Genomic DNA, 57291 nt, shown 5'->3' on the forward strand with positions numbered 1-57291 from the left:
CCGGCATGATCGGCGCTCCCTTCGCGCTCGCTGCGGGCGCCTGGCAGGGCGGCCGGGAGCGCAGGCTGCGGATGACGGAGCTGCGCGCCTCGACCGCTCGTACGCCTCTCGTCCAATTCCTGACGGCCTCCCTGCCACTCGCCTGCTGGCTGGCGACGGCCTACCTGGTGGCGGTCGCAGGAGCGCTGCTCGCCTGCGCGCCGTACGCCTCGGCGGGCGGCCCGGTGCCGATCGTCCACGCCGGGACCGCCCTCTCGCTCGCCGCCTGCACGGTCCTCGGCCATGCGGCCGGGCGGGGGGCGCCCTTCCGGCTGACCGCTCCCGTGCTCGCGATCTGCGGATACGTCGTCCTCGGCATCGTCGGCAGCGGGCGGTCCGACCTCCACTACCTCACCCTCGCCTCGGTCCACCCCTTCGGTGACGAAAACCTCGTCGTCTGGTGGTATCCGCTCGTGTCGGCCCTGTGGACAGCCGGGCTCGCCGCCGCCGCGGTCCTGGCCCATACCGCGTACCGTCGTGCCACCGCGCTGCTGCCGCTCGTGGCCGCGCTCGGCGCTGCCGTCCTGCTGGTCCAGACGGGTGACGGCCTGCTGCGCGACAACCCGCTCGCCCACCGGCAGGTGTGCGACGACTCGACCACCCCGCGCGTCTGCGTCAACGCCACCTATCCGGGTCTGCTGCCGGAGGTCACCCACGCGCTGTCCGGTCTCACCGGCCGTCTGAAGGGCGTGCAGAACCTACCGGTCCGCTACGAGGACCTCGGGAGATCCCCACACCAGGACGAGGTACAGCTGCCGATACTCAGGCCGTTCGGCTGGAGCGCCGTCCGCGGCAAGGTGACCGATCCGGAGCGGTACGCGTGGGAGGCCGCCCACACTCTGGTCCGCTCCGACTGCGGGAAGCTGCCGTCCCAGCGGGTCCAGGTCACCGACGAGGCCGTACTGCGCTGGCTGGCCCCGGACTCGGTGTCCGAGGGGATGCGCGAGCAATCCGTGGCGCAGGCCCGGCAGCGGGGCGACGCGGAGGAACTCGCGAGGTTCCGTGCGCAGGACACGGCATACGCGCACCTCACCGCCATGGCCGACGGCGAACGCCGCTCCTGGCTCGGCCGCTACTTCGCGACAGCCGGGGAGTGCGACCCGAACCCGAGCGAGGTCCCGTCCCTGTGAATGTCATACGGAGAGTCACTGTGAACGCGGCACCCGGACCCGGGCTCACCCCCCTCGCCCTCTACGCCCGCTCCCGCGGCATCCCGGCGACCGTGGCGGCCCTGGTCTGCGCCGCGCTCCTCACCCTGTGGGTGGCGAGCCGTCCGGACGTGTACCTCGACCCGTACCGCAGGGTGCCCTTGGTCTCGCTCGCCCCGCTGCTGGCCTCGTCGGCGATCGGCGTGAGCCTCCACACATACGCGCGTGACCTGGACGACACCGCCGTACGCCGCTGGTGGCCGCGGCGCCTGGCCCACCTGCTGGTCCTGACCGCGCTCGCTGCGGCACTGCTGGCCCTCGCCGTGCCGGGGCACTCCCAGGAGTTCGGCGGGGCGGCGATGGTCCGCAACACGCTGGGGGCCGTGGGCATCACGGCGGCCGCGGCGGTGCTGCTCGGCGCCAGGGTGAGCTGGATGCCGACGACGCTGTACCTCAGCGCCGTGTACCTGTCGGCCGCCTCGCCCCGTGTGAGTAAGGCGACAATCCTGGCCTGGCCCATGCAACCGGGTCCACAGCGTGGCGCCTGGGCAGTCGGCCTCACACTGTTCGTACTCGGCACGGCACTCTGCGCAGCGCGCGGCGCCCGCCCCGAAGGACCCCGCGCCTGACGCGGGGTCGCACGGGTCAAAGCCGCGGCGGGTACGCAAAAGCCCGGATCGTCAGGCGGAAATGCCGTCGATCCGGGCCATCGCGTCATCCGCGCCGTACGGCTGCAGATATGGCAGCCAGCGCGGGTCCCTATGCCCGGTTCCGATGATGCGCCATGCGAGCCCCGTCGGCGGGGCGGGTTTGTGGCGCAGGCGCCAGCCGATCTCGACCAGGTGGCGGTCGGCCTTGGTGTGGTTGCAGCGGCGGCAGGACGCCACCACGTTTTCCCAGGCGTGCTGACCTCCGCGGGAGCGCGGGATGACGTGGTCGACGCTGGTTGCGACGCCACCGCAGTACATGCACCGGCCGCCGTCGCGGGCGAACAGAGCTCGCCTGGTCAGCGGAACGGGCCCCCGGTAAGGGACCCGCACGAACCTCTTCAGCCGGACCACGCTGGGTGCGGGGACAGTAACGGTTGCACTATGCATAAAGGCGCCGGATTCCTCGAGGCAGATGGCCTTGTTCTCGAGGACGAGGACGAGCGCGCGGCGGAGCGGTACGACGCCGAGCGGCTCGTACGACGCGTTGAGGACCAGGACATGCGGCACGGATGCCTCCTTGTACGCCGGCGGCGCGTGGCTCGCGCCGGGACGATCTGTGGCCAGTGTCCCCGAATGCCTGGTGGAAGCGCCACCATGTCCCGGTAACGGGCCGGGAGTGTTTTCGACCACATCTTCTTCATCCCCAAGTGAGCACAGTCTCTCCCTCGAACATCGCAACGATCCACACACGATGCCCCGTTAGTGTGGTGGGTCTGCCCGACCGGTGCCCCTCGTGTGTCCCCTGCCGCGGGCAGACCGCTACGCCTGGAGGTTGCTGCCGTGTCCCTGCCCGTCCTATTGGCCGTCGGTTCGACGCCGTCGCCGTCCCCCTCGACGTCGACGGACCCGACGGTCGCCACGCTTCAGGACGCCCAGGAAAGTGCGACCAACGCCGCGAGCTGGGTCCAGCAGAACTGGTCCACGTGGCTGGCGATCGGCTTGCGTGTCCTGCTGATCCTGGTGATCGCGGCGGTACTCAGAGTGGCCGTCCGGCGGGCGATCACCAAGCTGATAGAACGCATGAACCGTACGGTCCAGGCGGTCGACGGCACGGCCCTCGGCGGCCTCTTGGTGAACGTCGAGCGGCGCCGTCAGCGCTCCCAGGCGATCGGCTCCGTGCTCCGCTCGGTGGCGTCCTTCCTGATCATGGGCACGGCCGCGCTGATGATCCTCGGCACGTTCGAGATCAACCTGGCCCCGTTGCTGGCCTCCGCGGGTGTGGCCGGTGTCGCGATCGGTTTCGGCGCGCGCAACCTGGTCACCGACTTCCTCTCCGGCGTCTTCATGATCCTGGAGGACCAGTACGGCGTCGGCGACACGATCGACGCGGGCGTCGCCGCCGGCGAGGTCATCGAGGTGGGTCTGCGCGTGACCAAGCTGCGCGGCGACAACGGCGAGATCTGGTACGTCCGAAACGGCGAGGTCAAGCGCATCGGCAACCTCTCCCAGGGCTGGGCCACGGCCGGCGTCGACGTCACCGTCCGAGCCGGTGAGGACCTGGACCGCGTCCAGTCCGTCCTGAACGAGGTCGCCGAGAACATGAGCAAGGACGAGCCCTGGAACGAGCGCCTCTGGGGCCCGGTCGAGGTCCTCGGCCTCGACAGCGTCCTACTCGACTCCATGGTCGTCCGCGTCTCGGCCAAGACGATGCCCGGCAAGGCCCTGTCCGTGGAACGCGAGCTGCGCTGGCGCATCAAGCGCGCCTTCGACGCCGCGAACATCCGCATCGTGGGCGGCCCCGTGACGGAACCGGAGGAGGACCCGGCCCCGGACCCGACGGAGACCGTAGCGGCCCCGTCGGCCCACGCGAACCCGGCGTCCCCGCAGGCCGCGGCGGCCACCCCGATCACACCGGCACCGACGCCGTCGGGCGTTCCCAAGTAGCGCACACGGTTGATACGAGGGAGGCGGCGCCCGGGGTTCCGGGCGCCGCCTCCCTCGTCCGTACGGGACTCCGGCGGCCGTAACGCTTCAGCACGCCCGTTCGAGTGAACGCACGGCGTCACCCCGTCCGCTGAACGCACGATGTCAGCCCGTCCGCTGAACGCACGGCGCCAGCCCGTCCGCCGGGACAGCCCCGCGGTCCGGGCTATCCGGCACACCGCGGGCGAAGGCGGACCCCTTCCCCAGGCCCGCCACTCCCAGGAGACCTTCCCTGTCGCGGACATCGAGGCGGACGTCGCCCGAGGTCGCGTCGAAGGCCATCGATCCCCAGACGGACCGGTCGCCACGTCCGGGCCGCCACCGGAAGTGGATCTCCTCGCGGCCCTTCTCGGCGACGAGGAACGCCCGCTCGCACGCCGTCAGTTGGTCACGGACCCGCTCCTGCCACCCCTCGGAGAGGGGCATCGCGCGCAGCACATGCCTCTGGTGCTCGTCCAGCGCCTCGGCGGAGAGTGGCACGCCGGCCCCGCGGGCCCGCCCACGCAGCGACAGGACCGCGAGGGCCGCCCCCGCGAGACTCACGCCCCCGCACCGCCCCCGCACCGCCCCCGCAGGTAACGAGTCTGTTGCCGCGGGGGCGGTTTCTCTTGACGCCTCCTTCGCCCCGGGCTTACGTTCCTTCCACCCAATAGGAAACTTTCCTAACAGTGATCACCGGATGGACTTTCCTCCCAGGTCACTGGGAAGGTGGGCAGTTGAAAGGCAGGTGTCGACCACATGGCAGGATCCGCCGGTACGCCGGGCACTCCGCGCGTCCTGCGCGCCATGAACGACCGCGCCGCCCTCGATCTGCTTCTCGCGCACGGACCGCTGTCGCGGACCAGGATCGGGAAGCTCACCGGGCTGTCCAAGCCCACCGCCTCGCAGCTCCTCGCCCGTCTGGAGGCGGCGGGCCTCGTCGTCGCCACCGGCACCAGTGAGGGCCGCCCGGGCCCCAGCGCCCAGTTGTACGTGGTCAATCCGGGCGCCGCCTACGCGGCCGGCCTGGACGTCACCCCCGAACGCATCCTCGCCGCCGTCGCGGACGTCACCGGCCGGACCGTCGGCGAGTACGAGCTGCTCACCCCCGGCCGGCGCCCCGCGCAGCCCGTCGTACGCCAGGTCACCGACGCCCTCGACGGCGCGGTGAAGGCGGCCGGGCTTGCCAGGGACGACGTCCGACGCCTCGTCATCGGCACCCCTGGCGCCTTCGACCCGAACACCGGTCGGCTGCGCTACGCCTCACACCTGCCCGGCTGGCACGCCCCCAGCCTGCTCGACGAGCTCGCGGCCGCGCTGCCGATGCCCGTCGAGTACGAGAACGACGTCAACCTCGTCGCCATCGCCGAGCAGCGGCTCGGTGCCGCCCAGGGCCACGAGGACTTCGTACTCCTGTGGAACGAGGGCGGGCTCGGCGCCGCGCTCGTCCTCGGCGGACGGCTGCACCGCGGCTGGACCGGCGGCGCAGGCGAGGTCGGCTTCCTGCCGGTACCGGGCGCGCCCCTGGTGCGGCAGGTCACCAAGGCCAACAGCGGCGGCTACCAGGAGCTGGCCGGTTCGCAGGCCCTGCCCAAGCTGGCCCGCGAGCTCGGCATCGAGGACGTACCGACGGGTCCGTACGCCGAGGTCGCCGCGGCCCTTGTCGAGCGGGCCGTCGCCATCGACGAGGGGCCGCACCGACGGCTCCTGGAGACCTACGCGACCGGCCTCGCCACGGGTCTCGCCTCGCTGGTCTCCGTGCTCGACCCCGAGCTCGTCGTGCTCAGCGGCGCATCGCTCACCGCGGGCGGCGAACCACTGCGCGCCCTGGTCCAGGCCGAGTTGGAGGAGCTGGCCGCATCCCGGCCGCGCCTCGTCGTCGGCGACGTACACGAACACCCCGTGCTGCGCGGCGCGTTGGAAAGCGCCCTGGCAGCCACCCGCGACGAGGTCTTCGACACCTCCCGCTAGTCCGTTCTCCGCACGCTCACCACCTTCACCGCCCCCGCCCTGCCCTAGGGAGACCCCGTCATGCCCGGAATATCCCGGAAAGCGGTCACCGCGCTCGCCGCTTCCGCCTCGATAGCCCTCCTCGCCACCGCCTGTACCGGCCAGTCCGACTCCGGCGCGAGCGACGACGCGTCCAAGGACCAGACGATCAACTTCTGGCACGCGTGGAGCGCGCCCAACGAGGTCAAGGCCGTGAAGTCCCTGGTCGCGGGCTTCGAGAAGGCACACCCCAACATCCACGTGAACATCGTCGGCAACATGACGGACGACAAGATCAACCAGGCGCTGCGCGCGGGCGGTGACAAGGCCCCCGATGTGGTCTCCTCCTTCACCACCAACAACGTGGGCAAGTTCTGCTCCTCCGGCGCCTTCGTCGATCTGAACCCCTTCTTCAAGAAGGCGGGCATCGACCCGGAGACGACCTTCCCGAAGGCGATGAACGAGTACACCCAGTTCGACGGCAACCGCTGCACGGTGCCGCTGCTCGGTGACGCGTACGGGCTCTACTACAACAAGACCGCGTTCAAGAAGGCCGGAATCACCAGCCCCCCGAAGACCTGGTCCGCATTCGAGAAGGACGCCAAGAAGCTCACCATCACCAAGGGCGACTCCTACTCTCAGCTCGGCTTCATGCCGAACTACCACGGCTGGGAGTCGACGACCGAGCACTACTTCGGTCAGTTCTCGCCGACGTACTTCGACAGCAGCGGCAAGTCGAACATCGCCAAGGACCCCGCTTTCACGGCCGGTTTCACCCTCCAGAAGAAGCTCGTCGACGAACTCGGCGGTTACAAGAAGCTGGAGACGTACCGCTCCAAGCTGGGTGACGAATGGGGCCCCAAGCACCCCTTCCACACCGGTCAGGTCGCCATGCAGCTGGACGGTGAGTGGCGGCTCGGCATGGCCGAGGAGGCCAAGCCGGACTTCGAGATCGGTGTCGCCCCGCTGCCCGTACCCGACGACCAGGCCGACCAGTACGGCAAGGGCTACATCACCGGCACCATCGCGGGCATCGCCTCCACCAGCAAGAAGCAGAACGCGGCCTGGGAACTGGTCAAATACATGACCACGAACACGGACGCGGTGGTCGGCTTCGCCAACGACATCCACAATGTGCCGTCGACGCTCGCGGCGCTGAAGTCGCCGAAGCTCACGTACGACCCGCGCTTCAAGACGTTCCTGGACATCGCGTCGAACCCGAACTCGACGACGACTCCCGCGTCCATCAACGGCGGCACCTATCTGGTGACGATCCAGCAGCTCGGATACGACTACGAGAGCGGCAAGGCCAAGGATCTGAAGGCGGCTCTGGAAAGCACCGCCAAGCAGATCGACACGGACATCGCGCAGGCGAAGTAGTACGGAGATGAGCACGGTAACGCTCGCGTCGAAGCGCCGTCGTTCGGCGCTTCGAACGCTCGCCTTCATGTCGCCCTGGTTGATCGGCTTCGCGGTCTTCTTCGCGTACCCGCTGGTCTCGACCGTCTATTTCTCCTTCATGCACTACGACGGCTTCAAACCGCCGACGTGGAGCGGAACGAAGAACTGGACGTACGTCTTCGAGAACTACCCGCTGTTCTGGCCCGCCTTGCGGAACACCCTGTGGCTGGTCGTCGTCATGGTCACGCTGCGGGTCCTCTTCGGGCTCGGCGTCGGACTGCTGATCACGAAGATCAAGACGGGTACGGGCGTCTTCCGTACCCTCTTCTATCTTCCCTACCTTGCCCCGCCGGTCGCGGCCACGATGGCCTTCGCCTTCCTGCTCAACCCCGGTACGGGCCCGGTCAATTCGATCCTGGAGAAGGTCGGCATCCCGGCACCCGGCTGGTTCAACGACCCCACCTGGTCCAAGCCGGCCCTCACCCTGCTGGCCCTGTGGGGCATCGGCGACCTGATGGTCATCTTCATGGCCGCGCTGCTCGACGTACCGACCGAGCAGTACGAGGCCGCCGAGCTGGACGGCGCCTCGGCGTGGCAGCGCTTCCGGTACGTGACCCTGCCGAACATCTCGCCGATCGTGATGTTCGCCGTGGTCACCGGCGTGATCCAGACCATGCAGTACTACACCCAGCCGCTGATCGCCGGGAAGGTCGCCTCGGGCGTCATCCAGGGCGCCGGTACGCAGTTCGAGCCCGGCTATCCCGACAAGTCGACGCTCACCCTGCCGCAGCTCGTCTACAACCTCGGCTTCCAGCGCTTCGACTACGGCTCCGCCTGTGTGGTCGCGCTCGTGCTGTTCGCCCTGTCCATGGTGTTCACCGCGTTTCTGATGCGGCGCCGGGGCGGTCTCATCCAGGCAGGTGACTGACACCCATGACTCAAGTACTCGACAAGCCGGTGGAGTTGCGGGCTCCGGTCACGCCCGCCGAGCGCACCGCCCGCCGCAAGGCGCTCCTGGAGTGGGTCGCGATCCACGCACTGGGCGTCGCGGCGGCCCTCTTCTTCGTCCTGCCCTTCGTGTTCGTGTTCCTGACCTCGATGATGAGCGACACCCAGGCGCTCAGCCGCGATCTGATCCCGCACACGTGGGAGTGGGGCAACTACAAGAAGGTCTTCGACACACCGGGCTTCCTGACCTGGTGGAAGAACACCCTGCTGTACGCGGGTGCCGGCACGGTCCTGACGGTCGTCTCGTCGATACCCGTCGCCTACGCGCTCGCCAAGTTCCGCTTCCGCGGGCGCAATCTGTCGCTGATGCTGGTCATCTCGATGATGATGCTGCCGCCGCAGGTGGTCATCATCCCGATGTACCTCTTCTGGGCGAAGCAGCTGGACCTTTCGGGAACGCTCTGGCCGCTGATCATCCCGATGGCGTTCGGCGACGCCTTCTCCATCTTCCTGCTGCGCCAGTTCCTGATGACGATCCCGAACGAGTACGTGGATGCGGCGAAGGTTGACGGCTGCGGCGACCTCAGGACCCTCCTGAAGGTCGTGCTCCCGATGGCCAAGCCCGGCATCGCCGCCGTCGCGCTCTTCCAGTTCTTCTACGCCTGGAACGACTACTTCGGGCCCCAGATCTACGCGTCGGAGAACCCGGGCGCCTGGACCCTCTCCTACGGGCTGGAGTCGTTCAAGGGCGCGCACCACACCGACTGGAATCTCACCATGGCCGCGACCGTGCTGGTCATGGCCCCCGTGATCCTCGTGTTCTTCTTTGCGCAGAAGGCGTTCGTCGAGGGTGTCACGCTCACCGGAGTGAAGGGTTGACCCATATGAAACTCACCGTGGTCGGCGGAGGGTCGACCTACACCCCCGAACTCATCGACGGATTCGCGCGGCTGAGGGACGCCCTGCCGATCGAGGAGCTGGTGCTCGTCGATCCGGCGGCCGAGCGTCTGGAGCTGGTGGGCGGCCTCGCCCGACGGATCTTCGCTCGGCAGGGCCACCCCGGACGCATCGTGACGACCTCCGACCTGGACGCGGGAGTGGAGGGCGCCGACGCCGTACTGCTGCAACTCCGCGTCGGCGGCCAGGCGGCCCGCGAGCAGGACGAGACCTGGCCGCTGGAGTGCGGCTGCATCGGGCAGGAGACGACGGGCGCGGGCGGACTGGCGAAGGCGCTGCGCACGGTGCCGGTGGTACTGGACATCGCGGAGCGCGTGCGCCGTACGAACCCGGACGCCTGGATCATCGACTTCACCAACCCGGTCGGGATCGTGACACGCGCCCTGCTCCAGGCGGGCCACAAGACGGTCGGACTGTGCAATGTGGCGATCGGTTTCCAGCGCAAATTCGCGGGACTACTGGGCGTCACCCCCGCCAATGTGCACCTCGACCATGTGGGCCTCAACCACCTCACTTGGGAAACAGGTGTGCGTCTGGGCGGTCCCGAGGGCGAGAACGTCCTGCCGAAACTCCTCGCCGAGCACGGCGACACCATCGCCGACGATCTGCGCCTGCCGCGCAGCATCGTCGACCGCCTCGGGGTCGTTCCCTCCTACTACCTGCGCTACTACTACGCACACGACGAGGTCGTCCGAGAGCTGCGCACGAAGCCCTCCCGCGCCGCCGAAGTGGCGGAAATGGAACGGCAGTTGCTGTCGATGTACGCCGACCCGGCGCTCGACGAGAAGCCGGAGCTGCTCGCCAAGCGGGGCGGCGCCTACTACTCGGAGGCGGCGGTGGACCTCGCGGCGTCGCTGCTGGGCGGAGGCGGCAACCCCTACCAGGTCGTGAACACGTACAACAAGGGCACGCTCCCCTTCCTCCCGGACGACGCCGTGATCGAGGTGCAGGCTGCGATCGGCCCCAAGGGGCCCGCGCCGCTGTCGGTGCCGTCCGTGGACCCGTTGTACGCGGGCCTGATGGCCAACGTGACGGCGTACGAGGACCTGGCCCTGGAGGCCGCCCTGCGCGGCGGCCGCGACCGGGTCTTCCGGGCCCTCCTCTCCCACCCCCTGGTCGGCCAGTACGCGTACGCCGACGCCCTCACCGACCAGCTGATCGCGCACAACCGGGAGCACCTCGCGTGGGCATGACGTCATCGAGCCCCGGCGCGGGGACGACCGCCGGGGCCGGCCCCGGGGGCCTGGTCCTGGCCATCGACGCGGGGAACAGCAAGACCGACGTCGCGGTGATCGCTGCCGACGGCGCGATCGTCGGCACCGCGCGGGGCGGGGGCTTCCGCCCGCCGGCCGTGGGGGTCGAGGCGGCCGTGGACGCGGTCGCCGACGCGGTCGGCCGGGCCTTCGCCGAGGCCGGTGTCGCCTCCGTCGCCCATGTCTCCGCGTGCCTGGCCAACGCGGATCTCCCGGTCGAGGAGGAACAGCTGGCGGCCGCGCTGCACGCGCGCGCGTGGGGCGCGAGCGTGGAGGTGCGCAACGACACCTTCGCGATCCTGCGGGCCGGTGTGGCCGAGCCGCGCGGAGTCGCCGTCGTGTGCGGGGCCGGCATCAACTGCGTCGGCATGCGGCCCGACGGCCGCACCGCCCGCTTCCCGGCGATCGGACGTATCTCCGGGGACTGGGGCGGGGGTTGGGGCCTGGCGGAGGAGGCCCTGTGGCACGCGGCGCGGGCGGAGGACGGCCGAGGCGGCCCCACGGCCCTGGCCCGCACGCTTCCCGCGCACTTCGGTCTGACCTCGATGTACGCCCTGATCGAGGCGCTGCACCTCGAACACATCGGCAACGCCCGCCGACACGAGCTGACGCCCGTCCTGTTCGCCACGGCGGTGGACGGCGACCCGGTGGCCCGCGCGATCGTCGACCGGCTCGCGGACGAGGTGGTTGCCATGGCCATGGTCGCCCTGACCCGGCTCGACCTCCTCACCGAGGAGACTCCGGTCCTCCTCGGCGGCAGCATCCTCGCCGCCCGCCACCCACAACTCGACGACCGCGTCCACGAAGTCCTCGCGGTCCGCGCTCCGAAGGCGGTCCCCCGGGTGGTCACGGCACGTCCCGTCCTCGGCGCCGCCCTCCTGGGCCTGGACCACGTGGGGGCTCAGGAGGAGGTGCACACGCGCGTGCGGTCGTTCTACGAGCAGGCCTGACGAACGGGGGTTCGGGTGTCCGCGCCGGAAATTCCCGCACATCCGCGGGAACGAATGGCCCGGACGCCTCCTCTGGTGGGTGTCGATTCCCATCTCAGGAGGCCCCATGTCCGACCGCACGGCCACACGAGCCGCCGCACTCCTCGCCTCGGTGCTCACCACGGACGCCCTGTTCCATCTCTATTGGGCGACCGGTTCCACCTGGCCCGCCGCCGACGAGAAGAGCCTGTCGTACGCGGTCCTCGGTACCGAGGCCCCGTTCACCCCGCCGGTCGTCCTGCCGCTCGCCGCGCTCCTGCTGACCGCGAGCGGCATCGTCGTCGCCCAGTCCCGGCGCCCGCACCGGCTGCTCCGCCTCGGCACCCTCACGGTGGCGGCCGGTCTGTCCCTGCGCACACTGGCGGGCGTCTACTGGCTCTTCGCGCAGGACACCGGGACCGCCTTCTACCGGCTCAACCTCGGCCTCTACACCCCGTTGTGCGCGGTGCTGTGCGCAGCGGCGCTCAAGGTCGCCCGCCAAGGGGGCACCGCTGCCCGGGAAGGCACCGCGCGTTGGGAAGATGCCGTACGTGTCCGATGAGGAAACGGTCCGCCGGGTGCGCGCCGCCCAGCGCGGCGACACGCTCGCCATGGCCGAACTGCTGGACGAACTGGCCCCCTACGTAGGCCGTATCTGCGGTCCCATCGCCCTGGACCAGGGGCCGGACGCCGCGCAGGAGGCGCTGGTCGCGGTGTTCCGCTCGCTGCGCTCCCTCAAGGACCCGGCCGCGCTGCGCGGCTGGGTCCGGGCCATCGCGGTGCGCGAGGCGGTCCGGTCGGCCCGGCGCGCCGCCCGCGCGGTGCCCGCCGATCTGAGCACCCTGCCCTCGCGCGGCGACCCCGAACTCGCCGCCGACATCAGGGACGTACTGGACCGGCTCTCCCCCGAGCACCGGGCCGTGCTCGTCCTGCGCGACGTGGAGGGCATGGACGAGCGGGCCGCGGCCGAGTTGCTCGGCCTTCGCGTCGGCACCGTCAAGTCCCGGCTGCACCGGGCACGGGACACCTTCCGGAAGGCGTGGACCTCATGACCGGACGCGACACGACCCGTCACTGGCCCGTCGCCGACCTCGACCCGGTGCGGCGGCTGCACGTGCTCGCCGCCGGCATCCGCGGCGCCCATGTCACCGAGGGCGTCGTGGCCGCCCCGTACGAGCGCGTGTGGGCCCTGATGGCCGACTTGGAGGGCGAGTTCGGACGCGTCACGCCCGACATGCGGGGGCTGCGGATCCTGAAGCGGGACGGTGCCCGCCTCGAGGCGCTGGCCCGCAGCAAGTACGGGATGCGGGCCCTGCTGCGCGGGGAGCAGCGGCCGGGCTGGTGCTGGCTGCAGAGCCGGTTCCTGTTGGTCGGCGTCGCCGCGACGCCGGACGGCGACGGAACACGGGTGGCGTTCACCGGAGGCGTGCGAGTGCCGGGGCGCGCCGCGCTGGTGCCGCTGGGTGTACGGCACGAAGGGGAGCGCAGTCTGCGGCGGCTGACCGGCCTGCTCTGAACGCGGCGGTGACGCGCGGGAACCGAACAGATCCGAACGGCGTATTCATGGGAAGGGGGGTGGTGCGGGAGCCTTGCGCTGCGCCGGAATTCGACAGTTGCGCTGCGATCCGAACAAGATCGAGTCAAGGCCTGTGCGGATGTCAGTCCCGGCGGCGATACTTGCGGCCGTACGCCTCTGTCCGCAGTCCGTGCTTCCCGCACACGGGACGGAGGCGAACCACGGATGACCATGGGGGAGGTCAAGTGACATACCCGCCGAAGGGCAGTGCGGCGCCACCGGCACCGGCCGGCGCGCCGACGATGCCCGCCGTGCCGCCGCAAGCCGGTCCCGCGGCACCGCGGGGCGGGCCGGCGACGCCGGGCACGGCGCCCGCGCGCCGTACGGCATGGGCGGAGGGCGTCGATCGCCTGCGCGCCGCGGCGACGACGGAGCCGGGTCGGCTGCGCATCATCGGCGCCGTCCTCGCCCTCCTGGTCGTCGCGTTCGGCGCTGTCACCGCCTGGCAGATGACGGAGCGTTCGGCCGCCGCGGACGACGTGCTGCACAGCAGCCAGCCGCTGAGCGCGAGCGCCGCCGACATCTACCGCTCGCTCGCCGACGCCAACACGGCGGCCTCCAGCGGCTTCCTCGCCGGCGGCCAGGAGACCAAGGCCTCCCGCGACCGGTACGAGCTGGACATCAAGACCGCCGCCGCGAAGCTGATCACCGCCGCCAACAGCTCGGAGCCGGGCTCCCCCTCGGCGGACACCATCTCCGAGCTGAACAAGCTGCTGCCGGAGTACAAGGGCCTCATCGAGCGCGCCCGCGCCAACAACCGCCAGGGCTACCCGCTCGGCGGCGCCTATCTGCGGTACGCGAACGAGAAGATGCAGAAGCAGATGCTCCCGAAGGCCGAGGAGCTCTACCAGCGGGAGAACCAGCGGCTGAGCGCCGACTACGCCGACGCGAAGCCCTACCCGTGGGCGGCCATCGGCCTCGGCGTGCTGGCGCTCGGCGGCCTCGTCTGGGCCCAGCGCCGCAACTACCGGCGGACCAACCGGGTGTTGAACCAGGGCATGGCCGCCGCCACCGCCGCCTCCACGGTGGTGCTGCTGTGGCTCGTCGTCGGGCACAGCGTCGCGCGCGCCGGACTCGACGAGTCCTACGACCACGGCGTCCGCTCCATGAACGTGCTGCACGACGCCCGCATCGCTTCCCTGAACGCGCGGGGCAACGAGAACCTGACCCTGGTCAGCCGCGGCGCCGAGACCAAGACGCTGGCCGACGGCACGACGACGGTGGACGCCTTCGACTACGACTTCCAGCAGGACATGAAGACGCTCACCAAGGGCCTGGCCCTTGCGGCGGACCTCGCCGACGACAAGGCGGGCGAGGAGCCCGTACAGGCCGCCACCGGCAACATGAAGGTCTGGAAGTCCCGCCACAAGGAGGCCCGCGCGGCCGACGACGCGGGCGACTACCAGGGCGCTCTGAACAAGGTGATCGGATCCAAGAGCGACAAGCCGACGGGCGAGTGCTTCGACGGCGTCGACACGAATCTGGCGCTCGCCCTGACGCACGAGGAGAGCGAGTTCAAGCAGGCGGCGGGCGGCGGCCGGGACGCGATGACCGGTCTCCCGGTCGGCGCGGCGGTCCTTGCGGTGCTCGCCGCGGCGGGCGCGCTGCTCGGCATCGGGCGCAGGCTTTCGGAGTACCGGTGAGAGGGGGAGCGGCGATGACGGCACGACGCCTGAGGGCGAGCCTGAAGGGCTGGGGCGGCGTGGGCGCGATGGCCGTCGCCTGCGCCCTCGCCGTGGTCTTCGCGCTGCTGCTGCCGCTGAGCAACGCGCGCGGGGACGGCAGCACGGGCATCGGCGGCCAGGGAGTGGCCGAGGGCACCCAGGTGAAGGACGACTCCTGCACCGATCCACAGGACCAGAGCCTCTCCCCGTCCAGCGACGAGAGCGGCACGGCGATCACGGCCATCAAGAAGCGCGGCTATCTGTCGGTCGGCGTCGACCAGAACAGCTACCGCTGGGGCTACCGTGATCCGAACAGCACTAAGAAGAGCAGCGACCTGGAGGGCTTCGACATCGATCTCGCGCACGAGATCGCGAAGGAGATCCTCGGCGACCCGAACGCCGTCCGGTTCCACGCCATCCCCACCATCCAGCGCATCCCGGCGATCAAGAGCGGCCAGGTCGACATGGTGGTCCGCACCATGACGATCAACTGCGAGCGCCTCAAGGACGTCGCCTTCTCCGCCCCCTACTTCCTGACCGGCCAGCAGGTCCTGGCCCCGAAGGCCTCGGACATCAAGGGGTACGACAAGTCGCTGGCGAAGAAGAAGATCTGTTCGGCGGCGGGCTCCACCGCCTACGACAAGCTGAAGGCGGACAAGGACGCCGGCAAGCTCGTCTCCTCCGCCGACATATCCACCACCGTCCCCAACCAGCTCGACTGCCTGGTGCGGCTGCAGCTCGGTGAGGCCGACGCCGTCGTGACCGACGGCGCGCTCGCCGCGAGCCAGGCCGCGCAGGACCCGACGGTGGAGCTCAAGGGCGACCGCTTCACGACCGAGTACTACGGCGTGGCGATGAAGAAGGACGCGGACGATCTGGTACGCCGGGTCAACCAGGTCCTCGTGGACTACCGCAAGAGCGGCTGGCGTGCGTCGTACGACAAGTGGCTGTCCCCGACCCTGGGCGCGGACTCCGAGTCGGCGAACCCGCCCGCGGCGAAGTACAAGTAACCGACCTGGTACGACTGGAGAGTTACCCGGGCGCACCGGACAGGCGCACAGGGAACGACGGAGAGCGAGAGGTGATCGATGGGCGTCACGGGACCCCCCGGGCCGGTGATGGACCGGGACGAGGTGGACCGTGCGCTGGCGCGGCTCGGCGCGGAGCACGAGGCCATCGAGACCTCGCTCCTCGCCCTGCAGGACCACGCGGGCCGCAGACTCCTGGAAGGCGCCGAGCTCACGGGCACGACCAAGGAGCGCTGGACGTCCGCGGAGGCGTCGATCACCCTGCTGTGGGCCTACTTCGACGCGTACACGGACGCGCTGCGCTCCGCCCGCGACATCCGCTCCCGCAGACGCTGGTCCAGCCGTGACGACCTGGTCGAACTGACCGAGCTGCTGCGCGGCGAGAGCGTCACGGTCGCGGGCAGCGCCACCGCCACGGCGAACGCGCCGACCCTGGCCGGCAGCAGCAAGCTCAGCGAGCAGTTCTCGCTGGCCGCGCTGGTGGAGCGGATGAACGAGCTGTACGCGTCGTCGCTGGACATGGTCGTCGCCTCGGACGCCGTGTGGTCCGCGCTGCCCGCCCGGATCGATTTACTGGCCGCGGAGCTCCAACGCACCCGCCAGCTCGCGCACTCCGTGGGCGTACGGCCCGGCGAGCACCCGGCGGGCGACGACCTGGAACGGATCACCCGCACGCTCACTACGCTGCGCGAGCGTGTCGTCTCCGATCCGCTGGCCTTCTGGGCGCCCGCGCAAGGGAGTTCGGCGCCCGGCGGCGGACGCCCGGACACGACGACCTACGACCGCGAGGCGCGCGCCCTGGAGGAGGTGCGCCGGGAGATCGACGCGGTGCTCACCGTCCGGCAGGACGCCGAGGCGCGGCTCGTGAAGCTGCGGGATGTCCTCAGCCGCGCGGACCGCACGCTCGCCGAGGCGCGCAGCGCCCGCGGTGAGGTGCTGGCGAAGATCGCCGCGTCCGAGGTCCCGGCCGTGAGCGGTCCGCCGACCGCGCTGCAGGAGCAGCTGGCGACGGCCGCCGAGTACCGCAGACACGCTCAGTGGCACCGCCTGTCCCCGCTTCTGGAGTCGCTGGAGGAGAAGGCGGAGGACGAACTCCTGCGCGCCCGCGAATCGTTGACGGCGGTCACCGCGCCGCTGGCGGTCCGCGCGGAGCTGCGCGGCCGCCTCGACGCCTACAAGGCGAAGGTCGCCCGGCACGGCTTCGCGGAGGACCCGTTCCTCGTCGAGCGCTACGACGCGGCACGACGCATGCTGTGGAGCGCGCCCTGTGACCTGCGCGTCGCGGAGGAGGCCGTGCTGCGCTACCAGCGGGCGGCCGCCGACCTGTTGAGCCCGCGGGTGCCCGAGCAGGGCGGGCCCCATGACCGGGTGGACCGGAGGGGGGAATCGTGAGTCAGCAGGCTGTGGGTGGGCAGCAGAAGTGTCAGCGGCCCGGTTGCTCGGGATCGTACGAGGACGTGGGCGGCGGCGAGCTGTACTGCGACACGTGCGGCCTGGCCCCGGTGGTCTCGTCGAACGGCATGGTGGGCTCGCCCCCGACCGGGATCACGGCGGGCGGCAAGAGTTCGCGTGGATCGAACAGGGGATCCAACAGCAGCAGTGCGCGCAGCAGCTCGCGCGCCAGCTCCCGTACGTCCTCGCGCTCCTCGCAGTCGCGGCGCTCGGTCTCGGGGCGGCTGTCGCGCTCGCTGTCGGGCAGCTCGACGGGCCGCTCCGTGTCGGTCCGCAGTTCCGGTTCGACCGCGGGATCCTCCGGGCGCGGCCGACTCGGTGTCGGTCTGGTCGAGGTCCCGGACGTGCCGCGGCCCGACCCGCGCGAGATGGTCCAGGAGAACCCTGAGGTCCCCGAGCGGAAGCGATTCTGCTCGCGCTCGGACTGCGGGGCTCCGGTGGGTCGTTCGCGCGGCGAGCGGGCCGGGCGCACCGAAGGGTTCTGCACCAAGTGCGGCCACCCGTACTCGTTCGTGCCCAAGCTGCACGCGGGCGACATCGTGCACGGCCAGTACGAGGTCGTGGGCTGTCTCGCGCACGGCGGGCTCGGCTGGGTCTACCTCGCCGTCGACCGCGCGGTCTCCGACCGCTGGGTGGTCCTCAAGGGTCTCCTCGACACCGGCGACCAGGACGCGATGGCGGCGGCGATCTCCGAGCGGCGCTTCCTCGCCGAGATCGAGCACGCCAACATCGTGCGGATCTACAACTTCGTCGAGCACCTCGACCAGCGGACGGGTTCGCTCGACGGGTACATCGTCATGGAGTACGTCGGCGGAAAGTCGCTGAAGGAGATCGCCAACGGCCGCCGCACGGCGGACGGCAAGCGGGACCCGCTGCCCGTGGAGCAGGCCTGCGCGTACGGCATCGAGGCCCTGGAGGCCCTCGGCCATCTGCACAGCCGCAACCTGCTGTACTGCGACTTCAAGGTCGACAACGCGATCCAGACCGAGGACCAGCTCAAGCTGATCGACATGGGCGCGGTGCGCCGGATGGACGACGACGAGTCGGCCATCTACGGCACGGTGGGCTACCAGGCCCCGGAGGTGGCGGAGGTCGGCCCGTCGGTCGCCTCCGACCTGTACACGGTCGCCCGCACGCTCGCCGTCCTCACCTTCGACTTCCAGGGCTACACGAACGTCTTCGTGGACTCCCTGCCCGACCCGGACAACATCGAGGTCTTCCGCCAGTACGAGTCCTTCTACCGGCTCCTGGTCCGCGCCACCGACCCCGACCCGGCCCGCCGCTTCGCCTCCGCGCAGGAGATGTCCGAGCAGCTGACCGGTGTGCTGAGGGAGGTCGTGTCCCTCCAGACGGGGCGGGCACGCCCGGCGCTGTCCACCCTGTTCGGGCCCGAGCTCAAGGTCACGGACACGGAGTTGTTCGGGAAGCTGGACGGCGATGTGTCGCGGCTGGGGTCTCGGGTGATCCCCCTCCGTGGGAAGAAGGGCGCGCCCCAGCTGCCGGCCGGCTCGAACGGCACTCCGGTCCTCCCCCCGGCGACCACCGCGAGCGCGCTGATCAAGCCCGTGCCGGCCGCCGCCACCGCGCTCGCGCTGCCCATCCCCCGAGTGGACCCGGGCGACCCCAACGCGGGCTTCCTCGCGGGCCTCATGGCATCCGCGCCCGGCGAGCTGATCACGGCGCTGCACGCGGCGCCCACCGGCTCGCTGGAGCTGCGCCTGCGTGAGCTGCGGGCCCGGCTGGAGATGGGCGAACTGAACAGCGCGGCCAGGGCGATCGAGGCCCTGGAGGCGGACCACCCCGACGACTGGCGGGTGGTCTGGTACCGGGGCGTCGCGGCCCTGGCCACCGGTGAGTACGAGATCGCTGCGCTGTCCTTCGACGCGATCTACGACGCCTTCCCCGGCGAGCCCGCGCCCAAGCTGGCCCTCGGCCTGTGCGCGGAGGTGCTCGGGCAGCTGGACAACGCCGCCGAGTACTACCGCCTGGTGTGGACGACCGACCCCAGCTATGTGAGCTCGGCGTTCGGCCTGGCCCGTGTGCAGCTCGCCTCTGGCGACCGCGGCGGCGCCGTACGCACGCTGGAATCCGTACCGGAGTCGTCGATCCACTACACGGCGGCGCGGGTCGCTGCCGTACGGGCGCGGCTGCGGCAGCGGATGGCCGAGGAGGCGGCGACCGCGCCGTTCCTGGACGATCTGACAGCGGCGGCGGGACAGGTCGAGGCCCTTGACGGATACGGTCTCGACGCGGTGCGACGCGAGCAGTTGTCCACAGAAGTCCTTGGCTGCGCGCTGGACTGGGTACTCTCCGGTAGCCAGGGTTCCGCTCCGGCTTCCGGAGGCGGACGTGTGCTGCTCGGCAGCGAGCTGGACGAGCGTGGCCTCCGCTTCGGACTCGAGCGTTCGTACCGGACGCTGGCCCGGCTCGCGCAGGGCGGCGAGGAGAGGATCGACCTGGTGGAACGTGCAAACCGTTACCGCCCCCGGACGTGGGTGTGATTGATGTCCCAGATGCCCCAGCCGACGGCCCTTTCGCGGTGCCCCAATTGCGAGGAGCCACTGGAGGCGGGTGACCGTTTCTGCGGCGCGTGCGGGTACGACCTGTCGGCGGTGCCCGCACCGTCGGCGGACAACCCCACGATCACCATGAACGGCACCTCACCGCGCCCCCCTTCGGCCGCCGCGTCCGTGGACTGGCCCCTCGCGCCCGAGGTGGACAGCTCCGACACGCCGGCGCCGGTGCACCGGGCCACGGATATCCGGGGCACGGACTCGGGAGGTTCCGAGCTCCGGCACGCCACGGGTGAACTCGCACCCCCTGCGAGTGAGCTCCCACATGCCACGGGAGAACTCCCGAATGCTGCGAGTGAGCTGCCACCCGCCACGGGTGGACTCCCGCCCGCCACGAGTGGAGTCCCGCACGCCATGAGTGAGCTCCCGCACCCGGCGGGTGGACTCCCGCATTCCGCCGGTGAATTCCCGCCTGTCGCCGCCGCGCACACCGCCGGTCCGCCCGAGCCTCCCCCGGGCGTACGGTTCGACCGGCCCTCGGAGCCCGACGATTACCCGTTGGCTCCCCCGGCCGCCGGAGCCCCGGCCCCCGAGGCTCCCGCCGACCCCCGCACCGCCGACCTCGGGACACCGGCCGCCGACACCAAGATGTGTATCGCCTGCCGCGCGGGCAGCGTCGACAGCGACGGCTACTGCGAGAACTGCGGGCACGCGCAGCCGCGCGAACGCGACCACATGGAGCAGGAGTTGGGCGCGGTGGCCGCGGTCAGCGATCGTGGCCTGCGCCACCACCGCAACGAGGACGCCTTCGCGATCTCGTCGACCGCGCTGCCCGACGGGCAGCCCGCGGTCGTCGCCATCGTCTGCGACGGCGTCTCCTCGGCGACCCGCCCGGACGAGGCCTCGCTCGCCGCCTCCCGCGCCGCGAACGAGGCGCTGCTGGAGGCCCTGCCGGTCGGTACGCATCCGCAGCAGGCGATGCACGACGCGATCATCGCGGCCGCCGAGGCCGTCAACTCGCTGGCCGACGCGTCCACCTCGCAGGGCGAGCACGCCCCCCATGTGAACGCGCCCGCCTGCACCCTCGTCGGTGCCATCGTCACTCCCACTCTGCTGATCGTCGGCTGGGTCGGCGACAGCCGCGCCTACTGGGTGCCCGTCGACCGGAGTTCGCTTCCCGCCCGGCTCACCGAGGACGACTCGTGGGCCGCGCAGATGGTCGCCGCGGGCCTGATGAACGAGGCGGAGGCGTACGCGGACGAGCGCGCCCACGCCATCACGGGCTGGCTCGGCGCGGACGCGTACGAACTGGAGCCGCACACCGCTTCCTTCAAGCCGGACCGGCCGGGTGTAGTGGTGGTGTGCACCGACGGGCTGTGGAACTACGCGGAGGCGGCCGAGGACATGGCCGAGGTCGTACCCCTCGACGCCGCCGAAAGGCCTCTCCACAGCGCCCAGGTCCTTGTCGGTCACGCTCTGGACGGCGGGGGCCACGACAACGTAACAGTGGCCGTCCTGCCGTTCCCGGCCCCGTCGCAGGGGGCAGGATCGGCCTGAGGCCGCGAACGAACGGGGACGGCCCAGGACCGGAGGGGACCGGTCCGCACACAGTCATCACCTCCGTCAACTACCGGAGGCCTTGAGGGGGACAGAGTAGGCATGGCCAATTTCTCGAAGTCGAACGTGCCGCAGTTCTCGGTCGACGTGTACCAGAACGAGTACCTGCCCGAGGGTGGCCGCGAGGTCAACGCGATCGTCACGGTGAGCGCGACCGGCGGCGGCACCATCGGAAGCGCCGTCGGTGCGCCGCACCTGTACACGGCGGGCCAGGGCCCCGACGCGGCCGTGGCGATCATGGTCGACTGTTCGGGCTCGATGGACTATCCGCCGACCAAGATGCGCAACGCGCGCGACGCGACGGCCGCCGCCATCGACACCCTGCGCGACGGTGTGCACTTCGCGGTGATCGGCGGCACGCACATCGCCAAGGAGGTCTACCCGGGCGGTGGACGGCTTGCAGTCGCCGACGCCACCACCCGCGACCAGGCCAAGCAGGCCCTGCGCAAACTGAGCGCCGGCGGCGGTACGGCGATCGGCACCTGGCTGCGCCTCGCCGACCGGCTGCTCTCCTCGGCGGACGTCTCCATCCGGCACGGCATCGTGCTGACCGACGGCCGCAATGAACACGAGTCACCGCAGGACCTCAAGGCCGCCCTCGACTCCTGTGCCGGGCGGTTCACGTGTGACGCGCGTGGAGTGGGCACCGACTGGGAGGTCAAGGAGGTCACCGGAATCGCCTCGGCGCTGCTCGGCACCGCCGACATCGTCGCCGACCCGGCCGCCCTGTCCGCCGACTTCACGCAGATGATGGAGACGGCCATGGGCAAGGAGGTCGCGGACGTCTCCCTGCGGCTGTGGACGCCGGTCGGCACCGCGATCAAGTTCGTCAAGCAAGTGGCCCCCACGGTCGAGGAGTTGACCGACCGTCGCACCGAGGCGGGCCCCCGCGCCGGCGACTACCCCACCGGTTCCTGGGGCGACGAGTCCCGCGACTACCACGTGTGCGTCGAGGTCCCCTCGGCCGAAGTCGGCCGGGAGATGCTGGCCGCCCGGGTCTCGCTGGTGATCCCGCAGGGTGACGGGAGCGTGCAGAACCTCGGCGCGCAGGGTCTCGTACGGGCGGTGTGGACCGACGACATGGTGGCCTCGACCTCGATCAATCCACAGGTCGCGCACTACACGGGTCAGGCGGAACTGGCGCAAGTCATCCAACAGGGCCTGGATCTGCGCAAAGCGGGCGATGCCGACGGCGCAACGGCCAAGCTGGGACGTGCCGTTCAGCTCGCCAGCGCCTCCGGCAACGCCGATACTGCGAAACTGCTTGCGAAGGTGGTGGACGTGGTCGACGCCGCGGCAGGTACTGTGCGATTGAAGGCAAAGGTCGAAGAGGCCGACGAGATGACCCTCGAAACACGGTCCACAAAGACTGTTCGTGTAAAGAAGTAGCGAGCCCGGTTCCCGCGGGGAGCCGGAGAAACCCGGTCATAACGACCGGAAAAGGAGAGGGGGAAGCGCCGACATGCCGACCTGCCCGAACGGACACCAGTCGGGTTCCGACGACTGGTGCGAGGTCTGCGGTCACCGCATGGCCGGAGCCGTGCCCCCGCCACCTCCCCCGCCGCCGCCCGGCCCCGGTTACGGCTATCCGCCGCCCGGCTCGCCACCGCCGCCGCCCGGCCCCGGTGGCGGCCCTGGTGGGCGCCCGCACCTTTCCGCCGTGCCCGACCCCGAGCCGGAGCTCTGCCCGCAGTGCCGTACGCCCCGTGAGGGCGCCGCGCCGTTCTGCGAGGAGTGCCGGTGGAACTTCCTCACCAACACCGCGACCTCGTACACCCCGGCCGCACCGCGTCCGCCGGCGCCCGCATCCGGGACGCCCGGCGGTCCCGGCGGCCCTGGCGGTCCGAATCCGGCGCTGCGGTTCCAGCAGCAGGGGCCGGGACAGCCCGCCGCTCCCGGAGCCGGGCCCGGTCATGACCCGTTCGAGTACCAGAGCTCGCGGCCCTCGCAGATGAACCGGCCCGCCGAGCCGATTCCGCCGGGTCCGCCCGCCCCGCCCTTCGGCACCGGCGGCCCTTCGGGTTTCGGCGGCGATCCCTCAGGCTTTGGCCGCGATCCCTCGGGCTTCGGCGGCGATCCTTCTGGCTTCGGCGGCGATCCGTCGCGCCCGGTACCGCCGCCGCCCGGGCCGACGCCCGGAGGCCCCGGCGCCCCGCAGGCCTTCACCCAGCAGCCCGCCTCGCCGGCGTTCCCACCGCAGGCACCGGCGCCCGGCGGGCCGTCCTACGGCGGCGGTGACGACGACTGGGTGATCTCCCCGCCGTCGGCCGGTACGCCCGGCGGCGGCCCCGGCGGCCCGAACGGTCCCGGAGCGGGCCAGGGCGGCGGTTACGGCTACCCGCAGCCCGGCTCGTCGCAGGCCCCGCCAGGCCCGCGCCCCGCATACCAGCAGCAGCCGCTGTCCTGGAGCGCGACGATCGGTCCCGACCGCGAGTACTTCATGGCGATGATGCAGCGCTCCGGTCCCGAGGCCGCGGGCCTGAACCTGCCCGCGTACTCACCGGAGCAGCAGCGCCCGCTCATCGGCAACCAGATCACGATCGGCCGCCGTCGGCACTCCACCGGCGACACCCCGGACATCGATCTGTCGGTACCCCCGGAGGACCCGGGCGTCTCGCACCAGCACGCGGTCCTGGTCCAGCAGCCGGACGGCAGCTGGGCGGTCGTCGACCAGAACTCCACGAACGGGACCACGGTCAACGGCGGCGAGGAGCCCATCCAGCCCTTCGTACCGGTTCCGCTCCAGGACGGCGACCGGGTGCACGTCGGCGCCTGGACGACGATCACCATCCGGCGCGGCTGATCTCAAGGTCACGGCAGCGGCTCGCAGGGGTTACGGCAGCGGCCAGGCGTACGGCCCTTCGGGGTCGTCCAGCCACGCCCAGGCGTGCTCGCCGCTGACCGTGATCCCGTACCGCTCGCGCACCGGCTGGTTCTCGCGCTCCCACAACGTGTACGCCTCATAGGGGTCGAGACGGCCCGCCGTGAGGGTCAGCAGGAACCGGAACAGCTCGTGACCCCTGGCCCGGCGCGGCAGCGCGCCCAGGTGCTGCGGCTCCGGCTGCTCGGGCCGAATCCCGCCGCGCAGGGGCACGAAGTAGGCGGGCGTGTGCAGGAAGCGCCCCTCGGCATGCCCGGCGTCCCGGACGCTCAGTGCGATCAGGCCGGTGGCGAACGGCGCGAGAATACGGGCGCCCGGGTTGCACTGGGGAAGCCAGGCGTGCGGGATCGAGGTCAGCGTGCAGGTGGCGATGATCCGGTCGAAGGGGGCGCGCTCGGGGACGCCGCGGGCACCGTCGCCGGTCACGACGGTGGGGTGATAGCCGGCGGCGTCCAGGTGCCGCCGAGCCGATTCGGTGATCTCTGCGTCGAGGTCGATCGTGGTCACCAGGCCGTCGCCCAGACGGTGGGCGAGCAGGGCCGCGTTGTAGCCGGTGCCGGCGCCGATCTCCAGGACGGCATCCCCGTCCCGTACCTCCAGCTCGGTGAGCATGTTCGCCATCAGCGACGGCTGGCTGCTGGAGGACACCAGTTCCCCGTCGCGCACCCGGGTGGCCAGCGGGGCGTCCGCGTAGGCGCCGCGGATCCAGCGCTCCCGGGCCCGCAGGTCGGGGTCCTCGCCCCATACGCGCTCGAAGCCGCCCACGACGCCGACGTAGTAGTACGGCACGAAGAGGTGGCGCGGGACCGCCTCGAACGCCTCCCGCCAGACCGGGTCGGCGTCCCAGGCCCCGCTCCTGTCGATCTCGCGCACGAGGGCCGCCCGCGCCAGGGTGGCGAGGTCGTCCAGGTCGTGGTCGAGAGCGTGCGCGCTCATACCTCCACTGTGCTGCCGGACGGGCCACGAGGCGAGCGCCGGACTCGGCCGATCCGGACTGGGCCGTTCGGGTCGGCCCGCGTCGGAATCGGCCCTGTCGGGCAGTGGTCCTAAGCCTTGAGTCCTCCGCCGCCCCGTCTGAGACCATGGTTGATGTGAAAGAGATTCGGCGCGGCACGCTTCAGGAGCAGACCTTCTACGAGCAGGTCGGCGGCGAGGAGACCTTCCGGCGCCTCGTGCACCGCTTCTATGAGGGAGTCGCCGAGGACCCGCTGCTGAAGCCCATGTATCCCGAGGAGGACCTGGGCCCGGCCGAGGAGCGCCTCACGCTGTTCCTGATCCAGTACTGGGGCGGCCCGACGACGTACAGCGAGAACCGCGGGCACCCCCGGCTGCGGATGCGCCATGCCCCCTTCACGGTCGACCAGGCCGCGCACGACGCCTGGCTCAAGCACATGCGCATCGCCGTCGAGGAGCTCGGCCTCTCCGAGGAGCACGAGCACACGCTGTGGAACTACCTGACGTACGCGGCGGCTTCGATGGTGAACACGGCGGGCTGAACCCTCACCGCGGCCGCGCACGGCCGCGCACGGCCGCCGATGCCCGTGGGCTTCCATCAGCTTCCGCGGCTTCCGCGGCTTCCATCGCCTTTCGCGGCTTCAATCCACTTTCGTCCGCTTTCGACTGTCCGTCGTGATGGCTGACGCGCGCATTCCGGTCGCCCGACGCCGAATTCCGGTCACAATCCGGTCAAGCCCGCGCTACAAGCGCTTACCCGCGACCCGCCCCCTCTGACAGCATCGCGCGAAGGTCCGGAGATCCGGGACGACGGCGGGGGGCCGGGTGACGGGGTTCGTTCTGATGCGTGCGCGGGCGCACCGCCTGCTGCTGGCCGCCGCGCTGCTCACCGTCCTGCTGACGACGGCGGTGCTCTCGACCCTCACGGCGTACTCCGGCGCGATCGGCACCGCATCCCTGCGGCACGCGCTCCAGGACCCCGGCCACGCCGTCGACACCGCGCTGATCGTTCGGGCCGGCGTGCCCACGGAACAGCGGGAGGCCGCCGACAGCGCCGTACGCAAGGGCGCCCGGCAGACCTTCGACGGGTTTCCGGTCACGCTCCGCACCCTGGTCCGCTCCGGCCCGTACGCCCTGCCCCGCTCCCTGCAGGCACCCGCCGACCGTGCGGGCGACCCCGATCTCACCCACTTCGCCGCCCTCGACCGCACGCAGGTGCGGGTGACCGCGGGGCGGCTGCCGAGCGCGTCCGGCGACGGCCCGGTCATCGACGCAGCCCTGCCCGAGAGTGCCGCCGACCGCCTCCGGCTGAAGCCCGGCGCGCGCCTCACCCTCGTCGACCGGCTCGGCGGCCCGAAGGTCCACGTCCGGCTCACCGGTCTGTACCGGCCCGCCCGGCCCACCGCGCCCTACTGGCGGTTGGACGAGCTGGGCGGCCGCGGGATCAACAAGGTCGACTTCACGACGTACGGTCCGCTGCTCGCCGATCCCGCCGTCCTCGCCGGTGACCGGGTGAGCGCCGGGGAGTCCGCGTGGCTGGCGTCCGCCGACTTCTCGACGCTGACGCCCGACCGGATCGGCGCCCTGCGGGACGCGGCCCGCGCTGGGCAGCGGGGGCTGCGCAAGGACGCGGCGCTGAGCGGGACGACGGCGCTGGCGACCTCCCTGCCCGAGGTGCTGGACAGTGTCCAGCGCTCGCTGCTCGTGTCACGCTCGACGCTGCTGATCGTCGCGTTGCAGCTCGCACTGCTCGCCGGGTACGCGCTGCTCCTGGTCGCCCGGCTGCTGAGCGCCGAACGGGTGGGCGAGACACGGGTGCTCCGGGCGCGGGGAGCCTCGCGCGCCCGGGTCGCGGGGCTCGCCGCACTGGAGGCGCTGCTGCTCGCCGTGCCCGCGGCGGTCTGCGCGCCGCTCCTCGCGGGGCCGTTGACCCGACTGCTCGCCGGACAGGGCGCGTTGGCCAGGATCGGGCTGCGCCTCGACACCGCGGACGGGCGCGGCGGGGTGTGGCTGGTCGCGGCGGGAGTGGCGCTCGGGTGCGCGCTGGCGGTGACGGTTCCGGCGCTCACCTCCCGGGACGGAGCCGAGGGTCGGGCCCGCTCACTGCCCGCTCCGGTGCGCGCGGGCGCCGATGTCGGCCTGCTGGTGATCGCGGGTGTCGCGTACTGGCAGCTGGACCGGCAGACCTCCGGTGCCGTCAGCCACGCCGGCTCGGGCGCGCTCGGCATCGATCCGCTCCTGGTCTCGGCGCCCGCCCTCGCCCTGCTCGCCGGGACCGTGCTCACCCTGCGGCTGCTGCCGCCGGTGGCCCGGCTCGCCGAGCGCCGTGCCGCGAGCGGACGCGGGCTGCCCGCCGCCCTCGCGGGCTGGCAGCTCAGCCGCCGCCCGATGCGCGGCGCGGGCCCGGTCCTGCTTCTCGTACTCGCCGTCGCCATGGGGATGCTCGCGATCGGCCAGGGCGCCTCCTGGAACCGCTCGCAGGACGACCAGGCCGACTTCCAGGCCGGTACCTCCGTGCGCGTACTCGCCGGTGACGAAGGCGAGTTGGGCCAGGCCGGGACGTACGCGGCACTGCCGCACGTCCGCGCGGCCGCCCCCGCCGTCCGTACGACCCTGCCCCTGTCCGGCAGCCGTACGGCGACGGTGCTGGCGCTGGACACCGCACACGCGGCGGACGGAGTGCTGCTGCGCAGCGATCTGGCCGACCGGCCGGTGCGGACGCTGCTGGCAGGGCTCGGCCCGAAGGAAGCGACCGCGGGCACACCGCTCCCCAAGGGCGCGACACGGCTCGGTATGACGGTGCGGCTGGACAACAGCGGTGGCGGGGAAGGGACGAGCGCGGACGTGTCGGTCATCCTGGAGGACCAGTACGGGACGCCGTACGCGATACGGCTGGGCGAGCTTCCCGCCGACGGACGGGCGCACGCGCCGGCGCTGGATCTGCCCCCTACCGCCGGCCCCTTGGTGCTCACCGGACTGCAACTGGACATGACCCAGCCCACCGACACGGCACAGCAGCATCTCTTCTCCGTCGAGGAGTTGAACGCGGTCGGCGCCGACGGCACGGAGCGTCGGCTGTCGCTGCCCACGGCATGGAAGGCGGCGTCGCGAACCAACAGCACGACGGGGTCGCCCGACGCGTCCACCCGCCCGACGCCCCCGCGGGTGGAGAAGTCCTCGGACAGCACCCTGTCCGTCCGCTACGGCACCGGCTACGTCCCGGCCGGTTTCGCCTGGCAGATCACGTCGTTGACGATGCGTCTGCAAGTGGTCCAGCCCGAAGTGCCCGAGGTCACCGCGGTCGCGACCGACCGGTTCCTGAAGTCGGCGGGTGCCCGGACCGGGCAGCAAGTGGACGTGCCCCTGGGCGGCGAGACGGTGCCGGTGCGGATCGTGGAGAGCGTACGGGCCCTGCCGACGACCGGGGGCGAGTCGGGCACTGCAGTGGAGCCGAACGGTGGGGCGCTGCTCGTCGATCTCCGTTCCGTGAACCGGGTGTTGGAGCACCGCTACGGGCAGAGCGTCGGGCCCACCGAGTGGTGGCTGGGGGCCGCGCCCGGCGACGCGGCCCGCGTCGCGGCGGCCGTGCGGGAGCGGCCCGACGTCGAGCCCTCGCAGGTGGTCGTGCGCGACGAGATCGCCGACCGGCTGCGCGACGACCCCTTCGGCGCGGGCCCCGAGGCCGCGTTCGCCGCGGCGGCCGCGGTGGCGGCGGCGCTGGCGGCAGTCGGTTTCGGAGTCAGCACGGCCGGGTCGCTGCGGGAGCGCGGCGCCGAGTTCGCGGTGCTGCGGGCGCTCGGCGCGCCGCGCCGTCAGCTGGCCCGGCTGATCGCCGCCGAACAGGGGGTCCTGGTGACCCTGGCGCTGGTGGTGGGCGTCGCCCTGGGCGCGGTGCTGACCCGGGCGGTCGTCCCGCTGATCGTGTTGACCTCCGACGCCACCCGGCCGATTCCCGGGGTTCTGGTCGAACTCCCCCTCGCACACGTCGCCGTGCTGCTGGCCGCCGTGGCCGTCACACCGCTGGCCATCACGGCATTCCTGGCGCTGCACCGCCCGGATCCGGCGAGTTCGCTGCGCCGGCAGGGCGGTGAGTGACATGGCCGGGACCATGACGACCGTGGTGGCCCCCTGGGTGCGTACGCGGCTGCGCGCCGCGCCCGGGGCGGCGCTCGCCCTGGCCCTGCTCGTCGCGCTGACCGCCTGTCTGGCCGCCGCGTTCCCGCGGGCCGTCGACCGGTACGAGGACGCGGGCCTGCGCCGGGTCCTCGGCGACGCCACGGCCCAGAAGACCACCGTGCAGGTGTACGCCCCGCAGCCCGGCGTCGAGCTCCCGCAGGAGCAAAGGGAACAGGTCCTGCGCGGGGCCGCCCTCCGCGCGGCGTACGCGAAGGTGCTGGACACCGTCGAACGCCCCCTCGTCGCCGACCCCGCCCAGTCCTCGTACGGGGTCCGCACCGCCAACCCCACCGCCGCACTGGACGATTGGCTGCCCCAGCCGACCGGCATCCCCGCCCGCATGTCGCTCACCGCGCAGAACGGCCTCGCCGACCACGCCCGGCTGCGCTCGGGACGCCTGCCGCGCGTGACGGGCAAGGTGACCGCGGCGACGGCCGAGGTGGAGGCCGCCGTCACCGCCGAGACCTCCAAGACCCTGCGGATCAAGGTGGGTTCGGTGATCCATCTCCCCGGCGTGGAGCGCGGCCCGTTGTCCGTCAAGGTCACCGGCATCGTCGTTCCGCGCGCACCCGACGGTGCGTACTGGACGACCATGCCCGTGCTGCGCAAGCCCTCGCTCATCCAACTGCCCACCCAGGGCGGCGCGTCGGACAAGTACTGGCTCGGCGCGCTGCTGCTGCCGCCGGACGCGGCGCCCGCCATGCTCGGCACGCCCGGAAAACCGGAACGTTACTGGCAGTTGGCGCCCGACACCTCCGTCCTCGCCGCACACGAGATGTCCCGTCTGACGTCTGCGATCGCCGCGCTGGAGACCGGCCCGGGCCTGGGACGGATACGCCAGCGCATCGATCCGCTCGCGGACGCGACCACGGACCTGGACGACGTGGTGAAGTCCTTCAGTCAACTGCGCACGGGCATCGTCCCGTTGGTCGCGGTGGCCGCCTTCGGCACGGGCACGGTCGCCGCCGTGGTCCTGCTGATGGCGGGCGGCCTCGCCGTGGACCGCCGCCGCGCCGAACTGGCCCTGCTGCGCGCCCGCGGCGGTTCACTGCGCGGCGTGTCCGGGCGGCTGCTGGCCGAGACGGCGGTGGTCGCGGTGCCCGCGGGCGCGCTGGGCCTCGGCGCCGCGCTGCTCGCCGTCCCGGAGGGCCGCCGCTCCTCCGCGGTGGCGGCCGCCGTCGCGGTGACGCTCCTGGCCTGCGTCACCCTGCCGGTGCGGGCCACACTCGCCCACCGTGCCGTACGCGTCCACGGGGCCCGCGAGGACCTGACGTCGGTACGTCCCTCACGGCGCCGTACCGTCGCGGAACTGACTCTGCTGGTCCTGGCGTCGGCGGCGGTGGTGGCGCTGCGGCGCCGGGGCGCCTCCGGTGACCAACTGGTTGCCCTGGCACCGGTGTTGGTGGGTGTCATCGCCGCCCTGGTCCTGGTGCGGCTCTACCCCCTGCCGCTGCGCCGTCTGGCCCGGCCGGCCGGGCGGCTGCGCGGCGCGGTCACCCACCTCTCACTGGCCCGCGCCGGCCGCACCTCCACCTCCACGGTCCTGCCCCTCCTGGCCCTCCTCACCGCCCTCACGACTGCCGCCTTCGGTGGATCGGTCCTCGCCGGCGTGCACGCCGCCCGCGACCACGCCGCAATCCTCACCACCGGCGCGGACGCCCGCGTAGAGGCGACCCACGCCCTGCCGGCCCCCCTGCCCGAACAGCTCCGCCGCACCCCGGGCGTACGCGAGGTCACACCGGTGAGCATCGCCTACCAGGCCCAGGCGGGAGAGGGCTCGGGAACGGAGCAGGAGACGGTGGCGGTGGTGGGGGTGGAGCCGGCGGCGTACGCGAACTTGGCCCGACGGGTGGGTCTTGGGGGGTTCTCGGGGACGGAGTTGGGGTCTGCCGGCTCGTCCAGCAGTGCCGGCGAGGCGCCGCTGCCCGCCGTGGCCTCCCCCACCGTGGCCGACCGTTACGGCACGCGGCCGTTCCAGGTGCGGCTGGAGGACGGTAGTCACGTCACCGTGCGGATCACCGTCGTACGGGAGCGGACCCCGGCCGTCTTCGACCTGGACTTCCTGATCGTGGACCGCGCGGGTCTCGGCGCCCGGCCCGCGCGCCCGACCGCGGTGCTCGTGACCGGCGACCACCTCGACGGGGGCGCACTGCGCAAGGCCGCGGGCGCCGGAGTCGACGTACGGCTGCGGGCGGAGGAGGAGGCGCGATACGTCGACTCGCCGTTGCAGTCCGGTGCCGAGCGGATCTACACGGCGGCGGTCGCGGCGGGCGCCGGGTACGCCGTGCTGGCCCTGCTGCTGTCCCTGGTACGCGCCGCTCCCGAGCGCGCCGCGCTCCTCGCCCGCCTGCGCACCATGGGTCTCACCCGCGCCCAGGGCCGCCGCCTCCTCGTCCTGGAAGCCCTGCCGCAGGCTCTCCTCGCGGCGGCGGGTGGCGCGCTCACAGGCTGGGCGACCATCCGGCTGCTCTCCCCCGGCATCGACCTGACGACCATCGCGCTCGCCACCCACAGCTCCCCGTCAGGAGACGCCCAACTCCGTACGGACCCGGCCTCCTTGCTCCTCCCGTCCCTGAGCGTCCTCGCCCTCGCGACGGGCATCGCGGCGGCACAGGCGTGGTGGACGGGGAGACGGGGTTCCGTACGAGAGCTGAGAGCGGGGGACGGTCGATGAAGCCCGGCACCACGGCTGTCGCGGGCGCGCGTACGGGCACCGCACGGGTCGACGGCTCACGCTCGGCGGATGTGGCCGTGGCCGCAGACGTGACTGTGGCTGTGGCCGTAGCTGCGGCCGTGGCTGTAGCCGTGCTGCGCGACCGGCTGGGCGCGGCGACCGGTCTCGACCTGCCCGTGACACAGCGCGACCGCGACGCTCGCCCGCTGCTCCACGAGCCCGTGGCTGTGGCTGCAGCTGCTGCAGCGGAGGGCAGGCGTACTGCCAGGGGCGGCGCCCGTCCCCATGAGAGCAGCACCCTGCCGTCGACCGGCCGGGCATTCGCCCTCACCCCGGCCCTCGACTCCGGGCAACCCTCGACAAGCACCCCCAGGAGCCGCCCATGACCGCCACCGACCCCACCTTCGCCGACCTCGCCGAGCGCGCCGCCGCCCACCGGGACCGCCCCGCCTACGGCCACGACGCCCTGATCACCTGTGACCGCCTGGTCCGGATCTTCTCCACGGACGGGGTGGAGGTCCAAGCGCTCCAGGGCCTCGACCTCCTGGTCCGCGAGGGCGAGTTGATGGCCCTGGTGGGCGCGTCGGGCAGCGGCAAGTCGACGCTGATGAACATTCTGGCCGGACTGGACACGCCCACCGCGGGGGCGGCGAAGGTCGCCGGCCGCGACCTGCTCACGATGGGCGCGAAGGATCGCCTGCGCTACCGCCGGGAGGTCGTCGGCTTCGTCTGGCAGCAGACGTCCCGCAACCTCCTCCCCTACCTGACGGCGGCCCAGAACGTCGCCCTACCGATGCAGCTCTCCGGCGGCTCCGGCTCCGGCAAAGCCCGCCAAACTCGCCGCCGCGCGCAGTCCGAACGCGCCCTGGAGCTCCTGGAGTTGCTGGACATCGCCGACTGCCGCAACCGTCGCCCGCACCAGATGTCCGGCGGCCAGCAACAGCGCGTCGCCATCGCCGTGGCCCTCGCCAACGCCCCCGCGGTCCTCCTCGCCGACGAACCCACCGGCGAACTCGACTCGCACACCGCCGAGCAGATCTTCGCCGCGTTCCGCACGGCGAACGAACACCTCGGCACCACCATCGTGATCGTCACCCACGACCAGGCGGTGGCCGGTGAGGTCCGCCGCACGGTGGCCATTCGCGACGGGCGTACCTCCACGGAGGTCCTGCGCCGCACCGAGGTCGACGCGGCCACCGGTCAGGAAGCGGTGGTGGCCCGCGAGTACGCGATGCTCGACCGCGCGGGCCGCCTCCAGCTCCCCGCCGAGTACACCGAGGCCCTGGGCATGCGGGACCGCGTGGCGCTGGAACTGGAGACGGACCACATCGGCGTATGGCCGGACGACAGCGAGCACGAGTGATCCACTGCCGTAACCGAACAGCAATCGCATAAGGGTATTGACGCACCACGACCCCGGTGTCATGGTTACCCGCATCGAGACATCAGATGTCTGACGTCAGACCTCTAGATCAACAGGGATCGCCTTCCCCAGGGGCCACCTGGGGCCACCCTCACCCGGGAACGATCCCTGCCGACCATCCCTGATGACAGACTTCTGAATCGCCACTGCCCGTACCCGCCCGCCGGAGGCCCAACGATGTCGCTCTCCGAAGATCTCGCCGAGCGCCTGCTCAGCGCGATCATCGACGGCACCTACCCGCCGGACGCCGCCCTCCCTCCGGAGGCCGAGCTCGCCGAGCAGTCGTCGGTGAGCCGCCTGACCGTCCGCGAGGCGGTGAAGCAGCTGCGCGCGCAGAACGTCGTACGGGTGGTGCGCGGCCGCGGCACCTACGTGAACCCGCCGGACCGCTGGACCGCACTGGAGCCCGTGGTCCGTGCCGCGTCCCGCTCCTCGCACACCTCGCTCTCCGAGCGGCTCATCGAGGCCCGCCGCCTCATCGAGAACGGCGCGACAGAGCTCGCCGCGATCCGGCGCAGCGACACCGACCTCGCCGAGCTGCGCGAGCACCTCGCCACGATGCGGAACGCCGCCGACGCGGGCGACACGGAACAGTTCGTGCAGGCGGACATCGACTTCCACGACACGGTGATGCGGGCGACCGGCAACCTCTTCGTCCCGCTCCTCTTCGAGCCCTTCGGCCCCCTCCTCACCGAGGGCCGCCGGGAGACGTCCGCGGTTCCGCAGATCCGCGTCAACGCCATCGCCCACCACGAGGCGGTCCTCGCCGCCCTGGAGTCCGGCGACCCGGACAAGGCCCGCGAGGCGATGAACGCGCACATGAACCAGACAGCAACCGACTACCGCAGACACGTACTGAAGACGACAGACCCGTCGTAGCTGTCGTCGCTGTCGCGGCTGTCGCGGCTGTCGTCGCTGCGGTCGCTGTCGTCGCTGTCGTCGCTGTCGTGACTGTGGGCAATCGCGCCGTGGGGCGGCACCCGTCCCCCAGAGCGCGACACCCTGCAACCACCGGTAAGCACACTCACCCAAGCTCAGCCCCACCCCACCCTCGGGTCACAGAACTCCAGACCTCAACTCAAGACATCAGACGTCAGACATCAGACGTCACCCTTCCGCACCCCACCCCCAGGAACCGCCATGTCCCTACCCCGTCATGCCCTCCCCGAGCAGGAGGTACTCGCAGGCCTCCCGCCCGTCAGGGCAGTACAAGCGTCCGAGGTCACCGCGAAGATCAAGGGCGCCCCCCGTCTCGTCGTCCTCGACGACGACCCCACCGGGACCCAGACGACCGCCGGCCTCCCGGTCCTCACCACCTGGACGGTGGACGACCTCCGCTGGGCTCTCCGCCAGCAGAGCCCCGCCTTCTTCGTCCTCACCAACACCCGCAGCCTCGCCCCCGACGCAGCCGCCACCCGCAACCGAGAAATCGTCCGCGCCCTGCACGAAGCCTCCCGGGCCGAGGGCACGCCGTACGTCATCGCCTCCCGCGGCGACTCCACCCTCCGCGGCCACTTCCCCCTCGAAACGGACGTCCTGGCCGAGGAGTTGACGTGTCTGGGCGCCGCGCCCGACGGAGTCGTCCTGGTCCCCGCGTACATCGAGGCGGGCCGCCTCACCCTCGACTCGGCCCACTGGATGCGCACCCCCGACGGCCTCCTCCCCGTCGGCGAGAGCGAGTTCGCCAAGGACGCCACCTTCGGTTACACCTCTTCCGCTCTTCCCGACTGGGTCGAGGAGAAGACCGGCGGCCGCACCCCGGCCGACAAGGTCGTCCGCATCACCCTCACCGACCTCCGTACCGGCGGCCCCGCCCACGTCGCCGAGCGGCTCGCCGCCCTGCGCGACGGAGCCACCGCCGTGGTCGACGCCGTCTGCGACGACGACCTCCGCGTCCTCGCGCTGGCCCTCGCCGAGGTCGAGGAGAAGGGCACCCGACTCCTCTACCGCGTAGGCCCCTCCTTCGTACGAGCCAGGGCCGGCCAGTCGGCCCACCCCCCGCTCACCGAAGCCGAGTTGAAGCCGCTGCGTGCGGACGCCCCGTACGGCCTGATCGTCGTCGGTTCCCATGTCTCCCTGACCACGCGCCAGCTGAACCTGTTGCGCGAACAGCACGGCGACATCAGGGAGTTCGAACTCGACGTGGTTCAGCTCCTCGACGACACCCGCCGCGAGGCCCACATCCAGGAGACCGCCACAGCCGCGGCTGCTGCGCTGGAACGGTCGGACACCGTCATCCGCACCACCCGCACGGTGGTCACCGCCACCGACCCGGACGAGAGCCTCGCCATCTCCCGGAGTGTCTCCGCGGCACTGGTCGAAGCGGTACGCCTGGTGACCGCGGCCCGCCGACCCGCCTTCGTCATCGCCAAGGGCGGCATCACCTCCAGCGACACCGCCACCCACGGCCTGGAGATCCGCCGTGCCTGGGCCTGCGGCACGCTGCTGCCCGGCATCGTCTCGTTGTGGCAGCCCGTCGACGGCCCGGCCGCCGGCATCCCGTACATCGTGTTCGCGGGGAACGTCGGCGGCGACACCGCGCTCGCCGACGCCCTCGCCCTGCTGAGGAGCGCCGCCTGATGCTGCTGACCGGACCCGAGGGCCTCAAGGCCCTGACCGCGGCATACGAGACCGGGCACGCGCTCCCCGGCTTCGTCGCGTACAACCTGGAATCGGTGCAGGGTATCGTCGCCGCCGCGGAAGCGCACCCCGGCCGCCCGGTCCTGATCCAGGCCGGCTCCAGCCCCTTCAAACACGCGGGCCGCGAACCCCTGATGCGCCTCGCTCTGGACGCCGCGGCCCATTCCGACGCTCCCCTGGGCGTCCACCTCGACCACAGCCGCGACCTCGACGAGATCACCGCCTGCCTGGAGGCGGGCTACACCTCCGTCATGGTCGACGGCTCCCACCTGCCCTTCCCCGAGAACATCGCGCTGACCCGCGAGGCCGTACGCCGTGTCCGCGACCACGGGGCGTGGGTGGAGGCGGAGTTGGGCGCGCTGGCGGGCGACGAGGACGTCTCGACGAACGCGAGCGCCTCCGTGAACGTCATGACCGACCCGTCCCAGGCCGCCGAGTTCGTCGCCGAGACGAGCGTGGACGCCTTGGCGGTCGCGGTCGGCAACGTCCACGGCTTCACGGCGGCCCCGGTCCGCCTCGATCTGAACCGCCTCGCCGCGATCCACTCCGCGGTCCCCGTCCCCCTGGTCCTGCACGGCGCCAGCGGCCTCCCCGAGGAACAGCTGCTCGGCGCCCTCTCCCGAGGCGTGGCCAAGGTCAACGTCAACGCCGAACTCCGCCGCGCCTACCTCCGGGCGGTGAGCGCCCGACTCCCCGCGGCCCTCCCGGGTTCGGACGCGGTCGGCCTCTGGTCGGCGGGCAGGGACGCGGTAACCGAGGCGGCAAGCCGCATCATCACCCGACTGACGCCCTCACCAACGTCGTAGCCGGGCGCACGCGCCACGCAGCCACCCGCCGTAGTGGCAACGCCACCCCGTCCCCGCACCCCGGCTCCCCACCCGGCCCACTCCGCAACGGATTCCGCTCGCCGCCCCAAGGAGGGCACCCTCATGTCAGCCTCACCCGCACCCCGTCCCCACGCCGCAGTGATCGGCCTGGGCGCCATGGGCCTCCCCATGGCCACCCATCTGGCTGCCCATCTCCCGGTCACCGCCTACGACGTCGCCGAGACCCGCCGCTCCCTGATCGCCTCGGCCGGCGGCACGGACGCCGCCTCACCCGCCGAGGCCGCCCGTCACGCCGACGTCATCCTCCTCGCCGTACGCGACCAGTCCCAGGTCGACGGCGCTCTCTTCGGCGAGAACGGCGCCGTGGAAACCCTCCGCCCCGGCACCACGGTCATCCTGACCAGCACGGTGGGTCCGGACGCGGCCCGCGTCACCGCCGAGCGCCTCGCCGAGAACGGCATCCTCACCGTCGACGCCCCCGTCAGCGGCGGCCCGGTCCGGGCGGGCAACGGCGACCTGCTGATCGTCGTAGGCGCGGAGGACAAGGCGCTGGACCTGGCCCGCCCGGTCCTCGACCTGCTCGCCTCCACGCTTACGATCGTCGGCCCCCGCCCGGGCGACGGCCAGGCCCTCAAGGCGATCAACCAGCTCCTCGCCGGCATCCACATCGCCGCCGCCGCGGAGGCGATCGCGCTGGCCCGCGGCCTGGGCCTCGACCCGGCCACGGTCGTGGAGAGCCTGCGGCACGGCGCCGCCGGTTCTTTCATGTTCGGCGACCGCGGCCCCCGCATGGTCGAGACGTACGAGAGCGGCGTGGCCCCCGAGGTGAAGTCGCGGCTCGACATCTTCGTGAAGGACATGGGCATCGTCACCGGCATCGCCAAGGACGCCCACGTCCCGGTCCCCCTTGCGTCCGCCGCGCAACAGCTCTACCTCCTCGGCGAACGCGCCGGTCTCGCCGCCCAGGACGACTCCTCGGTGGTCACCGTGCTCTCCCCCAAGTCCGTCAACTCCCCAGAGGGAAAGGCCCGATGAGCCACACCACGCTCCTCCTGATCGCCGCCGCCGGCGTCGCCACCCTCCTACTGCTCATCCTGCGCGCCAAGGTCCAGCCCTTCGTCGCCCTGGTCGTGGTCTCCATCGCCGTCGCACTCGCCGCGGGCGTCCCGGCGGCCGACCTGGTGAAGACCATCGAGGAGGGCATGGGTTCCACACTCGGCCACATCGCGACGATCATCGCCCTGGGCGCGATGATCGGCCGGATCATCGAACTCTCCGGCGGCGCCCAGGCGTTCGCGCACTCCCTGATGGACCGCTTCGGCTCCAAGCGCACTCCACTGGCGCTCACCGTCGCCGGATTCATCCTCGGCATCCCCGTCTTCTTCGAGGTCGGCCTGATCATCCTGATGCCGATCGCATACGGCGTCGCCCGCGCCTCCCGCAAGCCGCTCCTCGTCTACGCCCTCCCGATGGGCGCCGCGATGCTCACCGTGCACGCGTTTCTGCCTCCGCACCCGGGCGCGGTCGCCGTCACCCAGGCCATCGGCGCCGACCAGGGCCTGGTGCTGCTCATGGGCATCCCGGTCACCGCGGTCGTGATCCTGCTCGGCTACCTGGTGTCGCGCCGGATGACCCGCCGCGAGTACCCGATGGACCCGACGGTGTACGCGGAGGTGTACGGCGTCGACGAGCCGCCGACCGACGGCGGGGCTCCCGCCACGTCGGCCCCCGACGGCCACGGCACCGCCGTACTCACCAAGCCCGCACCCGCGCTCGTGGAGGAAGAGGTCGCCCCGCCCTCCTTCGCCATGGTGCTGACCCTGATCGTCACCCCGATCCTCCTCATCCTGGCGGGCACCCTCGGCCAGAACTTCCTCGCCGAGGACTCCACCCTGCGCGCCGCCCTCACGGTCCTCGGCGCCCCCATGGTGGCCCTGCTCCTCGACGTCGCCCTGTGCGCCTACTTCCTGGGCGGCCGCCGCGGCTGGGACCGCACCCGCATCGCGAACGTCATGACCTCGGCTCTCCCGCCCGTGGCCATGGTGATCCTGGTGGCGGGCGCGGGCGGCGTCTTCGGCAAGGTGCTGGTGGCGAGCGGCATCGGCGACGCGATCGCCGACGTACTGGACCGGACGGGTCTGCCCGCGCTCTTCCTGGCCTTCCTGATGGCGCTCGCCCTGCGCGCGGCCCAGGGTTCGACGACGGTGGCTCTGATCACCACGGCGGGCATCCTCACGCCGCTCCTGCAGCGGGCCGACCTGTCCACCGGCCAACTCTCCCTGGTCGCCCTGGCGATGGGTGCGGGCGGCCTCTCCGTCTCGCACATCAACGACGCGGGCTATTGGATGTTCACCAAGCTGGCCGGCCTGGACGTGGCGACGGGCCTGCGCACCTGGACGGTCCTGACGACCACGATGGGAGTGATGGGCTTCGGCCTCACCGCGGCCCTGTGGCCGCTCGTCTGAGGTGATCAGCGAACGCTGATGTCCAACGCCCCGAGTCCGGCCCTGCGTACGGCGATCGACCCGTACGGCGTACGCAGCCGGAGCCACGCGCCCGACGAGTACAGCCCCACCTGGGCCTCGTCGGGCGCGGCTTGGCGCCCAGGGTCGCAGGACCGCAGGAATCCCAGCGACTGCGCCGCATGCGCGGCCCGTACCGGAAGTCCGGTGTCGCCGACCGGCCGGGACCAGATCTCCCGCCCGATGCGGTCGAGTTCGGCGCGGGTACGCAGCTCGGGAGCCAACTCCTGTGTACGGGACCGGAATTCGGCGACCGCGGCGGCGACCATCGCGCGCAGGGCGTCCGGGGCGGGCAGCCCCGGCTCCTGCCGCCAGCCGCCACGGGGCGGCAGCACCCCCGCCCACGGCGGCCCGGTGACGGCCTGCGGCACCGCAGCCGTGGCAGCCGACTCGTCGATGGACTCAAGGAGTTCACCGGCCGAGACGGTCACGTCGAGGGTGACGTCCAGCCCGTTCTCGTACGGCTTGGCGAGGCGAGCCGTACGGATGGCGAGGACCTCGAAGGACGGCGGACGCCCGAAGACCGCGAGGGCGGTCCCGGCGGCCTGCAGCCGTACCGCCGCCGCCCGGTCGTAGTGGATGAGCCGGGAGAGGAAGGCGGCGAGGTCCGCCGCCTCCCCCGCGTCGGCGAGGTGCAGGACGGTCATGCCGCGACGGCCTCGTCGGCCTTGTCGTCCCGGTACTCCTCCAGGAACTCCCGTTCCTCGGCGGTGATGCGGCGCGGTCGCTGAGTCTCGAAGTCGAACGGCACGACCACCGTCGCGGCGCGGACGTAGAGCTGCTCGGCGTCCTTGACCTCGTAGGTGATCGTGAAGGCCGCCGCGCGGATCTCCGTGATCCACAGCTCGATGTCCACCGGCTCGCGTCGGTGGACGAGCTGTCGCTTGTAGTCGATCTCGTGGCGCGCCACCACGGACCCCTGCTTGAACTGCTTGTCCGGGCGGGTCAGGAAGTCGATACGTGCTTCCTCCAGGTAGCGGAGGAAGACCGCGTTGTTGACGTGGCCGTACGCGTCCATGTCCGCCCAGCGCAGTGGGCAGCGGTAGAGGTGCCGCAAGATCGATCAGCCCCGGGTCAGCTTCTTGTAGGTGGCACGGTGCGGGCGCGCGGCGTCCGCGCCGAGGCGCTCGACCTTGTTCTTCTCGTACGACTCGAAGTTGCCCTCGAACCAGAACCACTTCGAGTCACCCTCGTAGGCGAGGATGTGCGTGGCGACCCGGTCCAGGAACCAGCGGTCGTGGGAGACGACCACGGCCGCACCCGGGAACTCCAGCAGCGCGTTCTCCAGCGACGACAGCGTCTCGACGTCGAGGTCGTTGGTCGGCTCGTCGAGGAGCAGCAGGTTGCCGCCCTGCTTGAGGGTCAGCGCGAGGTTGAGGCGGTTGCGCTCACCACCGGAGAGGACACCGGCCGGCTTCTGCTGGTCCGGGCCCTTGAAGCCGAAGGCGGAGACGTACGCGCGGGAAGGCATCTCGACCTGCCCGACATTGATGTAGTCGAGCTCGTCCGACACGACGGCCCACAACGTCTTCTTCGGGTCGATGTTCTCGCGGCTCTGGTCGACGTACGAGATCTTGACGGTGTCGCCGACCTTGATCGTGCCGGCGTCCGGCGTCTCAAGTCCCTGGATCATCTTGAAGAGCGTGGTCTTACCAGCGCCGTTCGGGCCGATGACACCGACGATCCCGTTACGGGGCAGCGTGAAGGAGAGGTCGTCGATGAGGACCTTCTCGCCGAAGGCCTTGGAGAGGTTGTTGACCTCGACGACGATGGAGCCCAGGCGCGGGCCCGGCGGGATCTGGATCTCCTCGAAGTCCAGCTTCCGCATCTTGTCGGCCTCGGCGGCCATCTCCTCGTACCGGGCGAGACGGGCCTTGGACTTGGCCTGACGCCCCTTGGCGTTCGACCGCACCCACTCGAGCTCTTCCTTCAGACGCTTCGCACGCTTGGCGTCCTTCTGGCCCTCGATCTTGAGGCGGGAGGCCTTGTTGTCGAGGTACGTGGAGTAGTTGCCCTCGTAAGGAATGGCCCGACCGCGGTCGAGCTCGAGGATCCACTCGGCGACGTTGTCGAGGAAGTACCGGTCGTGGGTGACGGCGACAACGGTGCCCGCGTACTTCGCGAGGTGCTGCTCGAGCCACTGCACGGACTCGGCGTCCAGGTGGTTGGTGGGCTCGTCGAGCAGCAGCAGGTCGGGCGCCTCGATGAGCAGCTTGCACAGCGCGACGCGGCGCTTCTCACCACCGGAGAGGTTGGTGACCGGCCAGTCGCCGGGCGGGCAGCCCAGGGCGTCCATGGCCTGCTCCAGCTGGGCGTCCAGGTCCCACGCGTTGGCGTGGTCCAGGTCGTCCTGGAGCTTGCCCATCTCCTCCATGAGCGCGTCCGAGTAGTCGGTCGCCATGAGCTCGGCGACCTCGTTGAAGCGCTTGAGCTTGCCCATGATCTCGGCGGCGCCGTCCTGGACGTTCTCAAGGACGGTCTTGGACTCGTCGAGCGGCGGCTCCTGCAGCAGCATGCCGACGCTGTAGCCCGGCGACAGGAACGCGTCACCGTTCGAGGGCTGCTCGAGACCAGCCATGATCTTCAGAACAGTGGACTTACCGGCACCGTTCGGACCGACCACACCGATCTTCGCACCCGGCAGGAAGTTCAAGGTGACGTCGTCGAGAATCACCTTGTCGCCGTGTGCCTTGCGCGTCTTGCGCATGGTGTAAATGAACTCAGCCAAGAGAAACCGTCCGGACGCTTGAAATCGGCAGTGGGCAGATACACCCCATCTTGCCTGACGGCCAGCCCTGGACGGAAACGCGTATGACCTGGGCCCTGTGACCTGCGACTTCACCGCTGCCCACCGTTGCCCGACGGTCACTGTCGGTCGCCGTCGAGTGCCCTCGGGCGCCCTGGGCCGGCCCAGGGATGGCCCAGCACGGCACAGGGTCTGAGCCTCGTAGCGATGTCAGTGCCGGTGGTTATGGTGCGACGATCATCGAGCGCGACTCTTCGGGGAGGGGCTGTGGGAGCCAAGACGGGACTGCTCATCTATGCCGAAGGCGAGGCGCCGGGCCTGCTGCGAGAGGTGGAGACGGCAGACCTGCCACAGACATCCGACATGATGCGGCGTCTTTACCCGGGCTGGGAGATCGAGCAGTGTGCAGGCTCGATACTGGGGGACGGCGTGTACCCCCCGAAAGGCACGGCCTACGCCGCAAGCTGGACGGGCGTGGAAATCGTCTGCGACCAGAGAGTGATGGTCGACTTCCCGTCACAGCTTCCCGAGCACCTCATCGCAGCAGGCGCAGGCCGACGACTCGTCCTGCACGCCATGTACAGCGTCGTCGACTGACTCGCCTTCGCCGTGTGGGAGGACGGTCGCCTTGTCCGCTCTCTGAGCCTGTCGCCGGACAGCGGCATCATCGAGAACATCGGCGAACCGCTCCCCTTCGAGCTGCCCTACTGGGCCGGAGACCGCCCAGCCGACGCCATTCCCCGGCCGGACGAGGACGAAGAGCCGTACGCGCTGCCCTTCCACCCCTTGGACCTGGGCGAAGACGCGCTGCGTGCGCTCTGCGGCTTCGTCCAGGAGAGCCGCCCCGAGCCGGACGACGTCGACGCAGACAGCATCCGACTGCACGGATTCCAGGTGCGGGATCCTCACGGCCCCGATCCCGCGGAGCAGGAAGCGGAAGTGCGAAGGGCCATGGAAGCCATGGGTCCACCGCGATTCTTCAGCCTGGGTCCAGACGGCTCGCTGACCGAGCGTGACAGCCTTTAGCTCACGGCCTCTTCGTCCCGAAGCAACAACTTGGCTGGTTGTGCCGGCTTGGGGAGGTGCGGCTCTGATCTGCTGGGACGATCCGTGGGTGTGCGCCGTTGTCCGCCGGTGCACGTCGGCGTTGTCACGCGGCTGGACACTCACGTGGGGTCTGGGCGTACTTGGAGTTCCGCGCGCACTCATCATCAGTGGTGCGGCAGCGGCCATGAGCGCCCGACGAACAGGGCGCCGGCCGAGCAACTGCTCCAGGTCGCTCCCCGCGATGGCTTCGAGAAGGGCGGCCTCACTCGCCTCGCAGGCCTGTCGACAGCGCGGCGCCGTTCGCGCCGAGGTGAGTGATCAAGACATCATTTGCCGAAAATTCAGCGCAGGCGGAAAGGTGGCCCTTGGGCGCAGCCGGGCGGCGTGTTATTGCCGCTCACGTCGAAGTCTGCGCACGTAAGAAACAGGTAGTTGAATTTACCGAGAAGGAAGGCCAGGATGCCGATGGCTACAGTGATGCCAACGGCTCCGAAACGCTGAGCTACAGGAAGTTCGTCGTAGTCGGACAGTAGAATTTTCGACAGCAGCCAGGTCAAATACGGAGCACTCACCATGGTAATCACCACCTCGAAGTAATGGAGATAGTGAAAACCTCCACTTCTTGGTGCCGTCATACCCAGAACGATCCAGAGCGACGGCAGTAGCAATGCAATCCAACTGCTCCAGGGCACAGCTACCTTCTGTGCAGCACCAGGCCCGAGAGAAGTACAGCTGTGGCCACCGCCCACAGAGCCATCACGTTGTCAAAGAAGATGGCATTGTATGCACCGAACGTGAACGCCGGCCACCAGATAACCAATGTTCCACCCGCCGCCGCGGTCGCAGTGGCCCGCAGAATAGAGTGGATTTCAGGTAGGCCACGCTTACGGTTCGGACTCGGATCGCAGAGCTCTCTATACATCATTCCCACTCCATCAATTCACCATAAATCCGGTAGGGAAATTCTCGCTGTTCGCTTCTTTCCGCAAGATGCATTCAGGTTGTTTGACAATATATGGGTGAGGCTCTCCAAGTTATGACAACACGCCGTTGCGACAGCGGCCCTCGCGCCGCCTCGCTGCGGTCGCAAGGCAGGTGGAAAGACTTTTGCCTGGGCCACCCAACAACTTACGGAGCTGATTTGGCGCGAGCGATCACGGCTCCGTAAATGTGCGGCACGTCGGGCGGCCTGTGGACCTGGGACACGAATCGGATGGCTCCCAGTTCATCGACCTGGAGGCGGATTCCCTCCACGGCATCCGAAGAGAGCCGACCCCCGTCGAACAGGTGGAGCACCTTGTCGCCATCGGCAGTGCTCGGCGCCCGGTCGACCGCCGGCATGCGGCCGAGCGCGGGCGCGATCCCGAGTTCTTCCCGAACCTCCCGGCCGGCAGCTTGCAGCGGGAGTCGCCGGGCTCGACGTAGCTTCCGGGGAAGCTCCAGTAGTCCTTCTAGGTGGGCTCCACCATGAGGATGCGTCCGTCGGCATCAAAGAAGAGCCCTCGCAGTTGACCCGCCACCGACTGTCGCCGCCACTGGGCCATGGCCGCCCCTGCAAGGGCCGGCGCCCCTCCTAGGACATCGGCATTGATCGTTCGACAGCAGCAGATCAGGGACCTCCAGGAGCAGCCGCGGCAGCAAGACCCGCCCCAGCGGCGCACCGTAAGTAGCCGCATGGCCACCCTTTGTCGACATCCGTCGCCACCTCGTGCGGAGTCGGCCGAAGGAGCACACTCTGGTACTAGGGGCTGGGGCCCGCCCCGGAGGTGATCGCAATGACAGAGACACAGCCACGGACCGCTGTCGGATGGCACATCGAGCTGGAATTCGAGGAGGACGACCACCGCACCCGTGCGGCCGCCCTCGTACGACTGCCGGATGGGAACGAAGTACGCGCCCACGGCTATGCCAGCCGCCATCCCTCCGATTCGAATCAGCCGAGGGTCGGCGAAGAGGTCGCGGGCGCGAGGGCGCTGAACGAGTTGGCGATGAAGCTGCTCACCAAGGCGCACGACGAGATCGACGCGGCGTCGGGCAGAACGTCGCACCCGCTGACCTGACCTGATCCGACCCCGTTCGACACGACCTGAAAAAGACCCGATCCGACCCGACCCGATCAGGCCCAACAGGGGCCGACCGGAGGCGTCGGCCACCACCGGGGCGCTGCCCCGACGGTGGGCGGCGCCTCCGCCTGCGCACTCGACTTCGCACAAGGGCCCTGGCGTGCGTACCGCCGAATCACCCGACCGGCCACGCCAGTTGCTCGACGACCACGACCATCACGCCCGCCGTCCGGGAGCGGTCCACGCCGGCGCGCGACACGCCGGGGGAACCAACACGCGACACGCCGGGGGAACCAAGAAAAAACCCTCCCGTGGGGAGGGTGGGGAGAGGCGCCCCCGGCAGGACTCGAACCTGCGGCCAAGCGCTTAGAAGGCGCCTGCTCTATCCACTGAGCTACGGGGGCCGGGTGTGGCGGCCGGTGTCCTGGTGCCCGGGTGTGGGCTGATCCGTGACCTTGCCGGGGACAAGGATAGGGCTCCCGCATCCCTGTCCCTCGCGCTTCGCCTCCGTGGCTCGATGTGGAGGTTCGGTGAAGCGGTCCCGATAATCGCAGGCGGGTACGAATCGTGCACCGCTTTTGGCGTCTCACGCATCGGGTGTTGTGCACTCGTTATGCCTGCGCCCCAGTCATCCCTTCCGCCCCGTGTGTCCTGTCGGCGCGCAGACATACTCATATGCTTCAGAAAGCCTCCAAAATTGGGCATTCTTCGCATGTGGTGACCTTGGACGTACGGCCTCAGCTGCTCGACGCACTCTCCGCCCTGCGCGACCGTGTCGCCGCCGCACGCTTCCCGCTGCCCCTGGCGGGGGCTCCACGCGCGCGTGCCAACCGCGACGAACTGCTCGCACAGCTCGACGACTATTTGGTGCCCCGGTTGAGGGAACCCGAAGCACCCCTCCTCGCCGTCATCGGAGGGTCCACCGGCGCGGGCAAGTCGACCCTCGTCAACTCTCTTGTGGGCCGCCGGGTCAGCGAGGCGGGCGTGCTGCGGCCGACGACCCGCACACCGGTGCTGGTGTGCCATCCGGAAGACCATCATTGGTTCAGCGGGATGCGGGTGCTGCCCGACCTCACGCGCGTGTGGGTGCCCCATAAGGAGCCCGGCGACGATCTGCCCTCACTCACCGAAAGTGGGGAGCGGGTGCTGCGTATCGAGACCGCCGACACCCTCCCCCGCGGCCTCGCCCTCCTCGACGCGCCCGACATCGACTCCCTGGTCGCCGACAATCGTGTCCTCGCCGCCGAACTGATCTGCGCGGCCGACATCTGGGTCATGGTCACCACGGCCGCCCGGTACGCCGACGCCGTGCCGTGGCATCTGCTGCGTACGGCCAAGGAGCACAAGGCGGCCCTGGTCACCGTGCTCGACCGGGTGCCCCACCAGGTGGTGTCCGAGGTCTCGCGACAGTACGGCGCCCTGCTCACCAAGGCCGGACTCGGCCATGTGCCCCGCTTCACGGTGCCCGAGCTGCCCGAGTCCGCGTGGGGCGGTGGCCTGTTGCCCGCCAGCGCCGTCGCACCGCTGCGTACGTGGCTCGTGCACCAGGCGCAGGACCCGGGAGCCCGGCAGGAAGCGATGGCCCGTACGGCCTACGGGGTCCTCGACTCGCTGAAGGCGCGGATGCCCGAGCTGGCCAGCGCGGCCGCCGCACAGTACGCAGCCGCCCTGCGGCTCACGGCGGCCGTCGACGGGGCGTACGACAGCGAGCACACACGCGTGAAGGGGCGTTTGCAGGCCGGGGCCGTGCTCTCCGGTGACGCGCTCAAGCGCTGGCGCGCCTACCCCCTGGACTGCAGCGCCGGCGAGCTGCTCGACGCGCTCGTGGGGAGCCTGAGCGCCCTGCTGCTGTGCGCGGTCACGGCGGCCGACGAGCGCGTGGACGAGGCATGGCGGCGCGAACCGGCCGCGGACGCTCCTGGGCTGACGGACCGTGATCCGACGCTGGAGAGCGCCGAGCACCGCATCGGGATGGCCGTACGACGCTGGCGGCGTGTCCTGGAGGAGTACGCCGAGGAGGAGGTGCGCGGCCTTGACAAGAGCGTCGCGCCGGATCCCGAGGTGGTGGCCGCGCTGGTCGCCACCGCGCTCCTGGGCGGCCGCCGGGCACGGACAGCGGGCGAGGGGCTGGCCGAGCGGATCGGGGCGCACGGTGCGCTGCGACTGCGCGACCGGGGCGGCCGGCTGCTCACGAGCTACCTCGACAAGGCCCTGCACACCGAGCGCGAACGCCGTCTCGCACCCCTCGACGCGCTCGACGTCCATCCCGAACCCCAGGCCGAACTCATCGCCGCGCTGTCCGTACTGCAGAAGGAGAGGTGACCGCGGTGACTGCCGTCACTGACCGCACGGATCACGCCGACCGTCCCGGAGACGACCGCCCTGAGGACGACCTCTCCGTGGACGCCTCCGGCGCCTCCCCCGAAGAGGGCACTTTCGAGGAGAAGACCTCCGAAGAGAGCACTTTCGAAAACGGCGTCTCCGGGAAGGCGACTGCCGAGAAGCAGCCTCAGGAGGGCACCGCGGACAGCGAATCATCCGAAGAGGTGCCCCCTGAGAGCGCCGCCTCCGGCGACAGGCACGCGCGCGTGGAGGACGACGACACGGCCGCGCGTGCGGAGGGCGGACCCGTCTGGGACGACGGCCTCATCGCGCGGCGCGTCTCCGAGACCGCCACCGGGCAGGAGGCGCCGATGAGGGAGACCAGGCCCCTCGTACAGGACCCGCCGGCCCCTCTCGCCTACGACGGACCGCTGCGCTCACGCCTGGACGCACTCCGCGAGCTGGTGGGCCTGTCGCGCGCCCGCCTCGACAGCAGGACGCTCGCCGAGGCGGGCCGGGTCCTCGACGAGGCGGCGGCGCGCCGCAAGCACTCGGGGCAGCACACCGTCGTCGCCATCGCGGGGGCCTCGGGAAGCGGCAAGTCGCAGCTCTTCAACGCGCTCGCCGGCGTGGCCATTTCGGAGACCGGTGTCCGCAGGCCGACCACCGCCGCGCCCATCGCGTGCAGTTGGAGCGACGGCGCGGCGACGCTCATCGACCGGCTCGGCATCCCCGGTCGGCTGCGCAGGCGTCCGTTGCAGAGCCCGGAGGCGGAGGCGCAACTGCGCGGCCTCGTCCTGATCGACCTGCCCGACCACGACTCCGCGGCCGTCCAGCACCGCGAACAGGTGGACCGCGTCCTGGCGCTCGTCGACGCGGTCATCTGGGTCGTGGATCCGGAGAAGTACGCCGACGCCGTCCTCCACGAGCGCTATCTGCGGCCCCTGGCCGGGCACGCGGAGGTCATGTTCGTCGTGCTCAATCAGGTGGACCGGCTGCCCGGGGAGGCCGCACACCAGGTCCTCGACGATCTTCGACGGCTGCTCGACGAGGACGGGATCGCGCTCGGCGAGTACGGCGAACCGGGCGCGACCGTGCTCGCTCTGTCGGCGCTCACCGGGGACGGCGTCGGCGAACTACGGGAGTCTCTCGGTCAGTTCGTGGCCGAGAGAGGTGCTGCCGCACGTCGAATTTCGGCCGATCTCGACGCGGCCGCGGCGCGGCTGCGTCCCGTCTACGCGACGGGACGCCGCGTCGGGCTCAGCGAGGAGGCGCGCGACGAGTTCTCGGACCGGCTCGCGGACGCGGTGGGCGCCGTCGCGGCCGGTGAGGCGGCCGAGCGCGCGTGGCGCCGCAACGCCAACCGTGCCTGCGGGACGCCCTGGCTGCGGCTGTGGCGCTGGTGCCAGGACCGGGCTGACCCCCCGACCGGCCGCCTGCCCGTACGGGCCCCCACGGACGAGGAGTCCACGGCACGCCAGCGCGTCGAGCAGGCGGTCCGAACGGTCGCGGACCGCGCGGTGTACGGGCTCCCCGCACCCTGGGCGCAGGCGGTGCGCGAGGCGGCCGTACGCGGGGCGCAGGGGCTGCCCGAGGCGCTGGACGAGATGGCGGCACGCGCCGTGACCCCGGCGCGTCGCCCACCGCGGCCCGGCTGGTGGCCGGTCGCCGTCCTGGCACAGGCCTCCATGACGATCCTCCAAGTGATCGGCGGGCTCTGGCTGCTGGGGCAGATCATCGGGATCACCTCGCCGAATCTCGGGGTTCCGGTGCTGCTGATGGTGGCGGGCATCATCGGCGGTCCGGCCGTCGAGTGGAGCAGCAGGATGGCGGCGCGCGGGCCCGCACGGCGCTACGGGCTCGAAGCGGAACGGCGGCTTCGCGAAGCCGCCGCAGGGTGCGGGAGGGCGCGCGTACTGGATCCCGTGGCCGCGGAACTGCTCCGGTACCGGGAGGTGCGAGAGCAGTACGGGCGGGTCACGGGGGTGGCGTCCGCGCCCGTCGGGTGACCGCGTCGCAGTTGTATGCCCACACCCCCATCGGGTGACGCGGTTTTCCACAACCGGCCGGTAACCCACAGCGCTCAGCGGGCTCGGCCCGGCGAAGGCAGTCTGAACTCGCGGCGATCGCAGCGCATGCGGTCGCCGCGAGAGACGCGAGAGACACAACAAACGCGACAGACGCATTCGTACGGGAGAGGGGTTCGGGATGAACGAGACGATGGTGTGCGTGGTGGGGAACGTCGCGACGCAGCCGGTGTACCGGGAGCTGCCGACGGGAGCCTCGACGAGGTTTCGGCTGGCCGTGACGTCGCGCTACTGGGATCGCGAGAAGAACGAGTGGACCGACGGACACACCAACTTCTTCACGGTGTGGGCCAGGAGGGCTCTCGCGACGAACGCGGGGGCCTCGTTGTCGGTGGGCGATCCGGTTGTCGTGCACGGCCGGCTGAAGGTACGCACGGAAACGCGCGACGGCCAGAGCTGGACCTCGGCGGACGTCGACGCGGCCGCGATCGGACACGACCTCTCGCGAGGCACGTCCGCCTTCCGACGAGCGTCCAAGGGGGACATGGGATCGGCTCCGACACCTCAGCCGGAGCCCAGTTGGGAAACGGAGCCACAGGCCGACCTCGAGGCCCCGCCTCAACAGCAGCCCGAGCCCGTCGGAGTGACGTGATGTCAGCAACGCACACACCCTGACCGAACTGCGGCTTATCGACAAATGTACCGCGAACAGTCCTCATGGATTTGTCGATAAGCGCAGCTCACAGCCGTGCGAGCGATAACGATTCCGAGTCGGATCGGTTATCGGACGACATGTCTGGGGAGCGTGGTGCGCCGCCTCTTTAGGATGCCGGACATAGCTCTCGGGGCTTCTGATTCTGCTGGCGGGACCGTCCCCCCATGTCAACGGGTCCTGCACGAAGGGGAATTCTGTGCTTTCTTCGCTGTCTGCGTTGTCCGCGCGCAGGCGAGGGGCCGCCCGCCTCGCCGCCGCGACGTTGGTGTCGGGGCTCGTCGCCGCGGGGGCGATCGCCTCCGCCGGTACGGCCGTTGCCGACGAGACGCCGCAGAGCCTGGGCGGTGCGACCGCCACCATTGGTGACCTGAAGACCTACGGGTCCGCGGTCATCCATGACAACGGCGAGGACGAGTGGGTGTCCGCGGGGTTGTTCGAGATGTCCGTCGACAACGGCGGCATGCTGCAGACCTACTGCATCGACATCCATAACCCGACGCAGCGGGATGCCAAGTACCAGGAGACCCCCTGGAGCGGCACGTCGCTGAACGGCAACAAGGACGCGGGCAAGATCCGCTGGATCCTGCAGAACTCCTACCCGCAGGTGAACGACCTCGCGGCGCTCGCCGAGAAGGCCGGCGTCGCCGGCCTCACCGAGAAGGACGCGGCGGCCGGCACCCAGGTGGCCATCTGGCGGTACTCGGACGGCGCCGACGTGGACGCGGTGAACCCGCAGGCGGAGAAGCTGGCGGACTATCTGCACAAAAGCGCGCGGAATCTGCCGGAGCCCAAGGCCTCCTTGGCCCTCGACCCCGCCGCGGTCTCCGGTCACGCCGGTGGGAAGCTCGGCCCGGTCACGGTGCACACCAACGCGGACAGTGTGACGGTGACGCCGCCCTCGGACGCCACCGCCGGCGGGGTGAAAATCGTCGACAAGAACGGCAAGGCGATCACCTCCGCGGTCGACGGCAGCCGGCTCTACTTCGACGTGCCGAAGGACGCCGCGGACGGTGCGGCCTCGCTGACCGTGCAGGCGTCCACCACCGTGCCGGTCGGTCGCGCCTTCACCTCGGAGACCCGCAGCCAGACACAGATCCTCGCGGGCTCCAGCGAGTCGACGGTCTCCGCGTCGGCGACCGCGAACTGGGCCGAGAAGGGCGCGATACCGGCCCTGTCCGCCAAGAAGAACTGCGCCAAGGGCGGCGTGGACATCACGGCGGCCAATGAGGGCGACGAGGCGTTCACCTTCGAGCTGATGGGGATCGAGCACACCATCGAGGCGGCCACGTCCCGGACGGTGACCATCCCGCTGCAGGAGGACCAGGCCTACGACTTCACGATCAACGGTCCGAACGGCTTCTCGAAGCGGTTCAAGGGCGTTCTCGACTGCAAGACCCAGGGCAGTACGAGCGACATCTCGACCCAGACGGTCAGTGAGCCGAGCCCGGCGACGGTGGGCGGCACCTCCACCGGGGGCACCGACCTCGCCGAGACCGGCGGTTCCAGCACGACCCCGATCATCGCGGGCATAGCGATCGCCCTCGTGGTGATCGGCGGCGGGGCGGTTGTCTTCGTCCGCAAGAAGCAGACACGGGTCCAGGACTGAACAACACAGAACCTTGGCAACTCAACAGTGAGTGACCGCACCACGGTGACTCCGTGAGCCCGCGGCCCCGGCAAGCCCCCCAGGCATCCGGGGCCGCACCCGTTCCGGGCTCCGCCGGCCGGGGCGGCTCACCCCTTGTCGGACGCGCAGTGTTCGAGGAGTTCGGCGGTCGGGCCGTCGGTCACTCGGTAGCGCACGACCCGCCCGTCCTTGTCGCCCTCGACCACCCCGGCGGTACGGAGCAGACGCAGGGCCTGGGAGACGGCGGGGTCGTTCATGCCGGTCGCGATGGCGAGGTCGGAGACGGCGAGGGGGCCGGCCCGGTGCAGGGCCAGCAGAAGGGCGAGGCGACGCGGGTCGGCAAGGAGCGAGAAGCGGTCGGCCCAGGTGCGCACGTGCCCGGGCTCACCGATGGCGGCGATGGCGTCGCAGACCCGGTGGCCGTCGATGGTCCGGCGGTCGGCGCGCTCGGCGGGGACGAGGTGCATGAGGTCATCTTCGCAGGCGACCCCATGTGATCTTCAATACCTGCGTAGGTGTGCAGCTGTGCAGGGGAGCCCGTCCGACCCTAGGGTTGGTGGGCCGTGGTGTTCGGGAAGACCGGTGACGGCCCCTCAGGGGCCCAGGCCGGAGCGGCCCTCGCCACTGTGATCGGGGGGAGTTCCCGTCCCGTGCCGCCCTCTGGCGGCGCCACTGGCAGCAAGGCCGGGAAGGTAGGGGCGGGCACGTGCACCCGTAAGCCAGGAGACCGGCCACGGCATCTCACGAACTGATCCACGAGGTGCTGGAGCGTGACCGTATGACCCTGCCCGCGCAGTCGTCCCCCGCCACCGGGTTCCGGTGGCGCCGCGAGGACACCGTCCGAACCGCTGTACTCCTGGCCGTGATCGCGGCGTTGCACATCGTCGCGTTCGGCATCCTGTTCCTGCTCGTCGTGCCGGAGCACTACGAGGTCGGATCCAAGGCGTTCGGCATCGGCCTCGGCGTGACCGCCTACACCCTGGGCATGCGGCATGCCTTCGACGCGGACCACATCGCCGCTATCGACAACACCACTCGCAAACTGATGGCCGACGGGAAGCGACCGGTTTCGGTGGGCTTCTGGTTCGCGCTCGGGCACTCCAGCGTGGTGGTCCTGCTCGCCGCGCTCATCGCCGGAGGCACCCAACTGGCCGGGCGCATCATGAACGAGGACTCCAGCACGCACCAGGTGCTCGGCGTCATGGGTACCACGGTCTCCGGGTCCTTCCTCTACCTGATCGCCGCCCTCAACCTCGTCGCGCTGATCGGCATCCTGCGTGTCTTCCGGGCGATGCGGGCGGGGACGTACAACGAGGAGGAACTCGAACAGCACCTGGATTCCCGGGGGTTCATGAACCGCATCCTCGGCCGCTTCACGAAGTCCATCACGCGGCCGGGGCAGATGTTCCCGCTGGGCTTTCTCTTCGGGCTCGGCTTCGACACCGCCACCGAGGTCACGCTGATGGTGATGGCGGGCAGCGGCGCGGCGGCCGGACTGCCCTGGTACGCCATCCTGTGCCTGCCGCTGCTGTTCGCGGCGGGGATGAGCCTGTTCGACACGCTGGACGGCACGTTCATGAACTTCGCCTACCAGTGGGCCTTCTCCAACCCGGTGCGCAAGGTCTTCTACAACCTCACCATCACCGGCCTGTCCATCGCGGTGGCCTTCTTCATCGGCACGATCGAGCTGGTGGGCGTGCTGCACGACAAACTCGACCTGCGCGACGACGTGACCGGCTGGATAGCGGGGCTCGACATGGACAACGTCGGGTACATCATCGTCGGCCTGTTCGTGGTCGTCTGGGCCGCGGCGGTGGCGTACTGGCGACTGGCCAAGGTCGAGCAGCGGTGGGCGGTCCGCCCCGCCGACGGGAGTTGAGAGCGGCGGGGCGGCAGCCGCCCATCGACTGGGTGGCAGCCGCCCCCGTTTCCCCGGCTAGGAGCGGGCGCTGCGGCCTCGCGCGAGGGCGAATCCGGCCGCGGCCAGGCCGAGCACGCCCACGATCAGGCCGGCGATGCCGAGGCCGCGTGCGGTCGAGTCACTGCTCTTGCTGCTCGCGGTCGAGCTCTTGGCATCCGATCCCGAACTCGACGACGAGGCCGCACCGGAAGTTTCCCCGGAGGAATCCTCCCCCGTGTCCTTGGCCGTCAGCGTGAGCACCGGCGCCGGGTTCTCCGGCTCCTCGCCGCCCTTCGGTGTCTCCTCGATCCACCGGACGACATTGCCGTCCGAATAGGTCTGCAGCGTCTTGAACTCCAGCTGATCCGTGTCGTCGGGAAGTTGGCCGAAGGCGACGTTGAAGTCCTGGAACTCGCCGTGGCGGATCCGACCGCCGGTCCAGGTGATCTCGGAGACGGCATCGGTGATCGTGCCGTCGTCGGTCTTGATGGGCGTCTTGAGCTTGGTGGTCGTCACCTTCGCGGTCCAGCCGGACTGCGGAGTGACCAGGACACCCAGGACCGGGTGGTCGGTGGGCAGGAAGACCTGCACCTTCGTGGTGCTGGCGGTGTCCTCCTCGTTGGGGACGCGGAAGGTCAGCACGCCGTCCGTGGCGCCCTTGGCGTAGCTCTCGGGGTGGACCGTCACATGCGCGAAGGCCGCGCCCGCGGCCGTCAGGACTCCGGCCGTGGTGAGGGCGGCTACGAAGCCGGCTCGGCGCAGGGTGGTGCTTGTCGGGGACATCAGGGGAACTCCGTACTGGTGTGGATGCGGTCAGGGCGTGTACGCGAGCCCGGCCGGCGGTCCCCGACGGGAGACGGCGTGCCGCAGCAGCACCTGCCGCGGCGGCCATGTCTCCAAGGCGTTCCGGCGTACGACGTCCTGGTGTGCCCGTACGGGACACGGTCCCGTCCCCACCCGCCACCACGCCGCGAGCCCCGGCACGAGCGCCACGGCCCACCGCAGCAGGGACCACAACGCGGCCTCGCCGCGCCGCAGCCACCAGGTCGCGAGCAGGGCGGCGGTCACATGCGCGGCCGTGGCGTGGGGCGTCAGGGCGTGTGCGTGGGCGTGCATCATGTGCGCCCCGTGCATGTTCATCGCCATACGCGGGCGGGCAGCCTCGAACCCGAGGTGGAGTCCGGCCTGCGCGGCCAGCATTCCGCCACCGATGCCGAGCAGCGACCGCTCCCGGCCGCCCAGCAGAAAGCCGCCCGCGAAGACGGCGAGGACCCCAGCACCGTCCGCCCTCAGCGGCGGCCCCTCCCCTGTCGCCAGCCCGTGGCCGCCGGCGGCCAGCAGCACGCACAGCACGGCGAACACCGCCGCGCGCAAGCTCCGTACTGCCAGGGACGCACTCATGGAGCCCAGATACTGCCACGGGGGGCGAGCGGCCGCCGCCGCTTCTCCCGGAGCCGACTCGTCCCCGTCGGCCCAAGTGCGCTTTCCCGGCTCGGGTAGGGTCCGACTGAGCGTGGGAGGGACCTGACATGCAACTTCGCTGTGCCGTGCTGGACGACTTTCAGGACGTGGCGGCCGAGATGGCGGACTGGTCGGAGATCGCGGACGAGGTGGAGGTCGTCAGCTTCGGTGACCACTTCACGGACGAAGTCACTCTGGCCGACGCGCTCGCGGACTTCGACATCGTCGTCACCCTCCGCGAGCGGGTGCCCTTCCCTGCCTCGCTGCTGGCCCGACTCCCGCGGCTGAGGCTGCTGATCGCCTCCGGAATGCGCAACACGGTGATCGACTACGCGGCCGCCGAGGCGCACGACGTCACCGTGTGCGGCACCCCGAGTTCCTCGACGCCTCCGGTCGAGCTGACCTGGGCGCTGCTGCTCGGCCTCGCGCGGGGCATCGTCAGGGAGAGCAACGCGCTGCGGACGGGTGGCCCCTGGCAGAGCACCGTCGGCGCCGATCTGCACGGCCGCCGGCTCGGTCTGCTCGGCCTCGGGAAGATCGGTGGCAGGGTGGCACAGGTCGGCCTCGCCTTCGGCATGCGGGTCTGCGCGTGGAGTCAGAACCTCACCAAGGAGCGCGCCGAGGAGATGGGGGTGGAACTGGCCGCCTCCAAGGAGGAGTTGCTCGCGGGCAGCGACTTCGTCTCCGTCCACCTCGGGCTCGGAGACCGCACCAAGGGCCTGATCGGCGCCGCCGAGCTGGCCCTCCTCAAGCCGACCGCCTACCTCGTCAACACCTCGCGGGCGGCGATCGTCGACCAGGACGCGCTGCTCGCCGCGCTGCACGGCGGCCGGATCGCCGGAGCGGGCGTCGACGTGTTCGACATCGAGCCGCTCCCCGCCGACCACCCGATGCGCTCGGCCCCGCGCCTGCTGGCCACCCCGCACCTCGGCTATGTGTCGCGGGCCAACTACGAGACGTACTACAGCGCGGCGGTCGAGGACATCCAGGCCTTCCTGGCGGGCACGCCCATACGCCGCCTCGGCTGAGCACCCGGGCATCCTGTTCGCCACCTCGGCAGACCAACCCGCGCATCCCGTTCGCCACCTCGACCGAGCGGTCGGCCGTCCCCTGCGCCACCTCGACCGAGCGGTCGGCGTCCGCTCCGCCACCTCGACCGAGCGGGTGGGTGCCCCATCCGCCACCTCAACTGAGGGGCCTGGCACCCCGTCCGCACCGCACGCTCCCGTTCACGCCTCCGCGGGCCGCCAGTAGACGCCGTACTGCCGACGCAGATGATGCAGGTCCACCAGGTATCGCCGTAGCGTCACATGGTCGGTCGGCGCGTCTTCGCACCAGGCGCGCAGCTTCTCGTTGACGGTGCGCTCCGGGTACTCGACGCCCGGTTCGAAGGTCCGCTCGGCGATGTACCGGAGCACGACCAACTTGCGCTCCCACTGGGCGGGCAGCCGCACCAGGCGCCCGTCGCGCACGAAGGTCCCCAGCACCGCCTCGGTCCGCTCGACCCCGGAGCCGTAGCTCTCGACGGGCTGCGGTGCCTGTACGGAACGCGCGAGGTCCCGGAAGCGACCGTAGGCGACGCCCAGTCCTCCCTCGCCCTCCGTGATCACTCCCTGGTCCTGCAGCCGCCGCAGCGCCACGGTCGCGTCCTTCGGAGACAGCCCCGCCTTCTCTATGACCTTCGCAGGAGTGTCCGCGCCCAGAGCCACCGCGGCGAAGGCCCGGACCCGGGCCTCCTTGGCGAACAGTCCGATCACACGGGTCAGTTGGTCGGTCGGCATGCCTGGCAGGCTAGTTGAGGGCATGCCGTCGGCCGAAGTGAATTTCCGCCCGGGATACGGCAGGCGGATGGAATGGCCTGTTCGGAAAGGGTGATCCCCAGATGAACGCCGTGACCAGGTGTGGGTGGGTGCGTTGAAGGAGGAGTGCGGTCGCGCCCGTGCAGCCGCACTTATCGAGTCAAAGGAGAACGTGATGTCTCGCATCGCGAAGGCTGCCGCTGTCGCTCTTGGCACGGGTGCCGTGGTGCTCAGCGGGGCCGGCCTGGCCATGGCGGACGCCGGCGCTCAGGGCCAGGCCGTCAACTCGCCCGGTGTCGCTTCGGGCAATGTCGTTCAGGTC

49 protein-coding genes, 1 tRNA gene, 1 pseudogene and 1 riboswitch (2 of these 52 only partly in view) are annotated in these 57291 nt (G+C 70.9%); of the genes and pseudogenes, 38 read left to right on the forward strand and 13 right to left on the reverse strand.

The window, feature by feature from the left end; genetic code table 11:
- Window positions 1-1169, forward strand: the 3' portion of a protein-coding gene (locus ACIBK0_RS02730; protein ID WP_399074792.1) for a hypothetical protein. It extends 376 nt beyond the left edge of the window; the window shows 1169 of its 1545 coding nt (coding positions 377-1545); the start codon falls outside the window, past its left edge; its stop codon occupies window positions 1167-1169.
- Between the two features lie 20 nt (window positions 1170-1189).
- Window positions 1190-1816 carry a hypothetical protein gene (locus ACIBK0_RS02735; RefSeq protein ID WP_399074794.1) on the forward strand — a complete coding sequence of 209 codons (627 nt, stop codon included), beginning with the start codon at window positions 1190-1192 and terminating at the stop codon, window positions 1814-1816.
- Between the two features lie 51 nt (window positions 1817-1867).
- Here ACIBK0_RS02735 and ACIBK0_RS02740 read toward each other — a convergent pair whose 3' ends face one another.
- Window positions 1868-2404, reverse strand: a complete 537-nt coding sequence (locus tag ACIBK0_RS02740; protein WP_327428786.1) for an HNH endonuclease — start codon at window positions 2402-2404, stop codon at window positions 1868-1870.
- A 273-nt stretch (window positions 2405-2677) separates the two neighbouring features.
- Between ACIBK0_RS02740 and ACIBK0_RS02745 the strand changes: the two genes are divergently transcribed.
- The gene (locus ACIBK0_RS02745; RefSeq protein WP_399074796.1) at window positions 2678-3781 is read left to right on the forward strand and encodes a mechanosensitive ion channel family protein; all 1104 of its coding nucleotides are present in this window, start codon (window positions 2678-2680) and stop codon (window positions 3779-3781) included.
- Between the two features lie 144 nt (window positions 3782-3925).
- Here ACIBK0_RS02745 and ACIBK0_RS02750 read toward each other — a convergent pair whose 3' ends face one another.
- A complete protein-coding gene (locus tag ACIBK0_RS02750) occupies window positions 3926-4363 on the reverse strand; it encodes a hypothetical protein (protein ID WP_399074798.1) in 438 nt (145 codons plus the stop codon).
- A 195-nt stretch (window positions 4364-4558) separates the two neighbouring features.
- Here ACIBK0_RS02750 and ACIBK0_RS02755 point away from each other — a divergent pair, with 195 nt between their 5' ends.
- The 16 genes from ACIBK0_RS02755 (at window position 4559) to ACIBK0_RS02830 (ending at window position 23968) form a co-directional block, all read left to right on the forward strand.
- Window positions 4559-5770, forward strand: coding sequence for an ROK family transcriptional regulator (locus ACIBK0_RS02755; RefSeq protein WP_399074800.1), 1212 nt, complete (start codon window positions 4559-4561; stop codon window positions 5768-5770).
- A gap of 60 nt (window positions 5771-5830) precedes the next feature.
- Window positions 5831-7168, forward strand: coding sequence for an ABC transporter substrate-binding protein (locus tag ACIBK0_RS02760; RefSeq protein WP_399074802.1), 1338 nt, complete (start codon window positions 5831-5833; stop codon window positions 7166-7168).
- Between the two features lie 7 nt (window positions 7169-7175).
- Window positions 7176-8117 carry a carbohydrate ABC transporter permease gene (locus ACIBK0_RS02765; protein ID WP_399074804.1) on the forward strand — a complete coding sequence of 314 codons (942 nt, stop codon included), beginning with the start codon at window positions 7176-7178 and terminating at the stop codon, window positions 8115-8117.
- A gap of 5 nt (window positions 8118-8122) precedes the next feature.
- Window positions 8123-9016: a carbohydrate ABC transporter permease gene (locus tag ACIBK0_RS02770; protein WP_399074806.1), complete on the forward strand. Its 894-nt coding sequence runs from the start codon at window positions 8123-8125 to the stop codon at window positions 9014-9016.
- A 5-nt stretch (window positions 9017-9021) separates the two neighbouring features.
- Window positions 9022-10287: a 6-phospho-beta-glucosidase gene (locus ACIBK0_RS02775; protein WP_399074808.1), complete on the forward strand. Its 1266-nt coding sequence runs from the start codon at window positions 9022-9024 to the stop codon at window positions 10285-10287.
- A complete protein-coding gene (locus tag ACIBK0_RS02780; protein WP_399074810.1) occupies window positions 10284-11297 on the forward strand; it encodes an N-acetylglucosamine kinase in 1014 nt (337 codons plus the stop codon). The genes ACIBK0_RS02775 and ACIBK0_RS02780 overlap by 4 nt, the downstream gene beginning before the upstream one ends.
- 106 nt (window positions 11298-11403) lie before the next feature.
- A complete protein-coding gene (locus tag ACIBK0_RS02785; RefSeq protein WP_399074812.1) occupies window positions 11404-11877 on the forward strand; it encodes a DUF3995 domain-containing protein in 474 nt (157 codons plus the stop codon).
- Window positions 11858-12367, forward strand: coding sequence for an RNA polymerase sigma factor (locus ACIBK0_RS02790; RefSeq protein ID WP_399074814.1), 510 nt, complete (start codon window positions 11858-11860; stop codon window positions 12365-12367). The genes ACIBK0_RS02785 and ACIBK0_RS02790 overlap by 20 nt, the downstream gene beginning before the upstream one ends.
- Window positions 12364-12831 carry a hypothetical protein gene (locus tag ACIBK0_RS02795; protein ID WP_399074816.1) on the forward strand — a complete coding sequence of 156 codons (468 nt, stop codon included), beginning with the start codon at window positions 12364-12366 and terminating at the stop codon, window positions 12829-12831. The genes ACIBK0_RS02790 and ACIBK0_RS02795 overlap by 4 nt, the downstream gene beginning before the upstream one ends.
- 245 nt (window positions 12832-13076) lie before the next feature.
- Window positions 13077-14534 (forward strand): hypothetical protein, encoded by a 1458-nt coding sequence (locus ACIBK0_RS02800; protein WP_399074818.1) that lies wholly within the window; start codon window positions 13077-13079, stop codon window positions 14532-14534.
- Between the two features lie 14 nt (window positions 14535-14548).
- A complete protein-coding gene (locus tag ACIBK0_RS02805) occupies window positions 14549-15565 on the forward strand; it encodes a glutamate ABC transporter substrate-binding protein (RefSeq protein WP_399074820.1) in 1017 nt (338 codons plus the stop codon).
- 78 nt (window positions 15566-15643) lie between these two features.
- Window positions 15644-16975, forward strand: a complete 1332-nt coding sequence (locus tag ACIBK0_RS02810; RefSeq protein ID WP_399074822.1) for a hypothetical protein — start codon at window positions 15644-15646, stop codon at window positions 16973-16975.
- 11 nt (window positions 16976-16986) lie between these two features.
- Window positions 16987-19536, forward strand: a complete 2550-nt coding sequence (locus tag ACIBK0_RS02815) for a tetratricopeptide repeat protein (protein WP_399075131.1) — start codon at window positions 16987-16989, stop codon at window positions 19534-19536.
- Between the two features lie 3 nt (window positions 19537-19539).
- Complete coding sequence (locus tag ACIBK0_RS02820; protein ID WP_399074824.1) at window positions 19540-21105, forward strand: protein phosphatase 2C domain-containing protein; 1566 nt, start codon at window positions 19540-19542, stop codon at window positions 21103-21105.
- Window positions 21106-21207: 102 nt separating this feature from the next.
- The gene (locus ACIBK0_RS02825) at window positions 21208-22554 is read left to right on the forward strand and encodes a VWA domain-containing protein (protein WP_399074826.1); all 1347 of its coding nucleotides are present in this window, start codon (window positions 21208-21210) and stop codon (window positions 22552-22554) included.
- A 73-nt stretch (window positions 22555-22627) separates the two neighbouring features.
- Window positions 22628-23968, forward strand: coding sequence for an FHA domain-containing protein (locus ACIBK0_RS02830; protein WP_399074828.1), 1341 nt, complete (start codon window positions 22628-22630; stop codon window positions 23966-23968).
- Window positions 23969-23998: 30 nt separating this feature from the next.
- On the opposite strand, the gene ACIBK0_RS02835 is transcribed toward ACIBK0_RS02830, so the two are convergent.
- Complete coding sequence (locus tag ACIBK0_RS02835) at window positions 23999-24982, reverse strand: methyltransferase domain-containing protein (RefSeq protein ID WP_399074830.1); 984 nt, start codon at window positions 24980-24982, stop codon at window positions 23999-24001.
- 146 nt (window positions 24983-25128) lie between these two features.
- Between ACIBK0_RS02835 and ACIBK0_RS02840 the strand changes: the two genes are divergently transcribed.
- The 3 genes from ACIBK0_RS02840 (at window position 25129) to ACIBK0_RS02850 (ending at window position 31850) form a co-directional block, all read left to right on the forward strand.
- The gene (locus ACIBK0_RS02840; RefSeq protein ID WP_399074832.1) at window positions 25129-25542 is read left to right on the forward strand and encodes a globin; all 414 of its coding nucleotides are present in this window, start codon (window positions 25129-25131) and stop codon (window positions 25540-25542) included.
- 301 nt (window positions 25543-25843) lie between these two features.
- The gene (locus tag ACIBK0_RS02845; protein WP_399075133.1) at window positions 25844-29095 is read left to right on the forward strand and encodes an FtsX-like permease family protein; all 3252 of its coding nucleotides are present in this window, start codon (window positions 25844-25846) and stop codon (window positions 29093-29095) included.
- A 1-nt stretch (window position 29096) separates the two neighbouring features.
- A complete protein-coding gene (locus ACIBK0_RS02850) occupies window positions 29097-31850 on the forward strand; it encodes an FtsX-like permease family protein (RefSeq protein WP_399074834.1) in 2754 nt (917 codons plus the stop codon).
- Window positions 31851-31906: 56 nt separating this feature from the next.
- Here ACIBK0_RS02850 and ACIBK0_RS02855 read toward each other — a convergent pair whose 3' ends face one another.
- Entirely contained in the window at window positions 31907-32065 is a 159-nt protein-coding gene (locus ACIBK0_RS02855) for a hypothetical protein (RefSeq protein ID WP_399074836.1), read from the reverse strand.
- Between the two features lie 167 nt (window positions 32066-32232).
- Between ACIBK0_RS02855 and ACIBK0_RS02860 the strand changes: the two genes are divergently transcribed.
- From ACIBK0_RS02860 to ACIBK0_RS02885, 6 genes are all read left to right on the forward strand, one after another.
- Window positions 32233-33213, forward strand: a complete 981-nt coding sequence (locus ACIBK0_RS02860) for an ABC transporter ATP-binding protein (RefSeq protein ID WP_399074838.1) — start codon at window positions 32233-32235, stop codon at window positions 33211-33213.
- A 237-nt stretch (window positions 33214-33450) separates the two neighbouring features.
- Entirely contained in the window at window positions 33451-34152 is a 702-nt protein-coding gene (locus ACIBK0_RS02865; protein WP_399074840.1) for a FadR/GntR family transcriptional regulator, read from the forward strand.
- Window positions 34153-34413: 261 nt separating this feature from the next.
- Window positions 34414-35853 carry a four-carbon acid sugar kinase family protein gene (locus ACIBK0_RS02870; protein ID WP_399074842.1) on the forward strand — a complete coding sequence of 480 codons (1440 nt, stop codon included), beginning with the start codon at window positions 34414-34416 and terminating at the stop codon, window positions 35851-35853.
- Window positions 35853-36719, forward strand: a complete 867-nt coding sequence (locus ACIBK0_RS02875) for a class II fructose-bisphosphate aldolase (protein ID WP_399074843.1) — start codon at window positions 35853-35855, stop codon at window positions 36717-36719. The genes ACIBK0_RS02870 and ACIBK0_RS02875 overlap by 1 nt, the downstream gene beginning before the upstream one ends.
- A gap of 123 nt (window positions 36720-36842) precedes the next feature.
- Window positions 36843-37775 carry an NAD(P)-dependent oxidoreductase gene (locus tag ACIBK0_RS02880; RefSeq protein ID WP_399074845.1) on the forward strand — a complete coding sequence of 311 codons (933 nt, stop codon included), beginning with the start codon at window positions 36843-36845 and terminating at the stop codon, window positions 37773-37775.
- Window positions 37772-39205: an SLC13 family permease gene (locus tag ACIBK0_RS02885; protein ID WP_399074847.1), complete on the forward strand. Its 1434-nt coding sequence runs from the start codon at window positions 37772-37774 to the stop codon at window positions 39203-39205. Before ACIBK0_RS02880 ends, ACIBK0_RS02885 begins: the two co-directional genes overlap by 4 nt.
- 5 nt (window positions 39206-39210) lie before the next feature.
- On the opposite strand, the gene ACIBK0_RS02890 is transcribed toward ACIBK0_RS02885, so the two are convergent.
- From ACIBK0_RS02890 to ettA, 3 genes are read right to left on the reverse strand one after another with little or no spacing between them, the layout of a single operon-like run.
- Complete coding sequence (locus tag ACIBK0_RS02890) at window positions 39211-39909, reverse strand: hypothetical protein (protein ID WP_399074849.1); 699 nt, start codon at window positions 39907-39909, stop codon at window positions 39211-39213.
- Window positions 39906-40319, reverse strand: coding sequence for an acyl-CoA thioesterase (locus ACIBK0_RS02895; RefSeq protein ID WP_399074851.1), 414 nt, complete (start codon window positions 40317-40319; stop codon window positions 39906-39908). Before ACIBK0_RS02895 ends, ACIBK0_RS02890 begins: the two co-directional genes overlap by 4 nt.
- 6 nt (window positions 40320-40325) lie before the next feature.
- Complete coding sequence (ettA, locus tag ACIBK0_RS02900) at window positions 40326-41990, reverse strand: energy-dependent translational throttle protein EttA (RefSeq protein ID WP_399074853.1); 1665 nt, start codon at window positions 41988-41990, stop codon at window positions 40326-40328.
- Between the two features lie 285 nt (window positions 41991-42275).
- On the opposite strand from ettA, the pseudogene ACIBK0_RS02905 reads away from it, so the two are divergent.
- Window positions 42276-43034: pseudogene (locus ACIBK0_RS02905) on the forward strand (DUF6928 family protein).
- A gap of 362 nt (window positions 43035-43396) precedes the next feature.
- Here ACIBK0_RS02905 and ACIBK0_RS02910 read toward each other — a convergent pair.
- The gene (locus tag ACIBK0_RS02910; RefSeq protein WP_399074855.1) at window positions 43397-43690 is read right to left on the reverse strand and encodes a hypothetical protein; all 294 of its coding nucleotides are present in this window, start codon (window positions 43688-43690) and stop codon (window positions 43397-43399) included.
- A gap of 556 nt (window positions 43691-44246) precedes the next feature.
- On the opposite strand from ACIBK0_RS02910, the gene ACIBK0_RS02915 reads away from it, so the two are divergent.
- On the forward strand, window positions 44247-44480 hold the full coding sequence (locus ACIBK0_RS02915) for a hypothetical protein (RefSeq protein ID WP_399074856.1): 234 nt from the start codon (window positions 44247-44249) through the stop codon (window positions 44478-44480).
- 350 nt (window positions 44481-44830) lie between these two features.
- The gene (locus ACIBK0_RS02920) at window positions 44831-45115 is read left to right on the forward strand and encodes a DUF1876 domain-containing protein (RefSeq protein WP_399074857.1); all 285 of its coding nucleotides are present in this window, start codon (window positions 44831-44833) and stop codon (window positions 45113-45115) included.
- A gap of 334 nt (window positions 45116-45449) precedes the next feature.
- Here ACIBK0_RS02920 and ACIBK0_RS02925 read toward each other — a convergent pair.
- Window positions 45450-45522, reverse strand: a tRNA-Arg gene (locus tag ACIBK0_RS02925).
- A gap of 310 nt (window positions 45523-45832) precedes the next feature.
- Between ACIBK0_RS02925 and ACIBK0_RS02930 the strand changes: the two genes are divergently transcribed.
- The 4 genes from ACIBK0_RS02930 to ACIBK0_RS02945 all read left to right on the forward strand — a co-directional run bounded on the left by ACIBK0_RS02930 (window position 45833) and on the right by ACIBK0_RS02945 (window position 51788).
- Window positions 45833-47440, forward strand: coding sequence for a dynamin family protein (locus tag ACIBK0_RS02930; RefSeq protein WP_399074859.1), 1608 nt, complete (start codon window positions 45833-45835; stop codon window positions 47438-47440).
- A gap of 5 nt (window positions 47441-47445) precedes the next feature.
- Window positions 47446-49449: a GTPase gene (locus ACIBK0_RS02935; protein ID WP_399074861.1), complete on the forward strand. Its 2004-nt coding sequence runs from the start codon at window positions 47446-47448 to the stop codon at window positions 49447-49449.
- Between the two features lie 199 nt (window positions 49450-49648).
- A complete protein-coding gene (locus ACIBK0_RS02940; RefSeq protein WP_399074863.1) occupies window positions 49649-50119 on the forward strand; it encodes a single-stranded DNA-binding protein in 471 nt (156 codons plus the stop codon).
- A 259-nt stretch (window positions 50120-50378) separates the two neighbouring features.
- Window positions 50379-51788: a Cys-Gln thioester bond-forming surface protein gene (locus ACIBK0_RS02945; protein ID WP_399074865.1), complete on the forward strand. Its 1410-nt coding sequence runs from the start codon at window positions 50379-50381 to the stop codon at window positions 51786-51788.
- Window positions 51789-51916: 128 nt separating this feature from the next.
- Here ACIBK0_RS02945 and ACIBK0_RS02950 read toward each other — a convergent pair whose 3' ends face one another.
- Window positions 51917-52276, reverse strand: coding sequence for a winged helix-turn-helix domain-containing protein (locus ACIBK0_RS02950; RefSeq protein WP_399074867.1), 360 nt, complete (start codon window positions 52274-52276; stop codon window positions 51917-51919).
- Between the two features lie 80 nt (window positions 52277-52356).
- Window positions 52357-52560: riboswitch (cobalamin riboswitch) on the forward strand.
- Between the two features lie 27 nt (window positions 52561-52587).
- Here ACIBK0_RS02950 and ACIBK0_RS02955 point away from each other — a divergent pair.
- A complete protein-coding gene (locus tag ACIBK0_RS02955; protein WP_399074869.1) occupies window positions 52588-53688 on the forward strand; it encodes a HoxN/HupN/NixA family nickel/cobalt transporter in 1101 nt (366 codons plus the stop codon).
- Between the two features lie 57 nt (window positions 53689-53745).
- Here ACIBK0_RS02955 and ACIBK0_RS02960 read toward each other — a convergent pair whose 3' ends face one another.
- Both ACIBK0_RS02960 and ACIBK0_RS02965 read right to left on the reverse strand, forming a co-directional pair.
- Window positions 53746-54492, reverse strand: a complete 747-nt coding sequence (locus ACIBK0_RS02960) for a YcnI family protein (RefSeq protein WP_399074871.1) — start codon at window positions 54490-54492, stop codon at window positions 53746-53748.
- Between the two features lie 30 nt (window positions 54493-54522).
- Window positions 54523-55110, reverse strand: coding sequence for a hypothetical protein (locus ACIBK0_RS02965; protein WP_399074873.1), 588 nt, complete (start codon window positions 55108-55110; stop codon window positions 54523-54525).
- A gap of 128 nt (window positions 55111-55238) precedes the next feature.
- Here ACIBK0_RS02965 and ACIBK0_RS02970 point away from each other — a divergent pair, with 128 nt between their 5' ends.
- Window positions 55239-56198 carry a D-2-hydroxyacid dehydrogenase family protein gene (locus ACIBK0_RS02970; protein ID WP_399074875.1) on the forward strand — a complete coding sequence of 320 codons (960 nt, stop codon included), beginning with the start codon at window positions 55239-55241 and terminating at the stop codon, window positions 56196-56198.
- 201 nt (window positions 56199-56399) lie between these two features.
- Here the strand turns inward: ACIBK0_RS02970 and ACIBK0_RS02975 are convergent, their stop codons facing one another.
- A complete protein-coding gene (locus tag ACIBK0_RS02975) occupies window positions 56400-56951 on the reverse strand; it encodes a DUF2087 domain-containing protein (RefSeq protein WP_399074877.1) in 552 nt (183 codons plus the stop codon).
- Window positions 56952-57144: 193 nt separating this feature from the next.
- Between ACIBK0_RS02975 and ACIBK0_RS02980 the strand changes: the two genes are divergently transcribed.
- Window positions 57145-57291: the 5' portion of a chaplin gene (locus ACIBK0_RS02980; protein ID WP_399074879.1), read on the forward strand. Its footprint extends 90 nt past the window's final position; 147 of the gene's 237 nt are visible here — the first part of the coding sequence; it begins with the start codon at window positions 57145-57147; the stop codon falls past the right edge of the window.

The sequence above is a fragment of the Streptomyces sp. NPDC050564 genome (genome assembly GCF_044457265.1).
Lineage (GTDB): Bacteria > Actinomycetota > Actinomycetes > Streptomycetales > Streptomycetaceae > Streptomyces.

What these genes read in the sequence shown, in the direction of transcription:
- ACIBK0_RS02755 (WP_399074800.1), top strand. Translation starts at nt 4,559, where the DNA reads ATGGCAGGATCCGCCGGTACGCCGGGCACTCCGCGCGTCCTGCGCGCC.
- ACIBK0_RS02760 (WP_399074802.1), top strand. Translation starts at nt 5,831, where the DNA reads ATGCCCGGAATATCCCGGAAAGCGGTCACCGCGCTCGCCGCTTCCGCC.
- ACIBK0_RS02765 (WP_399074804.1), top strand. Translation starts at nt 7,176, where the DNA reads ATGAGCACGGTAACGCTCGCGTCGAAGCGCCGTCGTTCGGCGCTTCGA.
- ACIBK0_RS02770 (WP_399074806.1), top strand. Translation starts at nt 8,123, where the DNA reads ATGACTCAAGTACTCGACAAGCCGGTGGAGTTGCGGGCTCCGGTCACG.
- ACIBK0_RS02775 (WP_399074808.1), top strand. Translation starts at nt 9,022, where the DNA reads ATGAAACTCACCGTGGTCGGCGGAGGGTCGACCTACACCCCCGAACTC.
- ACIBK0_RS02780 (WP_399074810.1), top strand. Translation starts at nt 10,284, where the DNA reads ATGACGTCATCGAGCCCCGGCGCGGGGACGACCGCCGGGGCCGGCCCC.
- ACIBK0_RS02785 (WP_399074812.1), top strand. Translation starts at nt 11,404, where the DNA reads ATGTCCGACCGCACGGCCACACGAGCCGCCGCACTCCTCGCCTCGGTG.
- ACIBK0_RS02790 (WP_399074814.1), top strand. Translation starts at nt 11,858, where the DNA reads ATGCCGTACGTGTCCGATGAGGAAACGGTCCGCCGGGTGCGCGCCGCC.
- ACIBK0_RS02795 (WP_399074816.1), top strand. Translation starts at nt 12,364, where the DNA reads ATGACCGGACGCGACACGACCCGTCACTGGCCCGTCGCCGACCTCGAC.
- ACIBK0_RS02805 (WP_399074820.1), top strand. Translation starts at nt 14,549, where the DNA reads ATGACGGCACGACGCCTGAGGGCGAGCCTGAAGGGCTGGGGCGGCGTG.
- ACIBK0_RS02810 (WP_399074822.1), top strand. Translation starts at nt 15,644, where the DNA reads ATGGGCGTCACGGGACCCCCCGGGCCGGTGATGGACCGGGACGAGGTG.
- ACIBK0_RS02820 (WP_399074824.1), top strand. Translation starts at nt 19,540, where the DNA reads ATGTCCCAGATGCCCCAGCCGACGGCCCTTTCGCGGTGCCCCAATTGC.
- ACIBK0_RS02825 (WP_399074826.1), top strand. Translation starts at nt 21,208, where the DNA reads ATGGCCAATTTCTCGAAGTCGAACGTGCCGCAGTTCTCGGTCGACGTG.
- ACIBK0_RS02830 (WP_399074828.1), top strand. Translation starts at nt 22,628, where the DNA reads ATGCCGACCTGCCCGAACGGACACCAGTCGGGTTCCGACGACTGGTGC.
- ACIBK0_RS02835 (WP_399074830.1), bottom strand. Translation starts at nt 24,982, where the DNA reads ATGAGCGCGCACGCTCTCGACCACGACCTGGACGACCTCGCCACCCTG.
- ACIBK0_RS02840 (WP_399074832.1), top strand. Translation starts at nt 25,129, where the DNA reads ATGGTTGATGTGAAAGAGATTCGGCGCGGCACGCTTCAGGAGCAGACC.
- ACIBK0_RS02845 (WP_399075133.1), top strand. Translation starts at nt 25,844, where the DNA reads ATGCGTGCGCGGGCGCACCGCCTGCTGCTGGCCGCCGCGCTGCTCACC.
- ACIBK0_RS02850 (WP_399074834.1), top strand. Translation starts at nt 29,097, where the DNA reads ATGGCCGGGACCATGACGACCGTGGTGGCCCCCTGGGTGCGTACGCGG.
- ACIBK0_RS02860 (WP_399074838.1), top strand. Translation starts at nt 32,233, where the DNA reads ATGACCGCCACCGACCCCACCTTCGCCGACCTCGCCGAGCGCGCCGCC.
- ACIBK0_RS02865 (WP_399074840.1), top strand. Translation starts at nt 33,451, where the DNA reads ATGTCGCTCTCCGAAGATCTCGCCGAGCGCCTGCTCAGCGCGATCATC.
- ACIBK0_RS02870 (WP_399074842.1), top strand. Translation starts at nt 34,414, where the DNA reads ATGTCCCTACCCCGTCATGCCCTCCCCGAGCAGGAGGTACTCGCAGGC.
- ACIBK0_RS02875 (WP_399074843.1), top strand. Translation starts at nt 35,853, where the DNA reads ATGCTGCTGACCGGACCCGAGGGCCTCAAGGCCCTGACCGCGGCATAC.
- ACIBK0_RS02880 (WP_399074845.1), top strand. Translation starts at nt 36,843, where the DNA reads ATGTCAGCCTCACCCGCACCCCGTCCCCACGCCGCAGTGATCGGCCTG.
- ACIBK0_RS02885 (WP_399074847.1), top strand. Translation starts at nt 37,772, where the DNA reads ATGAGCCACACCACGCTCCTCCTGATCGCCGCCGCCGGCGTCGCCACC.
- ACIBK0_RS02890 (WP_399074849.1), bottom strand. Translation starts at nt 39,909, where the DNA reads ATGACCGTCCTGCACCTCGCCGACGCGGGGGAGGCGGCGGACCTCGCC.
- ACIBK0_RS02910 (WP_399074855.1), bottom strand. Translation starts at nt 43,690, where the DNA reads ATGACGGCACCAAGAAGTGGAGGTTTTCACTATCTCCATTACTTCGAG.
- ACIBK0_RS02920 (WP_399074857.1), top strand. Translation starts at nt 44,831, where the DNA reads ATGACAGAGACACAGCCACGGACCGCTGTCGGATGGCACATCGAGCTG.
- ACIBK0_RS02940 (WP_399074863.1), top strand. Translation starts at nt 49,649, where the DNA reads ATGAACGAGACGATGGTGTGCGTGGTGGGGAACGTCGCGACGCAGCCG.
- ACIBK0_RS02950 (WP_399074867.1), bottom strand. Translation starts at nt 52,276, where the DNA reads ATGCACCTCGTCCCCGCCGAGCGCGCCGACCGCCGGACCATCGACGGC.
- ACIBK0_RS02955 (WP_399074869.1), top strand. Translation starts at nt 52,588, where the DNA reads ATGACCCTGCCCGCGCAGTCGTCCCCCGCCACCGGGTTCCGGTGGCGC.
- ACIBK0_RS02960 (WP_399074871.1), bottom strand. Translation starts at nt 54,492, where the DNA reads ATGTCCCCGACAAGCACCACCCTGCGCCGAGCCGGCTTCGTAGCCGCC.
- ACIBK0_RS02965 (WP_399074873.1), bottom strand. Translation starts at nt 55,110, where the DNA reads ATGAGTGCGTCCCTGGCAGTACGGAGCTTGCGCGCGGCGGTGTTCGCC.
- ACIBK0_RS02970 (WP_399074875.1), top strand. Translation starts at nt 55,239, where the DNA reads ATGCAACTTCGCTGTGCCGTGCTGGACGACTTTCAGGACGTGGCGGCC.
- ACIBK0_RS02975 (WP_399074877.1), bottom strand. Translation starts at nt 56,951, where the DNA reads ATGCCGACCGACCAACTGACCCGTGTGATCGGACTGTTCGCCAAGGAG.